General features: G+C 40.2%; 33 protein-coding genes and 1 pseudogene. 13 read left to right on the top strand and 21 right to left on the bottom strand.

Features of this window, described 5'->3' with window-relative positions; all coding sequences use genetic code 11:
* Nucleotides 1-238: 238 nt before the first annotated feature.
* Entirely contained in the window at nucleotides 239-1,612 is a 1,374-nt protein-coding gene (locus tag D0T85_RS19875; RefSeq protein ID WP_163215259.1) for an aminopeptidase P family protein, read from the top strand.
* Between the two features lie 125 nt (nucleotides 1,613-1,737).
* Here D0T85_RS19875 and mnmD read toward each other — a convergent pair whose 3' ends face one another.
* From mnmD to epsC, 8 genes and pseudogenes are all read right to left on the bottom strand, one after another.
* Nucleotides 1,738-2,388 (bottom strand): tRNA (5-methylaminomethyl-2-thiouridine)(34)-methyltransferase MnmD, encoded by a 651-nt coding sequence (gene mnmD, locus D0T85_RS19870; RefSeq protein ID WP_163215258.1) that lies wholly within the window; start codon nucleotides 2,386-2,388, stop codon nucleotides 1,738-1,740.
* 3 nt (nucleotides 2,389-2,391) lie between these two features.
* Nucleotides 2,392-2,862: a YqaA family protein gene (locus D0T85_RS19865; protein ID WP_163215257.1), complete on the bottom strand. Its 471-nt coding sequence runs from the start codon at nucleotides 2,860-2,862 to the stop codon at nucleotides 2,392-2,394.
* Nucleotides 2,847-3,839, bottom strand: a complete 993-nt coding sequence (locus tag D0T85_RS19860; protein WP_163215256.1) for a hypothetical protein — start codon at nucleotides 3,837-3,839, stop codon at nucleotides 2,847-2,849. The genes D0T85_RS19865 and D0T85_RS19860 overlap by 16 nt, the downstream gene beginning before the upstream one ends.
* An 82-nt stretch (nucleotides 3,840-3,921) precedes the next feature.
* The gene (purD, locus tag D0T85_RS19855) at nucleotides 3,922-5,196 is read right to left on the bottom strand and encodes a phosphoribosylamine--glycine ligase (protein ID WP_163215255.1); all 1,275 of its coding nucleotides are present in this window, start codon (nucleotides 5,194-5,196) and stop codon (nucleotides 3,922-3,924) included.
* 355 nt (nucleotides 5,197-5,551) lie between these two features.
* The gene (locus D0T85_RS19850) at nucleotides 5,552-7,681 is read right to left on the bottom strand and encodes a DPP IV N-terminal domain-containing protein (protein ID WP_163215254.1); all 2,130 of its coding nucleotides are present in this window, start codon (nucleotides 7,679-7,681) and stop codon (nucleotides 5,552-5,554) included.
* Between the two features lie 95 nt (nucleotides 7,682-7,776).
* Nucleotides 7,777-8,970, bottom strand: a pseudogene (locus D0T85_RS19845) (class I SAM-dependent RNA methyltransferase); the annotation flags it as partial.
* On the bottom strand, nucleotides 8,967-9,326 hold the full coding sequence (locus D0T85_RS19840; protein WP_163215252.1) for a four helix bundle protein: 360 nt from the start codon (nucleotides 9,324-9,326) through the stop codon (nucleotides 8,967-8,969). The pseudogene D0T85_RS19845 and the gene D0T85_RS19840, both read right to left, overlap by 4 nt.
* 161 nt (nucleotides 9,327-9,487) lie before the next feature.
* Nucleotides 9,488-10,378: a serine O-acetyltransferase EpsC gene (epsC, locus tag D0T85_RS19835; protein ID WP_163215251.1), complete on the bottom strand. Its 891-nt coding sequence runs from the start codon at nucleotides 10,376-10,378 to the stop codon at nucleotides 9,488-9,490.
* Nucleotides 10,379-11,250: 872 nt separating this feature from the next.
* On the opposite strand from epsC, the gene D0T85_RS19825 reads away from it, so the two are divergent.
* From D0T85_RS19825 to D0T85_RS19805, 5 genes are all read left to right on the top strand, one after another.
* Entirely contained in the window at nucleotides 11,251-12,405 is a 1,155-nt protein-coding gene (locus D0T85_RS19825; RefSeq protein WP_163215249.1) for a TlpA disulfide reductase family protein, read from the top strand.
* A gap of 179 nt (nucleotides 12,406-12,584) precedes the next feature.
* Nucleotides 12,585-13,049, top strand: a complete 465-nt coding sequence (gene greA, locus D0T85_RS19820; RefSeq protein WP_163215248.1) for a transcription elongation factor GreA — start codon at nucleotides 12,585-12,587, stop codon at nucleotides 13,047-13,049.
* 16 nt (nucleotides 13,050-13,065) lie between these two features.
* On the top strand, nucleotides 13,066-13,464 hold the full coding sequence (locus D0T85_RS19815; RefSeq protein ID WP_163215247.1) for an HIT family protein: 399 nt from the start codon (nucleotides 13,066-13,068) through the stop codon (nucleotides 13,462-13,464).
* A 107-nt stretch (nucleotides 13,465-13,571) separates the two neighbouring features.
* Nucleotides 13,572-14,258, top strand: a complete 687-nt coding sequence (locus D0T85_RS19810) for a DUF2461 domain-containing protein (RefSeq protein ID WP_163215246.1) — start codon at nucleotides 13,572-13,574, stop codon at nucleotides 14,256-14,258.
* A gap of 115 nt (nucleotides 14,259-14,373) precedes the next feature.
* Nucleotides 14,374-16,560, top strand: a complete 2,187-nt coding sequence (locus D0T85_RS19805) for a DUF5686 family protein (RefSeq protein WP_370460017.1) — start codon at nucleotides 14,374-14,376, stop codon at nucleotides 16,558-16,560.
* 18 nt (nucleotides 16,561-16,578) lie between these two features.
* Here D0T85_RS19805 and D0T85_RS19800 read toward each other — a convergent pair whose 3' ends face one another.
* Genes D0T85_RS19800 through D0T85_RS19790 form a run of 3 tightly spaced genes read right to left on the bottom strand, consistent with a single transcriptional unit; the run spans nucleotide 16,579 to nucleotide 19,485 of the window.
* The gene (locus tag D0T85_RS19800) at nucleotides 16,579-16,866 is read right to left on the bottom strand and encodes a chaperone modulator CbpM (RefSeq protein ID WP_163215245.1); all 288 of its coding nucleotides are present in this window, start codon (nucleotides 16,864-16,866) and stop codon (nucleotides 16,579-16,581) included.
* Between the two features lie 15 nt (nucleotides 16,867-16,881).
* Nucleotides 16,882-17,784, bottom strand: a complete 903-nt coding sequence (locus D0T85_RS19795; protein WP_163215244.1) for a DnaJ C-terminal domain-containing protein — start codon at nucleotides 17,782-17,784, stop codon at nucleotides 16,882-16,884.
* Between the two features lie 51 nt (nucleotides 17,785-17,835).
* On the bottom strand, nucleotides 17,836-19,485 hold the full coding sequence (locus tag D0T85_RS19790) for a DUF6377 domain-containing protein (protein WP_163215243.1): 1,650 nt from the start codon (nucleotides 19,483-19,485) through the stop codon (nucleotides 17,836-17,838).
* A gap of 79 nt (nucleotides 19,486-19,564) precedes the next feature.
* Between D0T85_RS19790 and D0T85_RS19785 the strand changes: the two genes are divergently transcribed.
* A complete protein-coding gene (locus tag D0T85_RS19785; RefSeq protein ID WP_163215242.1) occupies nucleotides 19,565-20,785 on the top strand; it encodes a S9 family peptidase in 1,221 nt (406 codons plus the stop codon).
* 69 nt (nucleotides 20,786-20,854) lie between these two features.
* Entirely contained in the window at nucleotides 20,855-23,140 is a 2,286-nt protein-coding gene (locus tag D0T85_RS19780) for a bifunctional dihydroorotate dehydrogenase B NAD binding subunit/NADPH-dependent glutamate synthase (RefSeq protein ID WP_163215241.1), read from the top strand.
* Nucleotides 23,141-23,233: 93 nt separating this feature from the next.
* Here the strand turns inward: D0T85_RS19780 and guaA are convergent, their stop codons facing one another.
* Nucleotides 23,234-24,757, bottom strand: a complete 1,524-nt coding sequence (gene guaA, locus D0T85_RS19775) for a glutamine-hydrolyzing GMP synthase (protein ID WP_163215240.1) — start codon at nucleotides 24,755-24,757, stop codon at nucleotides 23,234-23,236.
* Between the two features lie 670 nt (nucleotides 24,758-25,427).
* Here guaA and D0T85_RS19770 point away from each other — a divergent pair.
* Nucleotides 25,428-25,766 carry a YegP family protein gene (locus D0T85_RS19770; protein ID WP_163215239.1) on the top strand — a complete coding sequence of 113 codons (339 nt, stop codon included), beginning with the start codon at nucleotides 25,428-25,430 and terminating at the stop codon, nucleotides 25,764-25,766.
* Nucleotides 25,767-25,834: 68 nt separating this feature from the next.
* Here D0T85_RS19770 and mscL read toward each other — a convergent pair whose 3' ends face one another.
* Complete coding sequence (mscL, locus tag D0T85_RS19765; RefSeq protein ID WP_163215238.1) at nucleotides 25,835-26,272, bottom strand: large-conductance mechanosensitive channel protein MscL; 438 nt, start codon at nucleotides 26,270-26,272, stop codon at nucleotides 25,835-25,837.
* 140 nt (nucleotides 26,273-26,412) lie between these two features.
* On the opposite strand from mscL, the gene gap reads away from it, so the two are divergent.
* Nucleotides 26,413-27,417 (top strand): type I glyceraldehyde-3-phosphate dehydrogenase, encoded by a 1,005-nt coding sequence (gap, locus tag D0T85_RS19760; RefSeq protein ID WP_163215237.1) that lies wholly within the window; start codon nucleotides 26,413-26,415, stop codon nucleotides 27,415-27,417.
* Nucleotides 27,418-27,505: 88 nt separating this feature from the next.
* Here the strand turns inward: gap and D0T85_RS19755 are convergent, their stop codons facing one another.
* From D0T85_RS19755 to D0T85_RS19730, 6 genes are all read right to left on the bottom strand, one after another.
* Complete coding sequence (locus tag D0T85_RS19755) at nucleotides 27,506-29,152, bottom strand: RagB/SusD family nutrient uptake outer membrane protein (RefSeq protein ID WP_163215236.1); 1,647 nt, start codon at nucleotides 29,150-29,152, stop codon at nucleotides 27,506-27,508.
* Between the two features lie 11 nt (nucleotides 29,153-29,163).
* The gene (locus tag D0T85_RS19750) at nucleotides 29,164-32,358 is read right to left on the bottom strand and encodes a TonB-dependent receptor (RefSeq protein ID WP_239060773.1); all 3,195 of its coding nucleotides are present in this window, start codon (nucleotides 32,356-32,358) and stop codon (nucleotides 29,164-29,166) included.
* Between the two features lie 133 nt (nucleotides 32,359-32,491).
* On the bottom strand, nucleotides 32,492-34,300 hold the full coding sequence (locus D0T85_RS19745) for a RagB/SusD family nutrient uptake outer membrane protein (protein WP_203558529.1): 1,809 nt from the start codon (nucleotides 34,298-34,300) through the stop codon (nucleotides 32,492-32,494).
* A gap of 4 nt (nucleotides 34,301-34,304) precedes the next feature.
* The gene (locus D0T85_RS19740) at nucleotides 34,305-37,709 is read right to left on the bottom strand and encodes a TonB-dependent receptor (protein WP_163215234.1); all 3,405 of its coding nucleotides are present in this window, start codon (nucleotides 37,707-37,709) and stop codon (nucleotides 34,305-34,307) included.
* A gap of 157 nt (nucleotides 37,710-37,866) precedes the next feature.
* Nucleotides 37,867-38,847: a FecR family protein gene (locus tag D0T85_RS19735; protein ID WP_163215233.1), complete on the bottom strand. Its 981-nt coding sequence runs from the start codon at nucleotides 38,845-38,847 to the stop codon at nucleotides 37,867-37,869.
* 104 nt (nucleotides 38,848-38,951) lie between these two features.
* Nucleotides 38,952-41,006, bottom strand: coding sequence for an HD family phosphohydrolase (locus D0T85_RS19730; RefSeq protein WP_163215232.1), 2,055 nt, complete (start codon nucleotides 41,004-41,006; stop codon nucleotides 38,952-38,954).
* A gap of 171 nt (nucleotides 41,007-41,177) precedes the next feature.
* Between D0T85_RS19730 and gltX the strand changes: the two genes are divergently transcribed.
* Together gltX and D0T85_RS19720 are read left to right on the top strand one after the other, a co-directional pair.
* Nucleotides 41,178-42,695, top strand: coding sequence for a glutamate--tRNA ligase (gene gltX / locus D0T85_RS19725; protein WP_163215231.1), 1,518 nt, complete (start codon nucleotides 41,178-41,180; stop codon nucleotides 42,693-42,695).
* Between the two features lie 9 nt (nucleotides 42,696-42,704).
* The gene (locus tag D0T85_RS19720; protein ID WP_163215230.1) at nucleotides 42,705-43,934 is read left to right on the top strand and encodes a 3-deoxy-D-manno-octulosonic acid transferase; all 1,230 of its coding nucleotides are present in this window, start codon (nucleotides 42,705-42,707) and stop codon (nucleotides 43,932-43,934) included.
* Nucleotides 43,935-44,022: 88 nt separating this feature from the next.
* Here the strand turns inward: D0T85_RS19720 and D0T85_RS19715 are convergent, their stop codons facing one another.
* Nucleotides 44,023-44,535 carry a gamma carbonic anhydrase family protein gene (locus D0T85_RS19715; protein ID WP_163215229.1) on the bottom strand — a complete coding sequence of 171 codons (513 nt, stop codon included), beginning with the start codon at nucleotides 44,533-44,535 and terminating at the stop codon, nucleotides 44,023-44,025.
* A complete protein-coding gene (locus tag D0T85_RS19710; protein WP_163215228.1) occupies nucleotides 44,529-46,310 on the bottom strand; it encodes an aminopeptidase P family protein in 1,782 nt (593 codons plus the stop codon). The genes D0T85_RS19715 and D0T85_RS19710 overlap by 7 nt, the downstream gene beginning before the upstream one ends.
* Before the next feature lie 297 nt (nucleotides 46,311-46,607).
* Here D0T85_RS19710 and D0T85_RS19705 point away from each other — a divergent pair, with 297 nt between their 5' ends.
* Nucleotides 46,608-47,246: a peroxiredoxin gene (locus D0T85_RS19705; RefSeq protein ID WP_163215227.1), complete on the top strand. Its 639-nt coding sequence runs from the start codon at nucleotides 46,608-46,610 to the stop codon at nucleotides 47,244-47,246.
* The last annotated feature ends 996 nt before the right edge of the window (nucleotides 47,247-48,242 follow it).

The raw sequence follows: 48,242 nt of genomic DNA, 5'->3' as shown, positions 1-48,242 counted from the left end.
TGAAGATTAAAACTTATTATTATTCTATTGATATGAATGCCCTACGGGCATTTTCGATAAGCTCCGTGTTTCTGTGTCTCCGTGTTTTTATTCAATTCCTATCTGATTTGAACCAAATTGATAAAGTATGAATAATGCAGGCTAAACACAATTCACCACAGAATGTTTTTAATTCAAGAGATATATAAATCGAATATTTTTATTTAAGTTTGCTGTATTAACTTTAAATACAGTAATTATGTTTGCAAAAGAGACATATATGCAACGCCGGGCCGCACTGAAAAAAGCAGTCGGCTCCGGTATACTTCTATTTCTGGGAAACGATGAAACAGGTTTAAACTACGAAGACAATACCTTCCGTTACCGACAAGACTCTACTTTTCTTTATTATTTCGGTTTATCATTTGCCGGCCTTTCTGCTATCATTGATATTGATGAAGACAAAGAAATTATCTTTGGTGATGAGTTAACAATTGATGCCATTGTATGGATGGGTACTCAACCTACGCTGAAAGAAAAGAGCGAACGGGTAGGAATATCCCTCAATATGCCATCGGCCGATCTTGCTAATTACCTCACTAAAGCCCAGCAGAAAGGACAAACCATTCATTTTCTGCCTCCTTACCGTTCGGAGCACAGAATTAAATTGATGGAATGGTTGAATCTGCCGATAGGCAAACAAGAAGGCTCTATTCCATTTATTAAAGCAGTTGTAAACCAACGTAACTACAAAACAGCCGAAGAAATTGTAGAAATAGAGAAAGCATGCAATATTACCGCTGATATGCATATTGCTGCAATTAAAGCACTTCGCCCGGGAATGATGGAGTATGAAATAGCCGCAATAATAGAAAGTGTTGCACTGGGTGCAGGTGGTAATCTGTCTTTCCCTACTATAGCCACTATTAACGGGCAAACACTTCATAACCATTATCATGGTAATAAAGTAAAATCAGGAGATTTGTTCCTTATTGATGCTGGTGCAGAAACCGAAATGGGGTACGCCGGTGATATGTCGTCGACGCTTCCTGCTGATAAAACTTTTACTACCCGCCAGCGGGAAATTTATGAAATACAAAACAGGATGCACAGGGAAGCAGTAAGAATGCTTCGTCCCGGAATTACTTTCAAAGAAGTTTATGAATTCTCGGCTTGGGTTATGGTTGAAGAACTAAAAAGTCTGGGCTTAATGAAAGGCGATTCGCATGCCGCAGTCGAGGAAGGTGCTTATGCCTTATTCTATCCGCACGGATTAGGTCACATGATGGGGCTTGATGTGCATGATATGGAAAACCTTGGAGAAGTATGGGTAGGATACGATGGTCAGCCTAAGAGCACAATGTTTGGACGCAAATCTCTCCGCTTAGCCCGCACACTTGAACCGGGATTTGTACTTACCATAGAACCCGGAGTATATTTTATCCCTGAACTTATTGATCTGTGGAAAGGACAAAACAAGTTTACGGACTTCATTAACTACAACGCCCTGGAATCGTATAAGAACTTTGGCGGTATACGAAACGAAGAAGATTATCTGATAACAGAAGAAGGAAGCCGCAGGCTAGGCAAGAAAATACCACTTACACCGGAAGAGGTGGAGGAGCTTCGGTAATGAGTAGTGAGTAATGAGTTTTGAGTTATGAGTTTCGATGCCGCATGGAAACTCACTACTCATAACTCATAACTCATAACTCACTACTCACAACTCATTACTCACTACTCACAACTCATAACTCACTACTTATTACCTCTTAAAATCTCCCTTTTCCCCTGCGGTGGTCCCGGAAGACGTTCGACTACAAAGCCGGATTGCTGCAACATTCGTCTGATAACACCTTTTGCGCAATATGTTGTAAGAATTCCTCCTTCGTTCATTGCTTGATATAGGGAATCGAATATCTCCTGTGTCCACATTTCCGGTTGCTTCTCGGGGGCGAAGGCATCGAAGTAAACAATATCCGGCCTGTTGCTTTGATTAAATTTGTAGGATGCCAGGTCCATATTTACTTTATTCAGAATAAACTCCGGTGTTATTTCTGTATCACTATTCCATGGGGCATTATGTAATTCGCCGAAAAGCGGATCATCGGTATAATGCAAAGCATCTATTGTTTCTTTGGATAACGGATAGAGTTCAATACCCGTGTAATATACCTTTTGTTTAGAAGTGATTGTTTCTTTCAATGTTAGCCAAGCGTTTAAACCTGTTCCGAACCCAACTTCAAATATATTCAGAATATCCTGAGGGCTATGGGCTTTCATCCCCATGTTGATAAATACGTGTTGCGATTCGGTTGCGGCACCTTTAACACTATGGTAATGTTCGTCCATTTCGGGGATGTACAAGGTAGAACTTCCGTCGGCTGTTTGTTCGATAATTCTTTTCATTTGTCAGGCAAAAAAGGTAAATATACCACGGGCAGCCAGTATCACAACTACATACCTGAGGAATTTACCGATAAGCATACATATAGTTACTATTTTCAAGTTGCTGCGTAAAAAGCCCAATGCTACAGCAATAATGCTTCCAACAACTGGTATAAAAGTAAAAAAGGCCATGAATGCACTCTTATGGTGCAGGTATTTCTTCATGGATTCTATCTTCTCTTCGCTCATGTGGAAATACTTTATAAGCCATTCCATCTTTCCAAGATGTCCCAGCCAATAACATGTTAAACTTCCCAGCAGGTTTCCGGCTGTAGCAGCCAGTACACAACCAAAAGGATCGAGCCCGGTAGAGGGATGTACCAATGCAAACAATACAGCTTCGGAGCTGAAGGGTATAATTGTTCCGGCCAACAAGGCTGCCAGGAACATACCCACATACCCCCACTGAATAAGGAAGTTTATAAAAGCATCCATATATTGAATGTAAATAGAAGCACTAAACCAACCAGTGCTCCTATAAAGAACCAATTAGAGGCCTTATTGTTTGTAAGAACAAAGAAGTGAGCAGAAAGAATACTTAGTCCGGTAAGTAACAGCAGAAATATACTAATGGAGTGAACCGGCTGCAAAATCATATATACGAAGAAGCTTAATAGAAATAGAATAATAAATCGCAGATAAGCACGGGTACGTATTTTATCTTTGTTTTTATTGGTGAAGCAATAAACAGCACTAACTACATAAATAACAAAGAAATAAGCATATACTACCCATTGGGTTATGCTCAGATTATCGACACTGAATTTAGGGAAAGCAATCAGTTCGTTAAACAGTTGATAGAACACTTCCATGTTTTCTATCCAATAGGCATATCCCCACAAAAAGAAATAAGGAAGGCTGCATCCTAATATGGCAGCTATCAGGTTGCGGAAGGTCATTGGAGTAATCATTCCGGTACCTATCAGAAATATAGGGGCAAACCACAAGCAATGTGGAAACAGCAGGCTAGCGAATCCCAGAAATACAAAAGCATTAAAAACATATCCCATAGGATGCTGTTGCTGATAGCATTTAAACAGGTTATTTATGCTGAACAGTAACAGAATTGCAGCAATGTCTGTGATATAGAATATATGCAACAAGGGGCAGGCAGAAACACATAACAGGAAGATAGAGGTTTGTACCGAGGCCCGCCGTCGGATAATAGCATAATCGTTATTGAGGTGAATCAGGAAGAAACCAATCAGGAAACAACATACCAAACTTAACACCCGGCTGGCCCAGTTGGCGATCGTATTCTGTAGAGATTGTAACAGGGGGTGTGAAGTGTTCTCTGCTACCTCCAGATCGGGAAAGTACAGATACACCCCTATCCAACAGAGCAATGTTAGGAATATAGCAACCGGAAGTGTGTATCTTCCGGTTGTGATGATATGTTGCAAACGGGTCATAGTTTTTAGTTACGAGTTACGAGTTACAAGTTACGAGTAAAGTAGTAAACTTGTAACTCGTAACTTATAACTCGTAACTAATTTAAAGGTCGAATCCGATATCGGTTCTATAGTATTTCTTTTCAAATTCAATCATCTGTGCTACTTTGTAACACTTGGCCAAAGCCTCTTCGCGATTGTTTCCATAAGAGCTTATGGCAATTACACGACCTCCGGCAGTAACTACTTTGCCATCTTTCATAGCTGTTCCGGCATGGAAGATGATGCTGTCTGTTTGTGCGGCTTTGTCCAGTCCGGTAATTGGGAATCCTTTGTCGTATGCTTCGGGATAGCCTCCGCTTACAAGAATAACACTGGCGGCAGAGCGTGTGTCTTCTTCAAAGGTCATGGTATCGAGTTCGCCTGTATGCACGGCCTGTAGTAATTCAACCAGATCGCCTTTGGTTCGTAGCATAACGCTTTCTGTTTCGGGGTCGCCCATACGAACGTTATATTCAATAACCATTGGTTCGCCATTTACTTTAATAAGGCCCAAGAAGATAAATCCTTTGTAGAGGATTTCTTCTTCAATCAATCCGTTGATGGTTGGTTCAATAATGCGGGTACGTACTTTTTCCATGTATACCTCATCGGCAAACGGAACGGGGGTTACGCTTCCCATACCTCCGGTATTTAATCCGGTATCGCCTTCGCCAATACGTTTATAGTCTTTGGCAACGGGTAGTACTTTATAGTGTTCGCCATCGGTTAGTACAAATACGGAACATTCAATGCCGCTAAGGAATTCCTCAATTACTACGGTTGCGCTGGCATCTCCAAACATTCCGCTAAGCATGGCGTTGAGTTCAAATTTAGCGTCTTCCAGTGTTGGGAGTATCAATACTCCTTTGCCTGCACACAGTCCGTCGGCTTTTAATACATAGGGTGCGGGTAGGGTTTCGAGGAATGCCAACCCTTCTTCCAACGTTTCTTTGGTTACGCTTTTATAGCGGGCTGTTGGGATATTATGGCGCTGCATAAACTCTTTGGCAAATTCTTTGCTGCCTTCGAGCTGTGCTGCTTGTTTTGTTGGGCCGATTATGGCAATATCGCGAGTGGCAATATCTTCCTGAAAGAAATCGTAGATACCTTCTACCAATGGGTCTTCGGGTCCTACAACTATCATGTCTATGTTTCTTTCGAGGGCAAATGTTTTGATTGCTTCGAAATCGGTAACTTTAATGTTTATGTTCTCGCCTACGGCAGAGGTTCCTGCATTGCCCGGGGCAATGTACAGCTTTTCCAGTTTAGGGCTTTGGGCCATTTTCCAGGCAAGGGCGTGCTCGCGGCCTCCGGAACCTAAAAGAAGTACTTTCATGTTATATTATTTATTGTTCAATTTAAGCTTTATGAGGTTGTGGTAAAAGTTCAATTGTACGATTTACCACAGAGTTCACAGAGTTTTTGCTTTTTGAGTTAGCAATTACCCCGGCAGGGGTAAGATTTGCATAACCCCGGGTGAGCAGAGCGTAACCCGGGGTAGACTAAATCCACTCACAACAGCCCTGAAAGGGTTGAACCCCTTCGGGGCTCAGGTAATCGGGAGTTATATACCCCGGGTTACGCTTTGCTCACCCGGGGTTATGCAAATATTACCCCTGTCGGGGTAATTGCTAACAAACTCAAAGAACGATTGGACTTCCTCCAAAGGAGGATAGCCTGCGGAGCAAGTATCACAAATGATCCTCAAAATACCTTGTTATCTTCTCATGCAAATGCACACGGTCGCGTCCCATTACATTATGTTTGTGACCGGGATAGATAAACAAATCCGGATAGGTGCGTGCATCCACACAGGCTTTCATAAACGATAACGCATGCTGCGGCACACAAGTATCATCATGATCATCGTGAATAATCAGGAGATGTCCTTTCAGGTTACCTGCCAGGTTGTTCAGGTTCGATTCCTTATAACCTTCGGGGTTCGACTGTGGAGTATCCATATATCTTTCGCCATACATAACCTCGTAATATTGCCAATCTATTACCGGACCACCTGCAACACCCACTTTAAATATATTCGGATAACGAAGCATCAAGGCAGTAGTCATGTGGCCACCGTAGCTCCATCCATGCACACCAATACGGTTGGCATCAACATAAGGCAGTGAGCGTAGGTATTCTATCCCTTTTACCTGATCTTTTCCTTCTTCAATACCCAGCTGACGGAAGGTACAGTTTTCGAAGTACAATCCACGGTTACTGCTGCCACGGTTATCGATAGTAAACATTATGTAACCCTTGTTTGCCATGTAAATATCCCATCCGCGGGCACCATATTGCCACGAGTTAGTTACCATTTGTGCATGCGGACCACCATATACATAAACAATAACAGGGTACTTTTTGGTTGCATCAAAATCTGCCGGCTTGGTTATGCGGTAGTATAAATCCGTAATTTCATCATCGGCTTTAATTACCCCGGTTTCAAAATGTGGCATATCGTAGTTCTTATAAGGATTACTGGCTTCGAGCAATGTAATGCCGCTTTGGCCTCCCCTTACATTTATTATTTCTATTTTTCTGGGTGTTTGTGGTGTTGAGTAGGTATCAATTACATAACTGCCCGAATGGCTTAGTTTGCAATTGTGTACACCTTCATCGTTGCCAATAGGAGTGCGTTTACCTGTATTGGTGTTTACCCTGAAGTAATTTGTTTGCAAGGGCGAGTATTCTGTACTGGCAATAATAACTTCTTCCCAACTGCTGTCGAAACCTATTATGTTTTTAACCAGCCAGCTTCCCGAAGTTATTTGTTTCAATAAATCACCATCGGTATTGTACAGATAAAGGTGGTTGAAACCATCGTTCTGACTCTGATAAATAAATCTGTCGGGTGCCCATGGAAGGAAAGCAATAGGAGACTGAGGCTCGATGTACTTAGGATGCGTTTCTTCAAAAAGTATTTTTTGAAGTTCGCCTGTTTTTGCATCGTACCTACACAGTTTTGCTTTATTCTGATCGCGGTTTACTTCTATCAAGTAGAGGCTCTTTTCGTCCGGCGACCAACAGATGTTGGTAAAATAGCGGTCGGTAGGATCGCCCACTTTCAGGAAAACGGTTTCTTTAGTGCTTGGGTTGTATATGCCAATGGTAACCAAATGGCTTGTTGTGCCTGCCATTGGGTAACGTACATTGTTTACCTCGGCTATGCGGGTGGTGATGTCTACCAACGGATATTGGGTAACCATTCTTTCGTCCATACGGTAGAAAGCCAACAAGTTTCCTTTGGGGCTCCAGAAAGTTCCTTTGTTAATACCAAATTCGTTGCGGTGTACCGACTGACCACATACAACACCTTCGGGCTCGTTGGTTATGGCCTCATTGTTAACATATAAATTGTTACCAACGGTATATGCCAGGTTACCCGATTTGTATTCATAATCTTTGTTATTAGCCTTATTCGAGTTTATTTTCCGGATGTTTGTAACTTCATTTTTCTTGAAATCATAAACAACATACTTGTCGGGGTAACTAATCAGTATCTTAGTTTGGTCCGCCCATAAAAACCGGATGTTATAAAGGTGGCTAATAGGATTGATATCCAAAGCCTTAAGCTTCTTATTTACATCGGCCAAAGTAAAAAGTACTTTTTCTTTTCCGGTTGCCGGGTTAATACTTATAACCTTATCTGTTTCTGGTTTAATACAGATGTCGCCCCACCACTGTAAACCATAAATGTTTTCGGCGAATTTATACTGCGACCCACCTGGTATTAATTCTTCCAATGTAGGAAGATGCAACTGTGCTTGTATATTTCCTGCCATAAGGGCAATGATAAGGGTTAATAGTGCTTTTTTCATGATTTTATAAGTATTTGAGTGAGGTAAAGTGAGGTAAAGGAGGTAAAGATAACGATGCCGCATGGCTTATTCTTTACCTCACTTTACCTCCTTCTCTCCTTTACCTCCTTTTTGAATTCTTTATGTTTGCCCTGAAATATATCATACTGGCGATACTCACATTCTAACGATCCATTAAACAAGGGTATTTTTTTAGTTGGTTTCAGTCCTATCTGGTCGAAACATTCTTCGCGATAGCTGAGTATCCATGCGGTATTTCCGGTAAATCCATGTTTCAATCGTTCGCCAATCATTTGGTACAAGCCCAGCAGGTCGCGACTTGATATACGTTCACCATAAGGCGGATTGGTTATCATGATTGATTTTTCTTTGGGTTGTTCAAATTGCTGGAACGGTTGAACTTTCAATACGATATCTTTTGATACTCCTGCTGCTTTAACATTGTGCATGGCAATGGTATTTGCTGCAGGATTATTATCGTAACCATAAATTTTATGGTTGAAAGGGCGTTCCTTGGTATCGTCGTTATAGATATCATCGAAGAGGTCCTGATCAAAGTCTACCCATTTTTCGAAGGCAAACTCTTTGCGGAATACTCCGGGAGCAATGTTACGGGCAATCAGTGCAGCTTCAATAGGGATCGTTCCCGAACCACACATGGGGTCAATTAAATCGCAATCGCCTTTCCAACCGCTCATTAATATCATACCGGCGGCAAGCACCTCGTTCAATGGAGCTTCTACTGCTTCCTGACGATAACCGCGACGGTGCAAAGACTCTCCCGAAGAATCAAGAGAAAGCGTACAGGTAGTATGGGCGATATGAATATTTAATGCAATATCAGGATTGCTTAGTCGTACCGAAGGGCGTTTGCCAAACTTTTCGCGGAAATAATCTACTATGGCATCTTTTACCTTGTAAGATACAAACTTGGAGTGACGGAACTCGTCGCTGAAAACAACAGCATCTACTGCTATGGTTTTATCAACATCCAGGAAATCTTCCCACTTTATAGCTTTTACTTTCTCGTACACTTCATCGGCATTCTTTGCCGTAAAGTTACTTATTGGTTTCAAGATACGGATAGCCGTGCGCAAACAAAAGTTTGCTTTGTACATCATTGCTTTATCGCCGGAAAAGGATACCATCCGACGGCCTATCTGTACATCGTTAGCTCCAAGGTTTGTTAATTCTGTAGCCAAGACTTCTTCCAAACCTTGAAAAGTTTTAGCTATCATTTCAAAGCTAGTTGAGAGTTGAGAGTTGAGAGTTGAGAGTTTATCTGTCATTTTACTTGGGTCTTTTTTGTTGTTTTAACTATGGAAACTAACATCTTTATAAGTTCATCACAATCTTTTTCTATTGAGTTATAGGAATCTTCATCAATATATTCACTATCCTTCAATAACATCAACCAGTATTCTGTTTCATTGGCTTCCTTTAAAGCTATATTCATTTTATTTATAAAATCAGCACGACTTTGAGCATGTTCTGCTTCACGACAAAGTGCACCTATTGCTGTACCGCTTCTCAACATTTGTTTTGAAAGAACATATTCATGCATATTTGTAGTTAGATATTTATATGCGTTTATTATCCGTAAAGCAAAAGTATACGATTTTTGCCCTACAATACCTCTACCCATGTTAGTTGAGAGTTGAGAGTTGAGAATTGAGAGTTAGCTTCCCAATATAGTTATTAACAACGTTGTTTTCAATATTTTCATTATTTTCATTATTCTTGTTATTCATATTCATAATTATTTTGTTTTTTCATTATCAACTCTCAACTCTCAACTCTCAACTCTCAACTCTTTTGTATGATTCTCTCCCCAGCCGGAACATCCTCTGTTACCCAGATATTACCACCTATTGTAGCGCCTTGGCCAATAGTGATGCGTCCCAGAATGGTTGCGTTGGAGTATATAATCACATTATCTTCAATAATCGGGTGGCGTGCAATACCTTTTATGGGGTTACCTTCTTCGTCTAGCGGGAAGCTTCTTGCCCCAAGTGTAACTCCCTGATACAGTTTTACATGATTACCGATTATGGTGGTTGCCCCAATTACCACCCCTGTTCCGTGGTCGATGGTAAAATGTGAGCCGATTTGTGCCCCGGGATGAATATCTATACCGGTTTCGCTGTGAGCCATTTCGGTAATAATGCGTGGAATTAATGGAATACCCAGTTTCAGCAATATATGGGCAATGCGGTAATTGCTGATTGCCTTGATTGCCGGATAACAGAATATAACTTCTCCGTAGCTCTCGGCAGCGGGGTCACCGTTATAGGCGGCCTCAACATCGGTAGCCAGCAGCCGACGAAGTTGTGGAAGTTCACTCACAAATTCGGCAGCAAGTTTGGCAGCATGATCTCTTTTGCAGTCTGTTGCAGAACAGCTAAATCCTTCGCGCTCAAAACATAAACCAGCCAGTATCTGCTTGGCAAGCAGGTTGAATAACTTCTCTACTGCTACCCCAATATGATACTCGATGGTACTGCTATTAATGGTAGAGTTTCCATAATAACCGGGAAAAAGTATGGTACGTGCCAGCTCAATAATTTCCGCCAGAACCGGTGGCGATGGCAACGGCTCTCCTTCTCTGTGCTGGTGAAATAATCCTCCATAGGATTCGCTTCGTGAAAGTTCGTCCACGGTATGCGTTAGAACATGTGTAAAGTCTTTATGACTCATGGGAATGCACTCTTCTTTTATAATGTGCAAAGATACAGGTTAGAATCCATTAAACGTACATTTAACCTCAATTATTCGTGCTCTTTGTGTTGAAACTGAGAAAAAAAAGAGAGTTAATTGCAGATAAATGGATGAAGTATTGCATAACTGCGATCATTTTATGGTAGATATGCTGCAAAACAGTAACTGCTTCTTTGTTCTGATTATGTTACATATACGAATAATATATCGTACATGCCCAGAGTTAATACTCAGTTATATTTGGAAGTATTCATTCGCCACGAAGTGGCAGGTTAATTCAGCCCCAGGTAACACCTGGGGTAATAACAGAACCACGCCCTAGCGCCCTGAAAGGGCAGTTCAATTATTGAGTTGAGCCTGTAAAAGCAGGCTTTTCAACGAATGTTTCCTATTTTGACAAACACCAACAGAAGAAAAATGGTAATACTATGGCAACAGAACATAACAGAACAGAACATAACAGAACAGAACATCAGAAAAAGCAGAAGAAAAAGAAACTGCTGCTGTTGATAAAGGCGCGAAGGCACGAAAGGATGAAAGCACGAAGGCATGAAAAAAACACTTTTATCCTTTCGTGCCTTCATCCTTTCGTGCTTTCGTGCCTTCATCCTTTCGCGCTATATAGAAAAGCAGTCTTGAGCTATATAGCATCGACCCCCTGAACTATATAGCATTGACCCTCAGAGCTATATAGCATTAATCTCTCAAGCTATATAGCACTTATCAACGGCATTAGAATCTATTTTGGCCAGTTCAATTAACTCCTTCCATTCTTGAATATGAATAATTCAGGCTAAATGCTTTGAGTAAAACCGAAAAGACTTATATTTGCATTAAAATAAAACGCACATATGAGACAAATATCCTTTTTTGCCTTTGTTATATTACTTTTGAGTGCATGTAATACAGGTCCTAAATTTACAGTTACAGGCGAAGTTACCGGAGCCGAAGGAAAGAAGATTTATCTGGAAGCCTCGCAAATAGGTGGGGTGGTAGTATTGGATTCGGCTAAGATAAAAAGTAGTGGTACATTTACGTTTAAAGGGCAAAAGCCCGAATCGCCTGAGTTTTACAGACTACGCATCGAAAATAAAATTATAAACTTCTCTGTTGATAGCACCGAAACTGTTACAATCAATGCCCCTTACGATAAGTTTACAACAGCCTATCAGGTAGAAGGGTCGCCCAACAGTATCAAAATCAAGGAATTAACACTTAAGCAAATTAAGTTACAGAACGATGTTAATACCCTGATGCAATCGGCACAACAAAACAGATTAACCAACCCTGCATTCGAAGATAGCTTGAATGCTTTAATTAATGCTTATAAAGAAGAAGTTAAAACGCAGTATATATACGCGGCTCCTAATACCGCTGCGGCATATTTTGCTTTGTTTCAGCGCATCAATAACTACTTGTTGTTCGACCCCTTAAACAACAAAGACGATATTAAGAGTTTTGCTGCTGTAGCAACCAGTCTTGAGAACTTCTATCCGCATGCCGAACGTTCTAAAAATCTATATAACCTGGTAATTAAAGGCATGCGTAACACCCGCACCCCACGCGAAACATCTGCAGCCAATACCCAAGAGTTTGAGATTAATACAACCGGATTAATAGATATTCAATTGAAAGACATAAAAGGCAATACCCGCAAACTGACCGATTTAGCCGGGAAAGTGATATTATTGGATTTTACCGTATATCAACATCCGGTATCGCCCGAACATAACTTTATGTTACGCGACTTATATGACAAATATTCGGATAAAGGTCTGGAGATTTATCAGATATCTTTTGATGCCGATGAACACTTCTGGAAAACTGCCGCACACAACCTTCCATGGATTTGCGTAAGAGATCCGCAAGGCGTTTACTCGTCTCAGTTATCTTTATATAATGTTCAGCAGTTGCCCACTTATTTCCTTATAAATAAGCAAAATGAATTATTTAAGAGGGGCGAAGATGTGAAAGATCTGGATGCAACCGTTAAATCATTATTATAAAAAAGGTTCGTTCTTAAATTATGTTACATAACAGGCTTTTATATTTGAAATTTACTTTTTAAAGGCCTATCTTTGCAAAGTGAAAATATAGAGAGGGTTCCAACATGTCAACATGTTGGAATTCTTTTTTGTTTTATATGACCGTTTAATATTAAAATTAAATTAGGAGGAAATACATCATGGCTTATATGTCTGAAGAAGGCTACAAAAAGTTAGTGGAAGAATTGAGAATACTTGAAACTGTAAACAGACCGGAAATCTCCAGGCAGATTGCAGAAGCACGCGACAAAGGCGATTTGTCCGAGAATGCAGAATATGATGCGGCTAAAGAGGCGCAAGCACTTTTGGAAATGAAAATCAGCAGACTGAAAGAAACAATAGGCGAAGCTAAAATTATAGACGAATCAAAATTGCAAACCGATTGTGTTCAGATTCTAAATAAAGTAGAGTTGAAAAACGTGAAGAATGGTATGAAGATGACATACACCATTGTTTCGGAAAGCGAAGCAAACCTCAAAGAGGGCAAAATTTCGGTTAGTACCCCTATTGCCAAAGGTTTACTGGGCAAGAAAGTGGGCGATGTTGCCGAGATACAGGTGCCTCAGGGAAACATCAGTTTGGAAGTAATGAACATCTCATTCTAAAAACACAAATACCATTATGGCTACCATATTCAGTAAAATAGTTGCAGGCGAAATTCCAAGTTATAAGATTGCCGAAAACGACAAATTTTATGCATTTCTGGATATTAACCCACTTGTTAAGGGACATACCTTGGTTATACCTAAACAAGAGATTGATTATATTTTTGATATAACAGATAACGATTTGGCAGAGATGCATGTCTTTGCTAAAAGCGTAGCCAAAGCAATAGAAAAAGCAATACCTTGCAAAAGGGTAGGGGTGGCAGTGATTGGACTCGAAGTTCCACATGCACACATACACCTGATACCAATTAATAAAGAATCGGATATGCTATTTTCGAACCCAAAACTTAAACTAACTCAAGAAGAGTTTACCAGTATTGCGGAGAATATTCGCAAGGCTTGGGATGAATGATAAATGTTTCTAGAAACGCAGATTAACGCGGATTAACGCAGATTAAATATGAGAAAAATCTGCGTTAATCCGCGTTAATCTGTGTTTTAAAATTGATTTAACGAAGTATGAAAAATCAAACATTCAAAGGTTTTACACCCAAAACTTTCCAATTCTTTAAAGACCTGAGTGAGAATAATAACAAAGAATGGTTTGACGCCCATAAACACATTTACGAATCCGAGTTAATAAATCCGCTAAAGGCATTATTCCAGGCCCTTTATCCGGTTATGCAGAATATAGATAGTCAATTCGAAATGCGTCCTCACCGGGCTATATCACGTATTTACAGAGATACCCGCTTCTCAAAAAATAAAGATCCATATAAAACATTTATGTGGATGACATTTCAGCAACCTGTTACCCGTGAAGAGTGGAAAGATCATCCCGGATATTTTTTAGAACTACAACAGGATGCGTATACCCTTGGTCTTGGTCTTTTTCAACCTCAGAAAAAGGTTATGGATAACTTTCGTGATGCTGTAATATATGATGCCGAAGAATTTCAACGAGTAACACAGGAAACCGTTCTGGATAACGGATATACCGTTCGTGGAGATGAATACAAACGCCTTATCGCTAATGACCTTTCGGATTATTTTCAACCTTGGATTCAACGGAAGGGTATTTGGGTTGAGAAGATACAACCTATAAATGAAGATGTGTACTCAACCGGCTTTGCCGATCTTATAATTAAAGATTTTGTTGCTTTAGAGTGGCTCTATAATTTTATGAAAGAGGCTACAATGGATTAGGGAAGTATTACAATCTGGCTCACATACCTCGATTATAAAACCTGCTTTTGATTAAGTAGATGTATTTTAACTACTTAAAGTGAAGAAGTATGGTTTTTTTTTGTAAGTTTGTGATATAGAGAGGTTGACTTGCTTGAGACACATATTAGGAATATTATTATGGATTACCCTGTTAACTCCTACTGCACGTGGCATTAACGGAATTACACAATTACATCCGGGTAACTATACGGTATCGACAGACTCGATACTGAAGCAAGTTATTTTTTATGCTCCCTTATACGAATCCCTGGTTATTGATTATAAAGCAGAAATGTATATGAAGAGCAGGGTGTATATACGAAAAAGAAACCACCTCATCAGATATATTCCTTCAATGTTTAAACTTAAAAAGGGAGTGCGCGAATATCTGCTTGAATCCTATAGCGACCTACATTTTACCGAACCCAACATCTACGATCATAAATTAAGAGTGATAACCGGAACAATAGATCGATTTCGTGGTCCCAAAGGTAATGTGTTGCAGTATTTTAATGTGAATGTTTATTCGCCTACACTTTTACCTACTAAATTATTATCACCAGTTTCGGCTTCGGCAAAGAAGTATTATTCTTACAGGCTCGATTCGGTGATTAAATATAAAGGAGAAAAAGCGTATCGTATATCTTTTGAGCCCAAAAAGCGAAGCTATCAACTGGTAAAAGGATACATGATTGTGAGCGATAATGTGTGGAGCATCAGAGAAATGCAGTTCTCGGGCAGATCAGAATATCTTCGCTTTGATAATCATGTTAAGATGGGCGAAGTAGGAGAGAAGAATGAGTTTTTGCCAGTGAGATATGACATGAATGCGCATTTTAAATTCTTAGGTAATAAGTTTGATGTGAATTTTATTGCGCTGTTCAATTACAAGTCTATTGATATTAAAGAAAAAAGGGCTCGGCCTAAAAAGCAGAAAGAAGATTATGATTTAACAGACTCGTATACATTGAAATGTGATACCATATCTTATTATACCGATACCTTCCATATTGCTAAAGTACGCCCGATTGAGTTAACGCCACTAGAAAAAAACATATACGAAGATTATTATATTAAAAAGGATACCACACTGTATAAACCAAAGCCCAAGAAGTCTAGCCAAGTATTTTTAGGGCAGATTGGCGATATGCTTATCGACAATTATACAATAGATCTGGCGCAAGTGGGTAGTGTAAAGGCATCTCCCCTGATAAATCCGTTGTTGCTTGATTATAGTGGAACAAACGGAATTTCATATAAGCAGGAATTTAAATACAACAGATTGTTTTCGGGCGACCGACTGCTTCGCATTGTGCCACGTATAGGGTATAACTTTAAGCAAAAAGAGTTTTATTGGCGCGTTAAGGCCGATTACGATTATTGGCCTCGTAAGCGGGCAGCTCTTCATATTAACATCGGTAATGGTAATAGAATTTATAGTAGCCAGATATTGGATGAACTAAAAGAAATACCGGATAGTGTTTTTAATTTTAATAAAATACATCTTGATTATTTCAAAGACTTTTATGTTGAGCTCAGGCATAGCTTGGAAATCACCAATGGGTTAACTTTGGATGTTGGTATATCAACCCATAAAAGAAAAGCAGAAAAGAAATCGGAGTTTGTGTCGCCCGACCCAGAGAGGTACAGGAATACATATATAAGTTTTGCACCACGTGTACGGATAAGCTGGACACCCAAACAATATTATTATATGAATGGAGACAGGAAAATAAATCTTCACTCCATTTATCCTACTTTTATATTAGACTGGGAGCGGGGCATTGATGGAGTACTTCGTAGTACCGGTAATTATGAACGATTTGAATTTGACATGCAACACCGCATATCTTTAGGATTAATTCGTTCCTTATATTATAGGTTTGGATGTGGTGCTTTTACCAAACAAGAGAATATGTACTTTGTAGACTTCGTAAACTTCTCGAAGAATAATCTGCCAATAGGATGGAGCGATGATATAGGTGGTGTTTTTCAAAATCTCGATCGCAGATGGTATAACTCGTCCCGCAAATATGTAAGAGGAAACATTACCTACGAAGCACCCTTCCTTTTATTACCTTTGGTTTTAAAAAACACCAAACATGTGCTCAACGAACGCCTTTACTTTGGTACTGTGGTAATGCCTCATCTTAATCCGTACCTGGAGGCTGGTTACGGAATAGGAACCCACATTTTTGATGTAGGAGTATTTGCAAGTAGTATGAATGGAAAATTCGACCGGGTTGGATTCAAAATAACCTTTGAGCTATTTAATCGGTAATTTGTTGGCGGCCTCCTTCTACTCGTACAACCTCAGTCTGTTTTTGAAATACTCCAGTTCCTGTTGAATATCTTTCATTCTGTTCAGGAGGTGGTGAATTGCATCAATCCCTTCAATATTGATGGATAAATCATAATACAGTCGTGCATAACGCTCTATGTCCAGGAGTTGCGAAGATGGAAATAGTTTTTCTCCTTCTATAATGCAAGTGTCTATTAATCCGTTATCTTCGAGCATGGTAAAGAAATCTTGTTCTAAATCCGTTCTCTTGCAATATTCTCTGATAATTATAAAATCTGTTTGCATAACATTTCCTCCTCTTTAACTAAGACCTTGTATTTCCCTGAATAATTCTTTTTGCTTATCAGTAAGATCGGTTGGTATATCAACTGTGTAAGTTACAATTAAATCGCCAAACGTATTTTCCTTCTTGTAAACAGGAAAACCTTTACCTTTAAGCCTCACCTTGGTATTGTTCTGTGTACCAGGTTTAATTTTCAGCTTCACTTTACCATCCAGTGTATCGACAATTTGTTCTCCACCCAAAACTGCTGTATACAAATCAATAGGAGCGGTTATATAAATATCATCGCCAACCCGTTTAAACCTGTTATCTTCGGCTATTACGAAGGTAATGTATAAATCGCCTGCTGCACTTCCGTTCACACCTTCGCCACCCTGGCCTTTCAGTTTTATTTTTTGTCCGTTTGCTATACCGGCAGGAACAGTTATGCGCAAGTTCTTACCATTAACCGTAATAACTTGTTTGTGGGTTTTGGCCGCATCAGCCAACGATATATGCAGTTCGGCAGCATAATCCTGTCCGCGGAAATTAGCCGAACGCCTGTCACCGCCCATTCTTGAACCAAACATAGATTCAAAGAAGTCGGAGAATCCACTTCCGTCACCCGATGCCGACCAGAATGTACCATCACCATCAAATCCCTGGTATTGACCGCCTCCTTGATATTGTTGCTGCTGAGCTTCGTACTGGTCGGCATGTTTCCAGTTCTCTCCATACTGATCGTACTTTTTCCGTTTCTCAGGATCGCTCAACACCTCGTTTGCTTCATTAATTTCCTGAAACTGTTTGATAGCATCCGAATTATCCGGATTAAGGTCGGGATGGTGTTTGCGTGCCAGTTTGCGATAAGCTTTCTTTATCTGATCCTGTGTTGCGCTTTTGTCAACTCCAAGAATCTTGTAATAATCAATATATGCCATGTTAGTTACTAGTTACAAGTTACAGGTTACTAGTTAACAAACAAAGCTCTATCATGGTTCATATTCAAGATTTCCAATACTTATTACCTGCCGTTCAAAATCCTGCCGGGAATTTAAGGCAGCATTGCGCATCTTTACGCGGTAGTTATAGATTGTAGAGGTCGATCGGCGCAAGAATTCGGCTATCTTCACCGAGTCGGTAATCCCTAACCTAATCAAGGCAAATACACGAAGTTCTGTGGTTAACAATTCGCCCGGCTTCAGTGTGATGCGTTTATCATCTTGCAGAAGTTCATTAAACTGATCCACAAAATCGGGGAACAGATGCAAGAAGGTTACATCGAAATTCTGATAGAACTCATCAAGTTCGTCTTTCATATACGTGGCCGACTTTAATACTTTTACTACCTCGGCACTGCCATCTTTGCGCAATATATTATTAAGGTGTACCCGGTATTGCTCAACCCCACTCATGTAATTAGAGCACAAGTCGAGGTAGCGGCCAATATAAGCCTCTTTAATATTGTTGGCCTCAATTAAAGTACTGTTTGCTTTGCTTAGTTTTGAGTTTACTTTCTTAAGTTCGTCGTTGGTCTGTTTCTGCTTTTTACGGGCCAACGATATCTTTTTCAAACTTTTATAAACAGCTATTACGGCTATAATAAGTAGTGCCAACAGCACACCAGCCCCGGTAACCAGAAAGATTAACTTGTTTTTTTGTTGTTGAATCTGCGAATTGTACGATTGCGAAATAAGCGGCAATAACTGGTTTATGTTATAAATGTTTTTGCGCGAATTTACCTGCAAAACCCCTTCCATAGAGCAGTTTATATAGCGATAGGCACGTTCCAAATCGCCTCGCTCAAATAATATAGATGCAAGTTGATACAGTGCTTCGTGCTCATTCACAGGAATTTTAATGTCGCATATAGCTCCCGATGCAAAGTAATACATTGCATTCTCAATATCTCCCATATCTTCGTATGCACGGGCAATCAGAAAAGATAAGGTACCCTTGTCGCGAATTGTCAGTTCCCATTGTTCGTAGGGTACAAGCAATGACTTTGCAACTCCTTCATAATTACGTTGGTTACGCATAAAGCTTGCCTCAATCAACAATTTGCGAAGTTCGTCGCCTTCAAGAAGTTCCAAAACCTTATAACGATAACTCTCCTTTAATTCGTTGTACTGAACCAACTGTTCTTTATCGTTGCATACATAACCCATGTGTTTGTATAATATATGATAGCAGTCGTAATAATCCATCAATAAGTCTTTCGACAGAGAATTTACCGGTATGCTTTGCAACAATTGGTGATCTTCGTGCAGCATGCCTGCCATTGCACAAACATTGGCCAAATCCATTATTGATTTGTAATACTTATCGGGTGTGTTTTCGGCCAAATGTAATTTGGTTTTAGCATATACCATAGCCGAGTCGAGATTGTAATCAAAGTATTCGGAAAATAGCTTGTTACAAATATTGTATTGGTATTCGGGTGAAGTATTTCCTTTAAATAGTTCTCGTATTCCATTTATGCGTTGTTCTTTATCATGCTCGTAAGTTTCGCGGTGAAGTATGGTTTCATCGAGCTCCAGCAAAACATCCGACAGTCTTTTGTTGTATTTTACTGGCTGCGAACACGAAATAAGTAACAGGATTATAAGTAATGAGCAACAGATTAGATTTAAATGTTTCATTTGTGTTGGTGTTTTACAGAACAAACTTAAGAAAAATAAATTGTACTTTTGCACTCCAATTATAATATTAAAAAAGAATATGAAAAGATTTGCTCTCTACTTAATGCTAGTGGGATTGTTGGTTATAAGTTGTTCGGACGATGATACTCCGGATTCGGGAACAACAGTTGAATACGATTACCTTATCGAAGCCTCTTATACAGTCACTGCACAGCCCAAGCTGCTAGCTGCTGCTTTAGAGAAATATGGTTATGGAGAATTTGCCCCCTTACTGAAGAGTAAGGTCAATTTGTATAAAGTAACCTACCAAACCGAATATAATGGCAAAAAGATCAATGCTTCGGGGGCACTTATGGTTTCCGAAGAGTTGAATCCGGATTTTCCAACAGTAATTTATCACCATGGCACTTTATCAAAAGATGAAGCCCCCTCACAAAGTTTGAATGGTATACTCAACTTCTCGCTGGAAGTGTTTCTGGGTATTTCGTTAGCATCAATAAATAATTGTGCGGTATTGTTGCCCGATTATATTGGTTATGGTGCTAGCGCTGATGTTGTACATCCTTATTTGCACGATGCATCGTTGGGACAAGCATCGTTCGATTTTGCTCGTGCTTGCGCCGAGATAACCAACGATAAACTTGAGTCTGATTGGTTGAATACCGATTTGTTTATTACCGGTTATTCGGAAGGAGGCTATGCAGCCCTATCGCTTCAAAAGAAGATACAGGAAACAGCCCAATCCGGATTTACTATAAATAAGGTGTTGGCCGGTTCGGGCCCATACGATCAATATGCTTTGTCGAAAGAGTTTTTTGCCAAAGAAGAGACTCAGGATTTACACACCATCAGCTCTTATTTGTGGGTACTGGATATGTATAAGCGCAACTATAATTATTCGAAAGGGTTCAGCGATATCTTTTCGACCAAAGATGATGCACTGCTAAAGGCTACTAATTACGATCTGGGTTATTTTAATCCGGAGAAGCTGGAACTCAATACCGACCCGCAACTGTTATTCAAAGAAAGCTTCCTGACAAATGTTCAGAACGAGAGTGATAAGGAGTTAATAAGCATTCTGAAAGAAAACTCTTACACCAATTTTGTGCCGGCAGATAGTCTTATCTTTGTGTATGGTACAAACGATAATTGGGTTTATCCGGTATGTACAGAAACTACTTATGCAGCAATGAAACAAAAAGAATGTAAGGTAAAAGCTTATCCAATGCCGGGAGGAGATCATGCTACTACACTGCCATACTATCTGCAATTGTTGCTGGGAAGATTGCATAATATTTAAATAAACAGTACCTTTGCGAACTATCATTCTGATAGTTACTTAATTGGTATACGAACAAAATAATAGAAAATGAACAAGATCGTTAGCAAAGAACAATTCTCACCCAAAGTATTTAAACTGGAGATTGAAGCCCCTCTTATTGCCAAAGCAAGAAAAGCCGGACACTTTGTAATTGTCAGGGTTGGAAAAAAAGGCGAACGTGTGCCTTTAACCATTGCCGGGGCCGATATAAAGAAAGGAACGATTACATTGGTGGTTCAGGAAGTGGGATTGTCGTCTTCACGACTTGCCGCCCTGAATGTAGGCGATTATATAACTGATGTGGTTGGCCCCTTAGGACAAGCCACTCATATAGAGAACTTCGGAACGGTAGTTTGTGCCGGTGGTGGTGTGGGTGTTGCACCTATGCTTCCTATTGTACAAGCATTAAAGGCTGCGGGTAACAGGGTTATTACTGTTTTGGCAGGCAGAAGCAAGGAATTGATTATTCTTGAAAAAGAAATGCGCGAATCGTCGGACGAGGTTATTATCATGACAGATGATGGTTCTTACGGACAAAAAGGTCTGGTAACCGAAGGTGTTGAATCGGTTATTAAGCGCGAAAAGGTAAATAAATGCTTTGCTATCGGTCCGGCAATCATGATGAAGTTTGTTTGTTTGCTAACGAAGAAATACGATATTCCAACAGATGTTTCGCTCAATACCATCATGGTAGATGGTACGGGTATGTGTGGTGCATGCCGTATCAATGTAGGTGGTAAAACACGCTTTGTATGTGTTGACGGCCCAGAGTTTGATGGTCATCAGGTTGATTTCGATGAAATGCTTAAGCGTATGGGAGCATTTAAAAACATTGAGCGCAACGAAATGAATAAGCTTTCGGCCTGCGAAGCTACCAAACCCGAGAATGTTGACGGCCGTGATGCCCCTTGGCGTGAAGAACTCCGCAAGAGCATGAAAGCCAAAGAACGTACAACCATTCCCCGCGTTCACATGAACGAGCTGAACCCCGAGTACCGTATTAAGCACCGTACCGAGGAGGTAAACCAGGGACTTAATGCCGATCAGGCTATTCTGGAAGCTAAGCGTTGCTTAGACTGTGCCAAGCCCGGCTGCATGGAAGGTTGTCCGGTTGAGATTGATATTCCCCGCTTTATCAAGAACATTGAACGGGGCGAGTTTCTGGAAGCTGCCAAAGTACTGAAAGAAACCAGTGCGCTTCCGGCTGTATGTGGTCGTGTATGTCCGCAGGAGAAACAATGCGAAGCTAAATGTATTCATCTGAAAACAGGTAAAGACGCCGTTGCAATAGGTAACCTTGAACGATTTGCTGCCGATTACGAACGCGAAAGCGGCAAGATTTATGTTCCGGAAATCACCAACAAGAACGGTAAAAAGGTAGCCGTTATCGGTTCGGGCCCTGCGGGACTTTCGTTTGCGGGCGATATGATTAAACATGGATACGATGTTACTGTATTCGAAGCCTTGCACGAGATTGGTGGTGTACTTAAGTACGGTATCCCCGAATTCCGTTTGCCCAATGAGATTGTAGATGTAGAGATCGAAAGCCTTTCAAAGATGGGCGTTAAGTTCGAAAAAGATTGCATAGTAGGTAAAACCATCAGTGTAGATGATTTGAAGGAAGAAGGCTTTCAGGGATTCTTTGTTGCTTCGGGCGCTGGATTGCCTAACTTTATGAATATTCCGGGCGAGAATTCAATCAACATCATGTCGTCTAACGAGTACCTGACCCGTGTAAATTTGATGGATGCCGCAAGCGAAGATTCGGATACTCCGGTTACTTTCGGCAAAAATGTGGCAGTAATTGGTGGCGGTAATACAGCTATGGACTCTGTGCGTACAGCCAAACGTCTGGGTGCCGAAAGGGCGATGATTATCTACCGCCGTTCGGAAGAGGAAATGCCTGCACGCCTTGAAGAAGTAAAACACGCCAAGGAGGAAGGTGTTGAATTCCTTACCCTGCACAATCCAATAGAATATATTGCTGATGAAAATGGTGCAGTTAAACAGGTTATTTTGCAAAAGATGGAACTTGGCGAACCAGATAATTCCGGTCGTCGCCGTCCGGTTGCCATTCCCGGTGCTACCGAAACCATTGATATTGATCTGGCAATTGTAAGTGTTGGTGTATCTCCTAACCCAATTGTTCCGAGTTCTATTAAAGGGCTTGAAATGGGAAAATGGGGAACTATCACAGTCGATGATACTATGCAATCGTCTATTCCGATGATTTATGCCGGTGGTGATATTGTACGTGGTGGGGCTACTGTAATTCTTGCCATGGGCGATGGTCGTAAGGCTGCGGCTGCAATGAATGAACGATTGAAAGGTTGACAGGGAATATCTGTTATAAATGAATATCAACAAAATAGCCTCAACCGTAGTAAGTTGAGGCTATTTTTATAGTGTTCAGAATCAGGGCTTTTCTTATTCCCACTCTATGGTCGCTGGGGGTTTTGAACTGATATCATACGTTACACGGTTCACCCCTTTTACCTTATTTATAATATCGTTCGATATTTTACCAAGGAACTCGTAAGGCAAATGAGCCCAATCGGCAGTCATAGCATCGGTCGATGTTACTGCACGCAATGCTACAGCATTTTCGTAAGTACGTTCATCGCCCATAACACCTACCGATTGTACAGGTAACAAGATAACTCCTGCTTGCCATACCTTATCGTACAATCCCCATTCGCGCAGTCCCTGAATAAATACATCATCGGCATCCTGAAGAACGCGCACCTTTTCGGGAGTGATATCTCCCAGAATACGTACTCCAAGTCCTGGTCCTGGGAACGGATGACGGGTTATTAAATGTTCGGGCATGCCTAATTCACGACCTACTCTACGAACTTCATCTTTGAACAATAACCGCAAAGGTTCGCAAAGTTTCAGGTTCATTTTTTCGGGTAATCCACCTACATTATGATGGCTTTTGATAACAGTTCCTGTTATAGAAAGTGATTCTATGATATCCGGATATATAGTACCTTGTGCCAACCATTTTACATCGGTTAGTTTGTGCGCCTCTTCATCGAAAACATCGATAAAGCCTTTTCCTATAATTTTGCGTTTCCTTTCAGGCTCAGTAACTCCTGCCAGTTCTTTGTAGAAACGTTCGGAAGCATTAACACCAATTACATTAAGTCCTAAACACTCGTAATCTTTCATTACGTTGGTAAACTCATTTTTGCGCAGTAAACCATGATCTACAAATACGCAGGTCAGATTTCTACCAATAGCTTTGTTTAGCAATACAGCTACAACCGACGAGTCTACCCCACCGCTTAATGCTAGTACAACTTTGTCGTTTCCTAGTTGCTCTTTCAATTCGGCCACTGTGCTTTCAATGAAAGAAGCCGGTGTCCAGTCTTGTTTGCAACCGCAAATATCTGCCAGGAAGTTTTCAAGAATCCGGGTTCCGTCTGTAGTATGAAAAACTTCGGGGTGGAATTGTACTCCCCAAACTTTTTCACCTTCAATTTGATAAGCAGCAATAGCTACCTCGTTGGTCGACGCTATTGTTTTGAAAGTAGATGGTATGGAAGTGATTGTGTCGCCATGACTCATCCAAACCTGTGAGTTTTCGCTTACACCTTTAAACAGAGGATTGTTTTTTTCAAATTTATCAAGATGTGCACGTCCGTATTCGCGAGTTCCGGCAGACTCAACAGTACCACCATTTGTGTATGCAATGAACTGTGCGCCATAGCAAATACCGAGTATAGGATATTTTCCTCTGATATCTTTCAACTCTGTTTTAAATGCACTTTCATCGTACACCGAGAAAGGACTACCCGAAAGTATTACTCCTTTAACAGAAGCATCATTGAAAGGAAATTTGTTGTAAGGCACAATTTCGCAGTATGTACCCAACTCTCGTATTCTACGACCGATAAGCTGCGTTGTTTGCGAACCAAAATCAAGTATTATTATTTTTTCCTGCATAAAATATGGTGTGTTTGAATTTGGGTACAAAAATACGATTTTTAGTTCTTTTTCTTAGTACACTATGATTTATTTGTATGGGTTTGAACCAAAACTTTTTTAAAGTGAGGTAGAGTGAGCTCTATCATTGCACATTCGTTGTAAATAGATTGTAAATAGATTGATGATGTGTTGTAGATAGAATGGAAAATGACCACCGTTGATTTCGTCTGAATATGCTACATAGGTTGTGCGTAATTGCAATGATGCGATAGTTAAACGCAGTATAGTTGGAAAGAAAAACGCGAACAAACGCTAGCAGAAAGAAAATGGTAATGCCATGGCAACAGAACATAACATAACAGAAAAGAAAACATCAGTAGAAAAAGATAAAAAAGAAACTGCTGATGTTGATGCTCTAGTTGAGAGTTGAGAGTTGAGAGTTCCATGCGGCATCGTAACTCTCAACTCTCAACTCTCAACTCTCAACTACAAATGCAGTTCATTTGCACCCTAAATGAACTGCATTTGCATGCTAAATGAACTGCATTTGAGGTGTAAATGAACTGCATTTGAGGTGCAAATGAACTGCATTTTTTGATTATGGATACGCGGATGAACGCAGTTTAAGCTGTTTCTTTTGAACATATCAATGCAAGAATACGTTTTCTTTATATTAAAATATAAGATCATGGGAAAATTTGAAATCAGTAAAAGAAAAAACGACCAGTTCCAGTATAACCTGAAAGCTGGCAATGGAGAAATCATTTTAACGAGCGAAGGGTATACCGCAAAGCATAATTGCATAAAAGCAATTGAATCAGTGCGTAAAAACTGTGAATTTGATGTGAGATATGAAAAGAAGAAAGCAAAAGATAAGCGAGATTATTTCACCCTGAAAGCATCAAACGGACAAGTTATTGGTGTTAGTGAGATGTATAATTCCGAAGCTGCAATGAATAATGGTATTGCATCGGTAAAAAAGAATGCACCGGAAGCGGAAATTGTTGATTTAACGGTGAAGGGATAAGGCACGAAAGGTTGAAAGCGCGAAAGGATAACAACCTTTCGTGCCTTTATCCCTTCGCGCTTTCGCGCTTAATTCTTCTTCAAAAGATCTCTGATTTCCGTAAGCAACACTTCTTCTTTCGTTGGAGCTGGAGGTGTTGCGGGTTTTGCTTCTTCTTCGACTTTCTTTTTAGTTGTTAATCTATTTATTAATTTTATAAACATAAAAATAGAGAATGCAACAATCAGGAAGTCGAATGTTTGTTGTAAAAAGCTACCGTAATTAAGAGTAACTTCGGCAATAGCAGTTCCGTCGGCAGCAACTTCGGCAGGTTTCATTACCCATTTCAGGTTGGTGAAATTAACACCACCTATCAGTAAACCCAGAGGTGGCATAATAACATCAGCAACCAATGAGGAAACTATCTTACCAAACGCGCCGCCGATTACTACACCAACAGCCATATCAATTACATTCCCTTTCATAGCAAACACCTTGAAGTCGTGCCAAAAATTACTTTTTCCCATCTTTTTTATTATTAATATTTAATTCGTGCGTGAATATAGAAACAAATTATTAATTTTGCAGCGCATTTTTAAAACGAATATGCAGTATTTCTACATATTTTATAAAGTAACATTATAAAACCCTTAAAAGTTTAAACAAAATGATTAAAGTAGGTATTAATGGTTTTGGCCGTATCGGACGTTTAGTTTTCCGTGCTGCTCAAACAAGAAATGACATTGAAATTGTAGGTATCAATGACCTGATTGACGTAGAATACATGGTTTACATGTTGAAATATGATACAATCCATGGCCGTTTCAATGGTACTGCTGAAGCAAAAGATGGTAAATTAATCGTTAACGGAAAAGCAATCCGTGTAACTGCTGAAAGAAATCCTGCTGATTTGAAATGGAACGAAGTTGGTGCTGAATATGTAGTTGAATCAACTGGTTTATTCCTTTCTAAAGATAAAGCTCAGCTTCACGTTGATGCTGGTGCAAAATATGTTGTAATGTCGGCTCCTTCAAAAGACGATACCCCAATGTTTGTATGCGGTGTTAACCTTGACTCTTATGTTAAAGGTACTCAATTCGTATCAAACGCTTCTTGTACAACTAACTGTTTAGCACCTATCGCTAAAGTATTGAACGACAAGTTCGGTATTAAAGATGGTTTGATGACTACAGTTCACGCTACAACTGCTACTCAAAAAACAGTTGACGGTCCTTCTATCAAGGATTGGAGAGGTGGTCGTGCTGCTGCTGGTAACATCATCCCTTCTTCTACAGGTGCTGCTAAAGCTGTAGGTAAAGTTATTCCTGAATTGAATGGAAAACTTACAGGTATGGCTTTCCGTGTTCCTACTTTAGATGTATCAGTTGTTGACTTAACTGTAAACTTAGCTAAAGAAACTACTTATGCTGAGATTTGTGCAGCTATGAAAGCAGCTTCTGAAAACGAATTGAAAGGTATCCTTGGATATACTGAAGACGATGTAGTATCTTCTGATTTCATCGGTGATGCTCGTACTTCTATCTTCGATGCTAAAGCTGGTATCCAATTAACTCCAACATTTGTTAAAGTTGTATCTTGGTATGACAACGAATGGGGTTACTCAAACAAATGTCTTGAACTTATTGCTCACATGGCAAAAATTAACGGATAATCGGATAAGATACTCCAATATAATAAAGGCAGTCTTCGGTATGAAGGCTGCCTTTTTTGTGCTTAAGTAAATTTGGATGATTGTGGTTTTATTCCCATCCAGAGTTTTGTGGTGCTAGTTGTGGGTTCAGCAGAATCTCATTGGTAGGGATTGGATAAAGGTATAATTTGTCGTTCCATTTTCTTATGCGGTCGGCACCGTATACCTCGGCATATTTGCCTTCTTCCGGAATCCATTTGCCAATATAGGTACTGGGATTATCGGTAATTTTACCAGCTTTCCAACGTAGAATATCTTCCCACCGGAATCCTTCGCCACCTAACTCAACACGGCGTTCGCGGCGGATTTCCTGTAACAGAGTCGATAAATCATATCCCCATTCCGGCCAGTTAGGATCAACAAATCCAACTTCGGTTTTTAAATGAGGCATGCCAACACGGTTGCGCAACAAGTTGATAGACTTATCCAGATCCGATTGTGTAATTGTTCCCAACTCAGCTTTTGCTTCGGCATAAATAAGTAATGTTTCGGCATAACGGTAAACAATACCATCGTACGTATTGGAGTTTGCCTGATGATTGGCCTCTATATTAGAGTAATACTTAATTATGTTATAACCGGTATAACAATAATTGCTAATAAGGTTATCCTCTCCAAGGCGTGTAACTGTACCATTATCTGCTATTCTCCATGCAAAATCAGGAGTCAGAATGGTTTGTTTTAAACGTGGGTCGCGATTTGTTGTTTCATCAGCAATGTTCTTATCTCCTTTATACAACTCACTTATACCAATTGGTTTACCGTCTGTACACAAGTATGCATTTACATAATCTTTAGAGAAACCGGATTTAGCTTCGCTTATGGAACGGGTTGAGTTATGTTGTCTGATGTCTTTTTTATAAGTCGAAGGTAAAATAGCTTCTGACAATCCCGATTTATCCTCTATCAGAAACATGTTATAATAATCGTTCAAGGGATCGCCTGTAGTATAAATGGCGTACTTCTCGGTTGCCATAACTTCGGCTGCTGCGCTTGCTGCTAACTCAAGTAAGGTTTTTACTTTGTCGGCACTAATTCCAAGTTCGGTGTGATACTTGTAATAAGTACCCTCGCGCAGGCACAAGCGTGCTTTTATGTGGCGTGCAACATCTTTACCTATTCTTCCGGTTTCGGGGCGTTCGGGTAACCACTTAATGGCATAATCCAGGTCTTCAATAATTTTATCCATTACCAATTCCCGTTTCATGCGTGGGCCATACAGAATATCATCGTCGTTTGTGCTGAGGTCTTCTTCCAACCAAGGCACATCACCAAATGTATTGATTTTATTTGCATAATCCAGTGCGCGGAAGAAACGTACTTCGCCTACATACTGGTTAATCTCTGTTTCTGTTCCTGTGGCTTTTGTATAGCGAGCCAAAAAATAATTGGTATAGCGAATGTGCGACCATGCACTTTTGTTCCAGGTAGACGCGGTATTAGGAATAGGATACTCGTTCCAGAAGAAATCCGGACGCGAATGAGGCACTTGATTATCGCTGCTACCATCGCCAAGAGATACCAGTCCGCTAGGGAAGTATGAATAGAAACGATTTGCATACGTTTTCAAATCGTTTGGAGTATTCCAAAAAGTTCCATCGTTAATAGCTTCCTGATAGCGATCGAGGAAACCATCATTACAAGCCTGAAGTGTAATTGAGGCTATTATTGCTAGAAATAATTTATATTTTTTCATCTTGTAATTGTTTAGAGTGTTAAACTAATACCAAAGGCAAACGATTTTTGGAAAGGATATTTATACGGATCGGTTAACTCGGGGTCGAATCCTTCGAATGTATGTTTGATAGTGAACAGGTTTTCGCCCGAGAAATAAACACGTAATTTTTCAATACCCACTTGGTTTAAAATGTTCTTAGGAATAGAGTAACCCAGTGTAAGCGATTTCATACGCAGATATGCACCGTTTTGCAAGAACCGGGTTTGTGTTTGATTAAACCAACCACCACCATCGAAACGCGGACGGGGGAATAACGCATTGCGATTATCTTCGGTCCAATAGTCGGTGTTTACTTTCGAAGGTACTTGCCATTGACTGTCATAGTGTGCCAGGAATAATTTCTGTGGCAAATTGATATCGCGTTTACCAACACCCTGGAAGAAGAAGCTCAGGTCGAAGTTTTTCCATTCCGCAGTTCCCCTGAACCCATATTGGTAGCGTGGGGTAGAGTTACCAATGATTTTCTGGTCGCCTGGTTTGTAGATGGTTTCTTCGCCCCAATGGATTTTTTTATCACCATCCAGGTCTTCAAAACGTATATCACCAGGTAGTGGAGTTTTACCATTCAATAAGGTATGATCGGGTGCACTGTTTATTTCTTCTGTACTCTGAAATAGTCCGGCTGTTTTGTATCCCCATATCTCACCGATTTTCTTTCCAACATAGTAATCTTTGAAACTACCACTTGGGTTGTCGTATTTGGTAACCTCAGCCTGATAGTCGGATAGGTTAACGCCTACCGAATAGTATAAACCATTTGGCAACACATCGTTCCAGCTCAGTTCTACTTCCCAACCTTTGTTTAATATTTCGGCAGCATTCTGCATCGGTTCGTTGGTTCCCAGAATACCCGGCAATTGCTTACCAGTCATCAGGATGTCCGAAGTGCGTCGTTGATAGTAGTCGAATGTACCTTTCAGGCGATTCTGAAGCAAAGCAAAGTCCACACCAAGGTCCCATTGTGTAACGGTTTCCCAAGTAAGTGTACTGCTAACCAATCCGCCCGGTGTTACATATTGTGGTTGTGTTGACCCCATAATCCAAGCCAATTGGGCACTACTGTAATTAGATAAATAAGGCTGATACTGATCTAGCGATTGATTACCTAAACTACCATACGAGAATCTTACTTTCAATTCGTCTACAATATTACGGGCACCTTTGAAGAAGTTTTCATTCGATATTCTCCAACCAATTGAGGCCGATGGATTAAATACAGCACGATCGTCTTTGGGGAAACGGGAAGACAAATCGTAACGTCCGTTTACTTCAATCAAGTACTTATCGTCGAAGCTATAATTTAAACGAAGGAAAGCACCGCGTAATGCCCATGAGTTGTCGTTACTACCTACATAACGGTCGCCGGTTGCAACACTCAATGAAGGGATATCGTTCGAGATAAGATTTCTTCTTTCGGCATTGAAGCTTCTGACATGCTTTTCTTCCTGATTGAACCCAACCAATCCTTTGAGGTAGTGTTTGCCAAGTGTTTTTTCATAATCGGCAAACAAGTTTACTGCATTGTATGTATCATCAGCCTGATATTGGTACACTCCATTTGGATTTGTATGTGGGAAAACCTGCAAATATTGTCCATCAACACCATATTCGTTCAGGGTTTTTACATGTTGCTTATCTACCCGGCTATAGAAATTGAATGTATAGTCAAAGTTGATTGATGCTCCGGCAAAAGGAGTTATCCGGGCAGTAATTGTATTCCAGAAGTCGTTTTTACGAGTCCAGCGGCTACCAGCATCTTCGAGTATGGCTGCAAAGTTGGTAAAGTTACCTTGTCCCGCCCAGTTACCATCCGGATGTTTAACCGGCATAATGGGGCGTGTGTCACCACCAATAAAGTTGTCGCCGTGAACACGTGTTTGATTTAGACCACTCAACTCGGTACGGTTGAACGATGTTTTCATACCAACTTTTAACCATTTGGCTATATCATAGCTAATGTTATTTACCAAGTTGAACTTTTTAAACGACTCATTACCATAACGAAGCAACGAACTCTGATCGGTTAATCCAGCCGATGTATAATAGGTCACTTTTTCCGATCCACCGTTAATACTGATGTTGTATTGCTGAATCGGGTAACTGGTTTTATACATTTCCTTCATCCAATCGGTGTTGCCGGCGTATGTGTATTTACGTCCGTTACTACTTTCCGTTGGGTCGCTATGTACAAATACAGGGCTGCTTTTCGATGGGTTTTCGTAGTAATCGCGAATGTGTTTCATCCATTCATCGTCAAAGTATGGTTTGTCGTTGGTAGTCATGTTAGCTGCATTCATCCAGTTAGCATACTCCATTGAGTTCATATACTCGGGCCGGGTGGTTGGCGAGTTGAAAGATATCGTAGCATCAAAAGTTACTTTGGGTGCTTCGTTTTTGCGTCCGTCTTTTGTAGTGATAAGTACTACCCCAAAAGCAGCACGCGATCCATAAATTGAAGCAGAAGCCGCATCCTTCAATACAGAGATATTCTGAATATCCTGAGGGTTTATCATGTTGGGATCCATTTCAACCCCATCTATCAACACAAGCGGTTTGCCCGATCCTGAACTGATTGATCCTGTTCCGCGGATAGTGAAACTTGATCCTTCGCCGGGGCGGCCACTGGTTGATACATTGAGGTTAGGAATAACCCCTTGCAAACCTTGACCCAGGTTTATGATAGGGCGGTCTTTAATAACTTTGTTATCAACGGCCGATACCGCACCTGTTAAATTGGCTTTCTTTACAGTTGCATAACCCACAACAACTACTTCCTGAAGCAATTCGCTGTCTTCGGCCAACTGTACTTTTAATGAGCTGCCATTAAATACAACTTCGGTTGATTTATAGCCAATAAACGAGATTACAAGGGTTGAACCTACAGGGGCATCTACGGTAAATTCTCCATCTAAATTGGTTATTGTTCCGGCAGAACCTCCTTTTACTTTAACATTTGCACCAATAATGGGCTCGTTGTTTTTATCAACAATTACACCGGTTGCTTTTGCTGTGTTTTGATGAGGTGTTTGAATTGAGATTTCATTCTGACCCGAATTGGCCAAAACAGATACTGGATGGGTTAGAAGAAACGTGGCAGTAAAGGCACTAAGAATACTGGTTGAGAAAACTCTGAAGTTCCTCAACATGGTTTTTTGTTTTTTCATAAATGTGATAGAATTTTAATGTATAACTTCTTTTCGAAATTAATGTTAGTCTCTTTTTGTTGTTCTACAGTATGTTACATAGGCTTTAAGTTTTTAAAAGTTAGTACTAATCATATATTTGGTTGTTAGTCCTCTATTTATTCCAACCGGGGTTTTGTTCCAGTTGATTGTTCAATGCCAGCTCGGTAGCGGGCAATGGCAGCAGGTAATCTCTTTCGGTATTGAACCGGTAGCCATTGGCAATGGCACTGAGGCCTGCATAAGGGTCGATATACCCTTCCTGGTTGATGCTTATTTGCGAAACCTCACCCAGAAGCGGAAGTATAATTTCTTTGAAATCTTCTTCATTCTCTAATCCTTCCCATTGTGCTCTTTTGGCCCCCAACGGACGTTTGCCTACTATTAATTCGTTGGCAGCTGCCCATCTGAAAATATCGTCGACCCGGAATCCCTCGGCTAGTAACTCTATTTTTCTTTCACGGCGTATTTCGTTAATAATGGGGCTCAGGTGCGGAAACTCCCAGTTAGGGTCGGGCGTAATATTTGCCAGTGTTAGCATTCCTTCGGCAGTAAAGCCAGCCCTTTGCCGCAGTTTGTTTATGGTGTTATCAATATCGGTTTGAGTAATAATGCCCAGCTCGGCTTTTGCTTCGGCATTGATAAGAAGTGCTTCGGCATACCGGAAATAAATTAAAGCAGTGATTGAACGGGCTGTTTCGTATTGATAGTTATCCGGATTGTGACCTTTGTAAAGCTGATAGCCGGTTACACATTTTTCGTTTGGTCCGGTATTAAATGTAGGAACCTTGAAGTAGTTTGTGTTGCTGCCTGTAAACCTGAAGTGTTTGCCATCGTTTACATAAATGCTTTGTTCAAGGCGTGGGTCTCTATTGGCAACTACATTTACAAGTGTTTCGTCGCCTTTATACAAAGCACTAACTGCAATGGGCTTACCATCCATGCACAAATAAGAGTCGATCATTGTTTTACTGATACCGGCTCCGGCACCATTGCAACTATATCTGCCCCAATGATGAAACACTCCCTGAGTGGCATCGTATTTTCGCCAGAGCAAAATTTCCTTGCTTTCCAAATGCGATTCGGCATTGAATAGTTGCCAATATCCATACTCTTTTAACTGATTGTCGAGGTCGCATATACCAGATTCTATCAGTTGATCGGTTACGTGTGCAGCTTTTTGCAAAAACGTACTTCCGTTGGCGTGTTCTACACCAAATACGGTTTGTGCGTGGTATTTTTCCCAAGTACCTTCGTAAAGTGCTATACGGGCTTGCAACAACATGGCGGTTTCCTTATTAATTCTTCCGGTGTAGCCTCGTGCAATAGAGGGTAGGTAACCAATGGCCTGATCCAGGTCGTTTAGCATATACTCTGCAACTACATTGCGGCGGTCGCGTTTTCGATATAAAAGATGGTTTGAATCTACCTGTAAAGCGTTTGAGTAAAACGGTACATCTCCAAACCTTTTAAGCTTTTCGAAGTAAAACAATGCACGGAAGAAGAGTGCTTCGCCCACATATTTATACTTTCCGGGGTCGTTTTCGGTAACCTCTTCGTATTTATCAAAGAAATAGTTGATGGCTCGCAAAGCTTCCCAGTCGTTATAGCCCCAACCACCACCTTCTTGCGGTATGGTGCCTTCTCCATTCATGCGTGTGTTGTAGTTGGTGGATATTTGCGTATCACTTCCAGCCGACCGGTCGAGGGTAAAGGGGCCAATACCATCAAAGCTATCGTATATGGGTAACAGATCGGTGCGGTTATACAAACTGTTGATGTATAGCTTCATGTCATCAACAGTGTTCCAGTATTCATCTTCTCCCAAAACATCTTCCGGCTTTCTTTCCAGAAAACTGTTGAGGCATGATGAGAAAAACATCGCTGTAAACAAGTAAATGATATATTTGAAGCAATGAACCATAGTGCTAAAAAATTAAATTAAACCCAACTGAAAAATTAGACTGTAACGGATATATCTTCCCATTGGTACCAGCAAATTCCGGATCGACCGTACTAACCATTTTGGTGAAAGTTATAATGTTCTCCATATCAACATATACCCTTAACTTGTTAATATTTAATAGCCTGGTTACTGATTCGGAAAACGTATATCCCAGTTGTATATTCTTTAATCGCAGGTACGAAGCATCTTGCAGGTATTTTGTTTGTATCTGTTGGTTTTTACTATTCTGTGTTTCGTTTAAATAGTATTTTGGGAAATAACCGTTTATATTGTCTTTGCACCACCGGTTGCGATGTATGCTAAAGAGGGAACTGTGCCATTGTCCTTCCCAGATTCCCCAGAAGTAATTGGAGTTAATCCATGCATCACGTTTTGCTACTCCTTGAAAGAAAACAAATAAATCAAGGTTTTTGTAATTGATATCCGTCATTAACCCATACTGATAACGAGGTTGGTTATTGCCGATAATCTTCTTATCGCCTGGGTTTGATAATGTATTATCGCCCCAATCTATTTTATTATCTTTATTGAGGTCAACATATTTAATATCGCCTGCTCCCCATTTGGTATGGAATATAGATTGGTCGGGCGAGGCTGCAGCATCTTCTTCCGACAAGAAATACCGGTTGGTAACATATCCCCAGATGTCGCCTACCCGTGCACCTGCATACCATTGATTGATAGAGTTGTTTTTGTTTGGGAATTTACGGACCTTGCTTCTCGAATCGCTCAATACAGCCCGGATGTTGTATTTAAACTCACCTATGGCATCGCGCCAGTTTAATGTTAGTTCAAAGCCGTTGGTAACCAAAGATGCATTGTTGGTTTGAGGTGGTTGGGTACCCAATACCCCCGGAAGCTGTTCGGCTGGGCCAACTGTATTATCGGATGTACGGCGAAAAACATCGACAGATGCTTGCAAACGGTTTTTGAATATACCAATATCGAAACCTCCATTAAGTGTGGTGGTGGTAATCCATGTTAAATTCTGGTTTATCAGTGCTGGGAACGACACATAAGGATTTCTGGCTTCGGTAAATATCCAGTTTGCTCCAGACGATCCGGTGGTTTTCAATACACTATAGAAAGGATAGCGTGAATTCGATAGGAAAGTTTGGTCGCCCAATGAACCATACGAAAGGCGTATTTTAGCAAAATCGGTTCCCCGCAATATGGAACGGCTAAAGTTTTCTTCCGAAATGACCCATGCTACCGATACGCCCGGATAAAACTTATAACGCACATTGTCTCTGAAGCGGGAAGTACCGTCGTAGCGACCGTTAAACTCGAACAAATATTTGTTTTTATACCTGTAGTTCAGTCGGCCGAATATCCCAACCGAGGCCAATGTTGATTTAGACTCGCCAATGCCGATGTTAGAACCGTAGGTGGTTGACAATGAAGGCAAACCAGGTGTGTACAAATCGTTGTTCGACGCATTTACAGCATGGTCTTTATACAACTCTTGGGCATATCCGGCCAGAATCTTCATGCGGTGGGTGCTATTAGTCAATTCGTAAGTAGCAAATACGTTTGTAATGTGTTGTTCATTCTTGCGGTTTTCCCGGTATATATGGTCGGGTGCAGTGCCGCTTACTTCGTATGTTCTACCATCCGGGCGGTAAGCCTGAACGGCAAACTTATTTTCGGACGAATCTACATAATAACCTCCAAACGTATAGTTGGCTGTTAGCTCCAGTCCCGGAACAAGTGTGTAAACCATCTCGGCAGTGAGATTTGCTTTGTCGGCAGTCGATGTATTTCTTCCACCTTCTTTCTGCAATAAAATATCGTTGGCTTCGTTTAAATGTCCGTCGGGGTTGTACAATGGCAGGTTGGGCCATTTGCGTGCTATTTGATGCAGGTATCCACCTTCGCCTGTTTTTGAATAATATGGATTGGGGGTGTTGGTTGTTCCACGCGAAAACGTTCCCCGGAAGTTAAGTGTTAACTTATCGTGCGGATTAGTTGAAATGTTAATCCGGGTTGAATATAGCTTATACGAATCGTTTCCATAAGCATATATACCATTCTTTTCATTATATCCCACACTGAGATAGTAAGATGACAGTTCTGTACCACCCGAAACGCCCAAATAGTGCTTTTGATTGAAAGAGTGCTTTTTAAAATAAACATCAAACCAATCGTTGTTATCGTTTCCTTGTTCAAAGTCTCCCCAAACTCCCCGTCCTTCGTCTTTTATTGTGGTGGTAGTTATTTTTCCATCTATGTAATCCTGCATTCGTTGAATCACCTCTTGGCTGAACAATGGTAACAGGTTTGAGTTGACCGATGCTTCATTGTATATTTGTGCAAATTCAACCGAACTCAACATCTTTGGCAGGTTGATAGGTGTTGACCATCCAAAATTTGCATTGTATGTAACCAGTGGTTTTTTACCCGGTTTGCCTTTCTTGGTTGTAATAAGAATTACACCATAAGGAGCACTCGACCCATAAATGGCTGATGATGCTGCATCTTTCAAAACAGATATACTTTCAATATCACCGGGATCGATTACATTTAAATCGCCTCCTTGCACACCATCAATAACAATAAGTGGTTCGGCTGCCGAGGTTACCATTGTATTGTCGGCCATTCCAAATCCGCTTATGCCCCGGATGTTGATATTCATTTTAGCTCCGGGAGCGCCTCCGGTAACCGATGATATGTTTACGTTAGCCATTGCTCCCTGTAGTATTTTAGCAACCGAAGTAACCGATTTGCTTTCGAATATCTTTTGGTTAAGTTGGTCAACGGCTCCGGTAAGGTTTGTTTTAGACGATGAACCATATCCGATAACCACCACTTCTTTCAGCTCGTTGCTGTTTTCGGTGAGGTAAACCATCATGTTGTTTTCGGCTTTCAGTTTTTGAGTCATATAACCAACATACGATATTATAATAAAACTTTCTTTGGGTACTTTAAGTGAAAATTGTCCGTTGATATTAGTTACTGTGCCTGCTTTTTTGTTTTCGTGCATCACAGTAGCACCAATAACCGGCTCTCCGGTTGTATCAAATACCGTTCCTCTGATTAATACTAAAGATTCATCTCGGTTGCTGCGAACAAGGATTATTTGTTTGTTGCGAATTGCAAAATGTATTTCCGTGTTTTGCAGCATGCCTGTTAAGGCTTTCTCTATAGATTCGTTTGCGGCAGATAAAGAAACTTTTTGTTCCATATTTATATTATCTGCATCGTAAAAGAAGGTATAGGCCGAAACTTCCTCTATTCTACTGATTGCCTCCGATAAAGATATATCAGAAAAGCGAATGGTGATTCTTCCTGTTGGGGTCTGTGTTAATAATTCTAAGTTACTTAAAAAAACAAATAGAACTAGAATCCCATATCTGGTTAATTGCATATCTTTGTATATAACATTATTCAGGTAATCAGTCAGTATTAATCAGAGGAGGTTGTTAGTCCCGGTATTTAATACAAATGTGATAGATTGCCAGGCTCCATAACTAGCACTTATGGGGCCTTTTTTTACGTTTTACTTCATAGATTTTTCTTGTTAATTAATAAATGAGTACTTTATTGTTTGTGAATGTGTATTTTATAGGATGTATATTCGATAAAGACAATAATATTTCATCCAACGACTCATTGCGAACAGTGAATGTGCATGAATAATTTTTCTCTTTTATGTTGTTTTCCAGTTCAATGTCAACATTATACCATTGCGATAGATACTTGCATATTTGAGTAATGGGCTGTTGGCTGAATTTAAGTTGGTCTTTCGTCCATAAACTTTCTAAGTGGGGATCGGAGTTTTCAACGATAAACGATTTGCCCGATGTGTTGTAAACGCCCTGCTGCCCGGGTAATAGTTTTATGCTTTCTTTCCCGGCAATAAGTTCAACAGCCCCTTCGAGCAGACTTACTGATATGCCAGCTTCATTGTTTGTTTTCATGTTGAACTTGGTGCCATATACTTTTACGTTAACGGCATCAGTTTGTACAATAAATGGCTTTTCGGTATTATGATACACTTCGAAATAACCTTCACCTTGCAATGATACATTGCGGTGGGTAACCCCATAATCGGACAAAAATGTTAAGTGTGCATCCTTATTGAGCCATACAATAGTACTGTCGGGCAAAACAAGTCTGGACTTTCCTTCCATACTTTCATATTTCTGTATAAATGCAACAGGGGTTCCGGCTGATTTTTTGTTAATAACAGATAGGGTTATAACATTGAAGGCAAGTAGTATTGCAGCAGCAATACCTATATACATGTATCTTTTCCGGGAATCGGCTTTTTTCTTTCGGGCATTTATTCTGTTCCAAAGCTGTTGCTCGTAAAAGGCAGTATCTACATTGTGGCTAGATGCTTCGGCTCGAATCGTTTCCCATAATTCAAGCAGTTCGTTGTAGAGAGCTTTGTTTGCCGGTAATTGGAGCCAATTGGATAACTCCTGCTCTTTTTCCGGTTTAATGTTTCCTTTAAAAGCCGAGAGAATATTGTCCCAAGGTATATTTTTGGTATTAGACATCTGCAAGATCATTAAAATATTAAGGTCTTTATAGTATAGACACTAAAATATTAGTTAACCCTTATGTCCTTATTGTTTTTTTTTCTACTCAGCTATGTATTTGTTCACTTCTTCAACTCAGGATAGCTGATACGGGTGTGGTAAATCGTCATTAGTTTTTCTTTGAAAACCTTCTTAACAATGGCAATATCCTGAAATGTAATTGGACATTCTTTGAAATACCCTTCCTCAACCTGTCCATCGATGATTTTTTCAATTAATGTGCCAATTGATTCTTCGGTATAATCCGGTAAGCTACGCGAGGCAGCTTCAATTGCATCGGCCATCATCAGGATAGCGGTTTCTTTAGAGAACGGATTCGGACCGGGATAGGTAAATAAAGCATCATCGGGTTCTTCACCGGGATGCTCATTTTTCCAGGAGATATAGAAAAATTTGGTTTTGCTACGTCCGTGATGGGTAGCAATAAAATCCTTTATTGATTGAGGCAGGTTATTTCTTTCTGCCAATTTTAAACCATCCCTTACATGGTTAATAATGATTTCGGCACTTTGCTCGTAAGGCAAATTTTTATGTGGATTGATTGCTCCCTGTTGATTCTCGGTGAAGTAAGCCGGATTTTCCATCTTACCAATATCATGATACAAAGCCCCTGTACGTACCAGCTGACTCTTCGCACCAATACGATTGGCTGCCTCCGAAGCCAGGTTTGCTACTTGCATAGAGTGTTGAAATGTTCCGGGTGCAACTTCGGACAAACGCCGGAGCAACGGATTGTTAACATTCGACAGTTCGACCAATGTAACATTAGAGGTAAATCCAAACAGTTTTTCCAATAAAAACAAAAACAGGTAAGCAAATAACAATAATATTCCATTGGTGAGAAACTCAATATACATAACCCTGTTTAATTTCGATAAATCGTTTTCGGTCATCAATTCGTAAGCCAGAAACAATGCTATGTATGTTAGTGTTACCAGAATAGCGGTGCGGAAAAGCTGCGAACGTTGAGATAGTTCGCGCAAAGTGAAAATCGCAATCAGCCCTGTAGGGATCTGTAATAATACAAATTCGTACGGAAAGCCAAGGATTATAGAGCATATCAATATCATGGTTGCATGTGCAATAAAGGCTGTGCGCGAATCCAAGAAAATCCTGATTACAATGGGTAGCATTGCATAAGGTATTACATATATGTATGTAAAGTTTCTGGCTGTGGCCAAAGCCGTTATTATGCTAAAAAGAACAATCAACATTAAAAGCAGGAAAAGACTCCGCGGCTTGCTGAAGTAATCTTTACGGAATAGTTGGATGTACAGCATAAAACAGAGAATTATTATACTTACCGATATAATTTGCCCTGTAAGAATAAGCCGTTTTTGCAATTGCGATTCGCTTCTTTTTAGCGATTCTTTGCGGAGAGATTCCAGAATATTATACGTTTGCTGATTGATTATTTCGCCACGGTCTACTATTTTCTGGCCACTTTGCACCATGCCTGTAGCCCAGGAATAATTATCGAACAGTTCTTTTCGTGCAGCTTCTGTGCGCTCCTTGTCGTATTTAAGATTAGGATAAATGTATTCATTTATGGCAGCCAGGCGAAGTATATCTGTTGCGTAATTCACAGAGTCGGCCGCCAGAATGTACTCGTAGGCTTCCCTGATAGTAAAAATGCCATCAACCACTCTTGGGGCAGATGCTTTATCTTCAATAACACGGATAGCAGTTACACTGTCGCTATGAAGTATATCGATATCTTCGAGAGAAACGATCCCCGATTTGTAAACATCACTCAACGACTTCTCTATATAACGAACATAGCTTGTAGAGGGTAGGATATTTCTCAGGTTATTGTGGTTGTAAGCCTCGCGCAATTCATTGATGGCATTCTTTTCTACCTCTTTATCCAATACATAGTAGGGACTGAATAGGGCAAGTATGCTATCTTGCTCCTTCTTAACAATAGCATCTTCTTTATAAATAGGGAAATCGAACGTAGCCATTAACTGCCCGTATCTCCATGGCTTGTTGATGTCAAATTGATAGTTAAACTTGCCGTCGCGCGGCATAAAATATACAATAAGTAGAACTGTTGCTATGAAAATGAGAGACTTCAATAAAATCTCTTTATATGGTATATCTTTCTTGATCTTCATTATCCACTGATTTTTCGGCGAAAAGTACAAAAAAAAACAATAGTATCGGAAAAAATGTTTTAATTTTGCCGCCGAATTAGAATAAGTTATGAGTTTTGAGTAATGAGTTATGAGTTGCTGTGCAGCATTGTAAACCCAAAACTCATAACTCATTACTCAAAACTTAAAAATATGTCAGAAAGAAAAGTCAGGGTAAGGTTTGCACCAAGCCCCACAGGTCCTCTACACATAGGAGGTGTTCGTACTGCGTTATATAATTATCTGTTTGCCCGCCAACACGGGGGCGATTTTATACTTCGTATAGAAGATACCGATTCCGGACGCTTTGTTCCAGGTGCCGAAGAGTACATTATTGAATCACTAAACTGGCTGAATATCCACTTTAACGAAGGCGTTGGAATAGGTGGCGAACACGGTCCATACAAGCAATCCGAACGCAGAGAAATATACAAGAAGTATGTTCAGGTTTTATTGGATAACGAAAAAGCATATATTGCTTTCGATACCCCACAAGAACTTGAAGCCAAACGTGCCGAAATTAATAACTTTCAGTATGATGCTTCTACCCGTATGCAGATGCGCAACTCACTAAGCATGCCGACCGACGAGGTAAAGGCGTTGATAGAAAGCGGTCATCAATATGTGGTGCGTATTAAGATTGAACCCAACGAAGATGTACATGTAAACGACCTTATACGTGGTGATGTAGTTATTAACTCTTCAGTTCTGGACGATAAAGTTCTTTATAAATCGGCTGACGAATTACCCACATACCATTTGGCAAATATTGTTGACGACCATTTGATGCTGGTAACACATGTTATCCGCGGTGAAGAGTGGTTGCCCTCGGCACCTTTGCATGTATTGCTATACCGTGCTTTTGGTTGGGAAGATACCATGCCTGCTTTTGCCCATTTGCCTCTACTGTTAAAACCGGAAGGAAACGGAAAGTTAAGCAAGCGCGATGGCGACCGGTTGGGTTTCCCTGTTTTTCCTTTGCAATGGACCGATCCGAATACCGGAAATATATCATCTGGCTATCGTGAAACGGGTTACTTGCCCGAAGCGGTAATAAACTTCCTGGCCCTGTTAGGCTGGAATCCCGGAAACGACCAGGATATACTTTCTATTGAAGAAATGATAAAGCTTTTCGACCTGACACGTTGCAGTAAGTCGGGAGCCAAGTTCGATTATAAAAAAGGTGTTTGGTTTAACCACCAATACATTCAACAAAAAAGCAATGAGGATATAGCCGCAATGTTCCAACCAGTACTGAAATCGCACGGTGTAGATGCACCGGCCGAAAAGGTTGTTACTGTGGTGGGGCTAACCAAAGAACGTGTGAATTTTGTTCAGGAACTATGGGATGCCGCTTCGTTTTTCTTTGTAGCCCCCGAAAGCTACGACGAAAAAACAACTAAGAAACGCTGGAAAGAAGATTCGGCCAAGTGTATGCTTGAACTAGCCGAAGTACTGAACACCATTGATGATTTCTCTCCTACAACACAAGAAAAGGTTGTTATGGATTGGATAGCCGAAAAAGAATATCACACAGGCAACATCATGAATGCGTTTCGATTGGCTGTAGTTGGAGAAGGAAAAGGCCCACACATGTTCGATATTACTTGGATTTTGGGCAAAGAGGAAACAATAACCCGCTTAAAACGAGCGGCAGAAGTGCTCAAATAAGATAACGGAATGGGGGAGTTTTTTTATAATATTGGCATTTTTCTCTACGACATAGGTGTTCATCTCTTGGCCCCGTTCAGTCGTAAGCCACGAAAGATGATGAAAGGTCATTGGGTGGTATATCGTTTAATACGGCAGTTGAGAGAAAAAAATGCAGCGTACATTTGGTTTCATGCAGCCTCTTTAGGAGAGTTTGAGCAAGGACGCCCATTAATAGAGAAGATTCGGGAAGAATATCCCCAATATAAAATCCTGCTTACTTTTTTCTCTCCTTCGGGCTACGAAGTACGTAAGAATTATCGTGGAGCAGATATTATATGCTACCTGCCATTTGATAAGCCTCGCAATGTGCGCCGCTTTCTTGATGCAGCCAAGCCATCAATGGCGTTCTTTATAAAATACGAGTTCTGGAAAAACTACCTGGATGAACTGAACAAACGCTGTATCCCAGTGTACAGTGTTTCTTCGATATTCCGTAAAGATCAGATTTTCTTTAAATGGTATGGAGGAACTTACCGCCATGTACTTGAAGATTTTGATCACTTGTTTGTGCAAAACGAAGCATCTAAACGTTTCCTGTCGCGTATTAATGTAAACAAAGTAACGGTAGTAGGCGATACCCGTTTCGACCGTGTATTGCAAATAAGGGAGGAGGCCAAACCTTTACCATTGGTTGAGAAATTTAAAGGAGACTCTTTCACCTTTATTGCAGGAAGTTCGTGGGGGCCCGATGAAGAGATATTTATTGAGTATTTCAATAATCATCCGGAAATGAAACTGGTTATTGCTCCGCATGTAATAGATCAGACTCACTTGGTTGAGATAATGGATAAGTTGAAACGACCTTATCAATTCTACTCACGCACAGACGAAGAAAATATTCAAAAGGCAGATTGCCTTATCATTGATTGCTTTGGATTGCTTTCGTCTATCTATCGGTATGGTGATATTGCATATATAGGAGGCGGATTTGGTGTTGGCATTCACAACACACTTGAAGCAGCTGTATATGGCATCCCCGTAATATTCGGGCCTAAATACCAAAAGTTTATGGAGGCTATTCAGCTTATTGATGCAAAAGGTGCTTTCTCCATAAAGAACTATGCCCAGTTTGAAGAGTTGGTTGATAAGTTAAGAAACAATGATACTTTTCTTCATGAAACAGGGGCCAATGCAGGCCATTATGTACTTAGCCATGCAGGCGCTACAGATAAAATAATGCAAATGATAAACTTTTGAGTAAATGAGTTATGAGTAGTGAGTAATGAGTTTTGAGTTACCATGCGGCATCGCAACTCATAACTCATAACTCACTACTCACTACTCACTACTCCTTATACCATTCCGAATACATCAGATAGTTGTGTGCAATCTTCTGATTTAGTTCCTTAGCCTGTTCCGGATCAACATTCTTTATAAACTTAGCAGGTACACCACCCCATATACTTCCCGGTTCGATAATCGTATTGCTCAAAACCAAAGAACCGGCGGCTACAATAGCACCTTCGCCAACTACAGCATTATCCAACAAGGTAGATCCCATGCCAATCAATGCATAATCTTTAATATGTGCACCATGGATAGTAACATTATGGCCTACCGAAACATGGTTTCCTATTTCAATGGTCGATTTCTGATAGAGCGTATGCAATACACTTCCATCCTGTATATTCACACCATTACCAATGCGTATTGAGTTTACATCCCCACGCAACACTGTGCAGAACCAGATGCTGCAATCGTCGCCAATTTCAACATCGCCTATAATGGTAGCATTGTCTGCCAAATAACAATTATTTCCTATTTTAGGTGTAAAGCCTCTAACTGATTTAATTAACATAACTCTGTTGCATTAAGTAGCCACTCTTTTTCTTCTTCGTTCAATGACGGACTGATTTTATCATAAACCTGTTTGTGATAATCGTTCAGCCAATCTATTTCTTCTTTGCTTAGCATCTCCTTAATAATTCCTTTTGTACAGATAGGGCAAAGGGTTACAGTTTCAAATTTATAGTAGTCGCCATACATACCTTCCTTATCATTAACTACAAGAATCAGGTTTTCCGTACGTATTCCATGGCTACCAGCTTTATATACTCCCGGCTCATTCGAAGTTAGCATCCCAGGTCTAAGCACAACAGGATTTTCGTTCATCCGGATGCTTTGAGGACCTTCGTGTACATTCAGGAAATGGCCTATGCCATGCCCGGTACCATGTAAAAAGTTCATTCCGTTTTGCCATAGAGGCAAGCGGGCAAGAATATCCAATTGTGCACCTCGTGTTCCGGCTGGGAATTTGGCCATAGCCAAGTCGATATGCCCTTTCAGTACTAGCGTATAATCCCTTTTCTCTTCATCGGTAAGTTCGCCCAAGGCAATGGTTCGGGTTATATCTGTTGTTCCGTCCAGGTATTGGGCTCCTGAATCCAGCAAAAGGAAACCTTTAGGCAATATAGTAGCGTTACTAGCATCTGTAGCCGAATAGTGTACAATAGCGCCATGGGCTCCATAACCAGCTATGGTGTCAAAGCTTTCGCCTACATACAAATCTTGTTCAGCACGGAAAGCATGGAGCTTTTTATCTATACTTAACTCTGTTTCTTTGCCGGTTGTAACAGCTTCGTTCAACCATTTCAGGAACTTAACCATTGCTACTCCATCTTTTCGCATGGCTTCGTGTATACCGTTTATTTCCTGTTCATTGCGGATAGCTTTGAGCAGAGCAACAGGCGATGCATCACGAATAATTGTACATGCAGGATTAACAGCCGAAAGAATTGAATTGTTTGTTTTAGCAGGATTGATCAGAATATTCCGGGCATTAAGAGAAGAAAGATATTTTCCGGTTTCACTATAATCCCAGATTGTAACTTGTTGCTCCTTTAAATATTGGGCTACCTCGGGGGTAAGCTTTTCGGGAGCTATAAAGAATACTGTTTCATTCTGCGTAATCAATAGGTAACTAACTACTACCGGATTACACTTCACATCATTTCCACGAATGTTTAATGTCCAGGCAATTTCATCTAATGCCGAAAGAAATGTGCTTTCGCAATCCTGCTCTGTCAACGCTTCGCGGATTTCACTAACCTTATCCATACAGGATTTTCCTGCATACTTCATTTCATAAATAAATGCAGGCGCTTGGGGCATTGGTGGACGATCGGTCCAGATTGCTTGTATGGGGTCTAAATCTGTTCTAACTTGTATTTTTTGTTTAGCAAGTTTCTTTTCAAGTTCTTCGACCTCACTTGCTGCAAAAACTTGTCCATCAATACCAACAATGCTTCCTTCAGGGAGGTTTTGAATAAGAAAAGTTGTAATATCAGGAGTTTCGGGTAGCATTTCTTTATACAGGTCTATCCCTGTGCCTTCCAACTGCTCTGTAGCTTGAATAAAGTAACGAGAGTCGGTCCACAATCCGGCATTATCCAATGTTACCACTATTATTCCTGCCGATCCGGTAAATCCGGATATCCATTCGCGCGACTTCCAGTGCGGGGCTACATATTCACTCATGTGCGGGTCGGTGCTGGGAATAATAAATGCTCCAAGTCCCTCACGCCACAATATTTGTCGGAGAGATTTTATCCTGTTATTAATGGTTTCTTTCATATTTGTAAAATTGAATTATATCTATGCAAACCTATATAAAATTTACGAATTACCTGATATATATACCTGTTAAAAATAAAAGGAGTTAAAGAAGTTATTGCTTCGCTAGGGAACAAAATAATACCTATTGAAATGTTAAACAAGTAACAAAAAGCGGTATTTCTTGTATTTTGTATTCATTAATTCAAATAAATGACTACTTTTGTTGTTGAAAACAGGATGTGAATCGGTTTTCTTATTAAAATAATGAGAGAGAATTATAAATGTTGTTTTAAAACGAAAACTATCAAATTAATTATGTTTAAAATTGAACGCACAAAGTATGCATGGTTGAATAGCTGTGTATGGTTACTCGTTCTGGTACCTTTTGCTTTATTTAGCTGCTTGCAAGGTGATTGCGTTGGCGACCCTCCCCCTGCTCCTGAACCCCCTCCACCACCCGTAGAAATAGAAGTTGGTGATGATTTTCCTTCTTTGGATTTGGAATTATCTGATGGGACACACCTTACTAACGAATACCTCGATGGTAAGATATCTTTCATATTGTTCTTTACTTCGGCGGCTCCTAAATGTAGGCCTCAGCTTCTTATTGTGGAGCAGTTATACGACAGAATGAAAAACAATAATGATATTGTGATTTTTGCAGTAAGTCGTGAACAAGGTGAATCTACTGTTAGTAGATATTGGGAAGCTAACAAGTATACAATGCCCTATTCGGCACAAGAAGGTCTTGAAGTATACAATAAGTTTGCAGCATCAATTGTTCCCCGTATTTATATTTCCGACCGAACAGGAAAGGTAAGGTATATGTTCGACGATAATCCAACTGCCGAGCTTGATGAACTGCTTAAAATAGTTCACGAACTTCTATCAGAGTCGGTTGAAGAGCCAGGTGAACCTGAGACGCCAGAAGAACCTGAGACACCAGAAGAATAACACAGAGTTTGTAATTGAAAGTATCCGGGTGATAAACCATCCCACCAAATGACAAAACTAACAATCAGTTTATCATTTAGTGGGATGATTTATCACCCGGTTTTTTGTTTTTGTATCACGCCTATGGTACAAAAGTATCACGCTTGTGGTACAAAAGTGCCTTAGTGGTGATACTTTTGTACCACCCTCGGTGGTACTTTTGTTTCGCGCTTAAAATAATTGATGAAACTTTTGTCTCAGGGTTCTAAAAATGATGATACTGCAAGTTGTTGATTGTCAGCAGTGTATTGTTCTTGTTGGTTCTATCTTGTTATGCAAACGCCTAGAGTTAAAATCCAACGGTCGTTGAATTCCGTTGCAACAATATAATATAATAGAAAAGAATAGAACATAACATAACATAACATAAGAAAAAGCAGAATAAAAAGAAATTGCTGCTGTTGATGATAATGGTTCTTAATCGTAACGAATCGTAGGGATACCCCTATGGGTATCCTGATAATGGTTCGCTGGTATCCTAACCTTGGTATCCTAACCAATCAGGATACCCACAAGGGGCATCCCTACAGCGCATTATCCTTCAAGCTATATAGAAGAGCAGCCTTGATCTATATAGCATCGGCCCCTTGATCTATATAGCATTGACCTCTTGATCTATATAGCACCAACCCTCGAAGCTATATAGCTCTAAAATGAAAACATAATCAATTCACCCTCAATTCCGCATGGTTCAACCATTCATCACTATTACCTGCACAAAATTTATGTTCTACAACACATTTCATTATCAACCACTTAGCCATTATCTCTAAAAAACTTTCATATTTTTCTTCTTTAAAATTTGGATTTACGAATAAAGTCCCTACCTTTGCACCCGCTTTACAAGAGAGTACAGCCGCAACAAAAAGATTGAAGTATTGTTCACATTTATTTTAAGTTTTAGAAGCCTTTAAAAATTTTCTAAAAATAATCTAAAATAAATTTGGAAGTTAAACT

The organism is Bacteroides sp. 519, assembly GCF_010500955.1.
Lineage (GTDB): Bacteria > Bacteroidota > Bacteroidia > Bacteroidales > Bacteroidaceae > Bacteroides.
This window is presented reverse-complemented; position numbering and strand designations above follow the sequence as displayed.

Coding starts and splice junctions, on each gene's coding strand:
- gap (WP_163215237.1), top strand. CDS start 26,413: ATGATTAAAGTAGGTATTAATGGTTTTGGCCGTATCGGACGTTTAGTT.
- D0T85_RS19790 (WP_163215243.1), bottom strand. CDS start 19,485: ATGAAACATTTAAATCTAATCTGTTGCTCATTACTTATAATCCTGTTA.
- D0T85_RS19770 (WP_163215239.1), top strand. CDS start 25,428: ATGGGAAAATTTGAAATCAGTAAAAGAAAAAACGACCAGTTCCAGTAT.
- D0T85_RS19840 (WP_163215252.1), bottom strand. CDS start 9,326: ATGGGTAGAGGTATTGTAGGGCAAAAATCGTATACTTTTGCTTTACGG.
- D0T85_RS19740 (WP_163215234.1), bottom strand. CDS start 37,709: ATGCAATTAACCAGATATGGGATTCTAGTTCTATTTGTTTTTTTAAGT.
- D0T85_RS19715 (WP_163215229.1), bottom strand. CDS start 44,535: ATGTTAATTAAATCAGTTAGAGGCTTTACACCTAAAATAGGAAATAAT.
- guaA (WP_163215240.1), bottom strand. CDS start 24,757: ATGCAGGAAAAAATAATAATACTTGATTTTGGTTCGCAAACAACGCAG.
- D0T85_RS19815 (WP_163215247.1), top strand. CDS start 13,066: ATGGCTACCATATTCAGTAAAATAGTTGCAGGCGAAATTCCAAGTTAT.
- mnmD (WP_163215258.1), bottom strand. CDS start 2,388: ATGAAAAGAATTATCGAACAAACAGCCGACGGAAGTTCTACCTTGTAC.
- D0T85_RS19800 (WP_163215245.1), bottom strand. CDS start 16,866: ATGCAAACAGATTTTATAATTATCAGAGAATATTGCAAGAGAACGGAT.
- D0T85_RS19735 (WP_163215233.1), bottom strand. CDS start 38,847: ATGTCTAATACCAAAAATATACCTTGGGACAATATTCTCTCGGCTTTT.
- D0T85_RS19810 (WP_163215246.1), top strand. CDS start 13,572: ATGAAAAATCAAACATTCAAAGGTTTTACACCCAAAACTTTCCAATTC.
- D0T85_RS19745 (WP_203558529.1), bottom strand. CDS start 34,300: ATGGTTCATTGCTTCAAATATATCATTTACTTGTTTACAGCGATGTTT.
- D0T85_RS19785 (WP_163215242.1), top strand. CDS start 19,565: ATGAAAAGATTTGCTCTCTACTTAATGCTAGTGGGATTGTTGGTTATA.
- mscL (WP_163215238.1), bottom strand. CDS start 26,272: ATGGGAAAAAGTAATTTTTGGCACGACTTCAAGGTGTTTGCTATGAAA.
- D0T85_RS19865 (WP_163215257.1), bottom strand. CDS start 2,862: ATGGATGCTTTTATAAACTTCCTTATTCAGTGGGGGTATGTGGGTATG.
- D0T85_RS19860 (WP_163215256.1), bottom strand. CDS start 3,839: ATGACCCGTTTGCAACATATCATCACAACCGGAAGATACACACTTCCG.
- epsC (WP_163215251.1), bottom strand. CDS start 10,378: ATGAGTCATAAAGACTTTACACATGTTCTAACGCATACCGTGGACGAA.
- D0T85_RS19730 (WP_163215232.1), bottom strand. CDS start 41,006: ATGAAGATCAAGAAAGATATACCATATAAAGAGATTTTATTGAAGTCT.
- D0T85_RS19710 (WP_163215228.1), bottom strand. CDS start 46,310: ATGAAAGAAACCATTAATAACAGGATAAAATCTCTCCGACAAATATTG.
- D0T85_RS19875 (WP_163215259.1), top strand. CDS start 239: ATGTTTGCAAAAGAGACATATATGCAACGCCGGGCCGCACTGAAAAAA.
- D0T85_RS19825 (WP_163215249.1), top strand. CDS start 11,251: ATGAGACAAATATCCTTTTTTGCCTTTGTTATATTACTTTTGAGTGCA.
- greA (WP_163215248.1), top strand. CDS start 12,585: ATGGCTTATATGTCTGAAGAAGGCTACAAAAAGTTAGTGGAAGAATTG.
- purD (WP_163215255.1), bottom strand. CDS start 5,196: ATGAAAGTACTTCTTTTAGGTTCCGGAGGCCGCGAGCACGCCCTTGCC.
- D0T85_RS19755 (WP_163215236.1), bottom strand. CDS start 29,152: ATGAAAAAATATAAATTATTTCTAGCAATAATAGCCTCAATTACACTT.
- D0T85_RS19705 (WP_163215227.1), top strand. CDS start 46,608: ATGTTTAAAATTGAACGCACAAAGTATGCATGGTTGAATAGCTGTGTA.
- D0T85_RS19850 (WP_163215254.1), bottom strand. CDS start 7,681: ATGAAAAAAGCACTATTAACCCTTATCATTGCCCTTATGGCAGGAAAT.
- D0T85_RS19780 (WP_163215241.1), top strand. CDS start 20,855: ATGAACAAGATCGTTAGCAAAGAACAATTCTCACCCAAAGTATTTAAA.
- D0T85_RS19795 (WP_163215244.1), bottom strand. CDS start 17,784: ATGGCATATATTGATTATTACAAGATTCTTGGAGTTGACAAAAGCGCA.
- gltX (WP_163215231.1), top strand. CDS start 41,178: ATGTCAGAAAGAAAAGTCAGGGTAAGGTTTGCACCAAGCCCCACAGGT.
- D0T85_RS19720 (WP_163215230.1), top strand. CDS start 42,705: ATGGGGGAGTTTTTTTATAATATTGGCATTTTTCTCTACGACATAGGT.
- D0T85_RS19750 (WP_239060773.1), bottom strand. CDS start 32,358: ATGAAAAAACAAAAAACCATGTTGAGGAACTTCAGAGTTTTCTCAACC.